This is a genomic window from Lysinibacillus sp. NPDC096212, from assembly GCF_044763105.1.
Lineage (GTDB): Bacteria > Bacillota > Bacilli > Bacillales_A > Planococcaceae > Lysinibacillus.
In genome coordinates this window covers 1-57,671 of record NZ_JBIWFQ010000004.1, presented here as the reverse complement: position 1 = coordinate 57,671, position 57,671 = coordinate 1, and the positions used below count along the sequence as shown (strand labels likewise).

At 35.5% G+C, this 57,671-nt stretch carries 60 protein-coding genes; 25 read left to right on the top strand and 35 right to left on the bottom strand.

What is annotated here, in order from left to right; translation table 11 throughout:
• Positions 1–199 precede the first annotated feature (199 nt).
• The 4 genes from ACIQ7T_RS05205 to ACIQ7T_RS05190 all read right to left on the bottom strand — a co-directional run bounded on the left by ACIQ7T_RS05205 (position 200) and on the right by ACIQ7T_RS05190 (position 2,465).
• On the bottom strand, positions 200–640 hold the full coding sequence (locus ACIQ7T_RS05205) for a Dps family protein (protein WP_370077409.1): 441 nt from the start codon (positions 638–640) through the stop codon (positions 200–202).
• A gap of 230 nt (positions 641–870) precedes the next feature.
• On the bottom strand, positions 871–1,077 hold the full coding sequence (locus ACIQ7T_RS05200) for a hypothetical protein (protein ID WP_402868988.1): 207 nt from the start codon (positions 1,075–1,077) through the stop codon (positions 871–873).
• 113 nt (positions 1,078–1,190) lie between these two features.
• Entirely contained in the window at positions 1,191–1,385 is a 195-nt protein-coding gene (locus ACIQ7T_RS05195; protein WP_402868986.1) for a hypothetical protein, read from the bottom strand.
• Between the two features lie 117 nt (positions 1,386–1,502).
• The gene (locus tag ACIQ7T_RS05190) at positions 1,503–2,465 is read right to left on the bottom strand and encodes an RpnC/YadD family protein (protein WP_402868985.1); all 963 of its coding nucleotides are present in this window, start codon (positions 2,463–2,465) and stop codon (positions 1,503–1,505) included.
• 168 nt (positions 2,466–2,633) lie between these two features.
• Between ACIQ7T_RS05190 and pepF the strand changes: the two genes are divergently transcribed.
• Positions 2,634–4,448 (top strand): oligoendopeptidase F, encoded by a 1,815-nt coding sequence (gene pepF, locus ACIQ7T_RS05185; RefSeq protein ID WP_402868983.1) that lies wholly within the window; start codon positions 2,634–2,636, stop codon positions 4,446–4,448.
• A gap of 230 nt (positions 4,449–4,678) precedes the next feature.
• Complete coding sequence (locus ACIQ7T_RS05180; RefSeq protein WP_370077405.1) at positions 4,679–5,662, top strand: SEC-C domain-containing protein; 984 nt, start codon at positions 4,679–4,681, stop codon at positions 5,660–5,662.
• Positions 5,663–5,960: 298 nt separating this feature from the next.
• On the opposite strand, the gene ACIQ7T_RS05175 is transcribed toward ACIQ7T_RS05180, so the two are convergent.
• The gene (locus ACIQ7T_RS05175) at positions 5,961–6,152 is read right to left on the bottom strand and encodes a zinc-finger domain-containing protein (RefSeq protein ID WP_132358910.1); all 192 of its coding nucleotides are present in this window, start codon (positions 6,150–6,152) and stop codon (positions 5,961–5,963) included.
• Positions 6,153–6,629: 477 nt separating this feature from the next.
• Here ACIQ7T_RS05175 and ACIQ7T_RS05170 point away from each other — a divergent pair, with 477 nt between their 5' ends.
• Positions 6,630–7,022, top strand: coding sequence for a ribonuclease HI family protein (locus ACIQ7T_RS05170; RefSeq protein ID WP_370077404.1), 393 nt, complete (start codon positions 6,630–6,632; stop codon positions 7,020–7,022).
• 356 nt (positions 7,023–7,378) lie between these two features.
• Positions 7,379–8,047: a C40 family peptidase gene (locus ACIQ7T_RS05165; protein WP_370077403.1), complete on the top strand. Its 669-nt coding sequence runs from the start codon at positions 7,379–7,381 to the stop codon at positions 8,045–8,047.
• 41 nt (positions 8,048–8,088) lie between these two features.
• Here ACIQ7T_RS05165 and ACIQ7T_RS05160 read toward each other — a convergent pair whose 3' ends face one another.
• Positions 8,089–9,285 (bottom strand): MFS transporter, encoded by a 1,197-nt coding sequence (locus ACIQ7T_RS05160; protein WP_370077676.1) that lies wholly within the window; start codon positions 9,283–9,285, stop codon positions 8,089–8,091.
• On the bottom strand, positions 9,285–9,683 hold the full coding sequence (locus tag ACIQ7T_RS05155; protein WP_370077402.1) for a MarR family winged helix-turn-helix transcriptional regulator: 399 nt from the start codon (positions 9,681–9,683) through the stop codon (positions 9,285–9,287). Before ACIQ7T_RS05155 ends, ACIQ7T_RS05160 begins: the two co-directional genes overlap by 1 nt.
• 229 nt (positions 9,684–9,912) lie before the next feature.
• Between ACIQ7T_RS05155 and ACIQ7T_RS05150 the strand changes: the two genes are divergently transcribed.
• A complete protein-coding gene (locus ACIQ7T_RS05150; protein ID WP_370077401.1) occupies positions 9,913–10,467 on the top strand; it encodes a DJ-1/PfpI family protein in 555 nt (184 codons plus the stop codon).
• Positions 10,468–10,504: 37 nt separating this feature from the next.
• Here the strand turns inward: ACIQ7T_RS05150 and ACIQ7T_RS05145 are convergent, their stop codons facing one another.
• The 5 genes from ACIQ7T_RS05145 to ACIQ7T_RS05125 all read right to left on the bottom strand — a co-directional run bounded on the left by ACIQ7T_RS05145 (position 10,505) and on the right by ACIQ7T_RS05125 (position 13,217).
• Positions 10,505–10,819: a DUF3889 domain-containing protein gene (locus tag ACIQ7T_RS05145; RefSeq protein WP_402868980.1), complete on the bottom strand. Its 315-nt coding sequence runs from the start codon at positions 10,817–10,819 to the stop codon at positions 10,505–10,507.
• A 111-nt stretch (positions 10,820–10,930) separates the two neighbouring features.
• A complete protein-coding gene (locus ACIQ7T_RS05140; RefSeq protein ID WP_323656514.1) occupies positions 10,931–11,074 on the bottom strand; it encodes a hypothetical protein in 144 nt (47 codons plus the stop codon).
• A gap of 22 nt (positions 11,075–11,096) precedes the next feature.
• Entirely contained in the window at positions 11,097–11,333 is a 237-nt protein-coding gene (locus ACIQ7T_RS05135) for a hypothetical protein (protein WP_402868978.1), read from the bottom strand.
• Between the two features lie 254 nt (positions 11,334–11,587).
• Positions 11,588–12,208 (bottom strand): tyrosine-type recombinase/integrase, encoded by a 621-nt coding sequence (locus ACIQ7T_RS05130; protein WP_402869223.1) that lies wholly within the window; start codon positions 12,206–12,208, stop codon positions 11,588–11,590.
• Positions 12,209–12,827: 619 nt separating this feature from the next.
• Complete coding sequence (locus ACIQ7T_RS05125; protein WP_370077398.1) at positions 12,828–13,217, bottom strand: hypothetical protein; 390 nt, start codon at positions 13,215–13,217, stop codon at positions 12,828–12,830.
• A 115-nt stretch (positions 13,218–13,332) separates the two neighbouring features.
• Between ACIQ7T_RS05125 and ACIQ7T_RS05120 the strand changes: the two genes are divergently transcribed.
• A complete protein-coding gene (locus ACIQ7T_RS05120) occupies positions 13,333–13,845 on the top strand; it encodes a matrixin family metalloprotease (protein ID WP_370077397.1) in 513 nt (170 codons plus the stop codon).
• Between the two features lie 15 nt (positions 13,846–13,860).
• Positions 13,861–14,484 carry a hypothetical protein gene (locus ACIQ7T_RS05115; RefSeq protein WP_370077396.1) on the top strand — a complete coding sequence of 208 codons (624 nt, stop codon included), beginning with the start codon at positions 13,861–13,863 and terminating at the stop codon, positions 14,482–14,484.
• Positions 14,485–14,596: 112 nt separating this feature from the next.
• Here ACIQ7T_RS05115 and ACIQ7T_RS05110 read toward each other — a convergent pair whose 3' ends face one another.
• The 4 genes from ACIQ7T_RS05110 to coaW form a co-directional block, all read right to left on the bottom strand.
• Positions 14,597–15,265, bottom strand: coding sequence for an ATP-dependent DNA ligase (locus ACIQ7T_RS05110; RefSeq protein WP_370077672.1), 669 nt, complete (start codon positions 15,263–15,265; stop codon positions 14,597–14,599).
• Complete coding sequence (locus ACIQ7T_RS05105) at positions 15,247–15,480, bottom strand: ATP-dependent DNA ligase (RefSeq protein ID WP_370077395.1); 234 nt, start codon at positions 15,478–15,480, stop codon at positions 15,247–15,249. The genes ACIQ7T_RS05110 and ACIQ7T_RS05105 overlap by 19 nt, the downstream gene beginning before the upstream one ends.
• Positions 15,481–15,595: 115 nt before the next feature.
• Complete coding sequence (locus tag ACIQ7T_RS05100; protein WP_370077670.1) at positions 15,596–15,898, bottom strand: hypothetical protein; 303 nt, start codon at positions 15,896–15,898, stop codon at positions 15,596–15,598.
• Positions 15,899–15,982: 84 nt separating this feature from the next.
• Complete coding sequence (coaW, locus tag ACIQ7T_RS05095) at positions 15,983–16,819, bottom strand: type II pantothenate kinase (RefSeq protein ID WP_370077394.1); 837 nt, start codon at positions 16,817–16,819, stop codon at positions 15,983–15,985.
• 780 nt (positions 16,820–17,599) lie between these two features.
• On the opposite strand from coaW, the gene ACIQ7T_RS05090 reads away from it, so the two are divergent.
• A complete protein-coding gene (locus tag ACIQ7T_RS05090; protein WP_402868975.1) occupies positions 17,600–18,421 on the top strand; it encodes a squalene/phytoene synthase family protein in 822 nt (273 codons plus the stop codon).
• Between the two features lie 60 nt (positions 18,422–18,481).
• Here ACIQ7T_RS05090 and ACIQ7T_RS05085 read toward each other — a convergent pair whose 3' ends face one another.
• Positions 18,482–18,970: a metal-dependent hydrolase gene (locus ACIQ7T_RS05085; RefSeq protein WP_370077392.1), complete on the bottom strand. Its 489-nt coding sequence runs from the start codon at positions 18,968–18,970 to the stop codon at positions 18,482–18,484.
• Positions 18,971–19,179: 209 nt separating this feature from the next.
• On the opposite strand from ACIQ7T_RS05085, the gene ACIQ7T_RS05080 reads away from it, so the two are divergent.
• Both ACIQ7T_RS05080 and ACIQ7T_RS05075 read left to right on the top strand, forming a co-directional pair.
• Positions 19,180–20,424 (top strand): ferredoxin reductase family protein, encoded by a 1,245-nt coding sequence (locus ACIQ7T_RS05080; protein WP_402868972.1) that lies wholly within the window; start codon positions 19,180–19,182, stop codon positions 20,422–20,424.
• A 164-nt stretch (positions 20,425–20,588) separates the two neighbouring features.
• Positions 20,589–21,215 (top strand): nitroreductase family protein, encoded by a 627-nt coding sequence (locus tag ACIQ7T_RS05075; protein WP_370077390.1) that lies wholly within the window; start codon positions 20,589–20,591, stop codon positions 21,213–21,215.
• A gap of 213 nt (positions 21,216–21,428) precedes the next feature.
• On the opposite strand, the gene ACIQ7T_RS05070 is transcribed toward ACIQ7T_RS05075, so the two are convergent.
• The 5 genes from ACIQ7T_RS05070 to ACIQ7T_RS05050 form a co-directional block, all read right to left on the bottom strand.
• On the bottom strand, positions 21,429–21,536 hold the full coding sequence (locus ACIQ7T_RS05070) for a putative holin-like toxin (protein WP_370077389.1): 108 nt from the start codon (positions 21,534–21,536) through the stop codon (positions 21,429–21,431).
• A 173-nt stretch (positions 21,537–21,709) separates the two neighbouring features.
• Positions 21,710–21,937, bottom strand: a complete 228-nt coding sequence (locus ACIQ7T_RS05065) for a YdbC family protein (RefSeq protein WP_370077388.1) — start codon at positions 21,935–21,937, stop codon at positions 21,710–21,712.
• Positions 21,938–22,084: 147 nt separating this feature from the next.
• The gene (locus ACIQ7T_RS05060) at positions 22,085–23,086 is read right to left on the bottom strand and encodes an HNH endonuclease (RefSeq protein WP_370077387.1); all 1,002 of its coding nucleotides are present in this window, start codon (positions 23,084–23,086) and stop codon (positions 22,085–22,087) included.
• 11 nt (positions 23,087–23,097) lie between these two features.
• Entirely contained in the window at positions 23,098–23,421 is a 324-nt protein-coding gene (locus tag ACIQ7T_RS05055) for a pyrophosphohydrolase domain-containing protein (RefSeq protein ID WP_402868969.1), read from the bottom strand.
• Positions 23,422–23,447: 26 nt separating this feature from the next.
• Entirely contained in the window at positions 23,448–24,134 is a 687-nt protein-coding gene (locus tag ACIQ7T_RS05050) for an NERD domain-containing protein (protein WP_370077386.1), read from the bottom strand.
• 395 nt (positions 24,135–24,529) lie between these two features.
• Here ACIQ7T_RS05050 and ACIQ7T_RS05045 point away from each other — a divergent pair, with 395 nt between their 5' ends.
• Positions 24,530–25,021, top strand: a complete 492-nt coding sequence (locus tag ACIQ7T_RS05045) for a hypothetical protein (RefSeq protein ID WP_370077385.1) — start codon at positions 24,530–24,532, stop codon at positions 25,019–25,021.
• Between the two features lie 58 nt (positions 25,022–25,079).
• Here the strand turns inward: ACIQ7T_RS05045 and ACIQ7T_RS05040 are convergent, their stop codons facing one another.
• Complete coding sequence (locus ACIQ7T_RS05040) at positions 25,080–26,159, bottom strand: DUF1835 domain-containing protein (protein ID WP_402868967.1); 1,080 nt, start codon at positions 26,157–26,159, stop codon at positions 25,080–25,082.
• Positions 26,160–26,348: 189 nt separating this feature from the next.
• On the opposite strand from ACIQ7T_RS05040, the gene ACIQ7T_RS05035 reads away from it, so the two are divergent.
• Both ACIQ7T_RS05035 and ACIQ7T_RS05030 read left to right on the top strand, forming a co-directional pair.
• Positions 26,349–27,518, top strand: coding sequence for a pyridoxal-phosphate-dependent aminotransferase family protein (locus ACIQ7T_RS05035; RefSeq protein WP_402868965.1), 1,170 nt, complete (start codon positions 26,349–26,351; stop codon positions 27,516–27,518).
• Between the two features lie 237 nt (positions 27,519–27,755).
• Positions 27,756–27,947 carry a hypothetical protein gene (locus tag ACIQ7T_RS05030; protein ID WP_049666523.1) on the top strand — a complete coding sequence of 64 codons (192 nt, stop codon included), beginning with the start codon at positions 27,756–27,758 and terminating at the stop codon, positions 27,945–27,947.
• Positions 27,948–28,018: 71 nt separating this feature from the next.
• Here ACIQ7T_RS05030 and ACIQ7T_RS05025 read toward each other — a convergent pair whose 3' ends face one another.
• Positions 28,019–29,359 (bottom strand): D-serine ammonia-lyase, encoded by a 1,341-nt coding sequence (locus tag ACIQ7T_RS05025; protein ID WP_402868963.1) that lies wholly within the window; start codon positions 29,357–29,359, stop codon positions 28,019–28,021.
• A complete protein-coding gene (locus tag ACIQ7T_RS05020; protein ID WP_370077381.1) occupies positions 29,349–29,822 on the bottom strand; it encodes a YaiI/YqxD family protein in 474 nt (157 codons plus the stop codon). The genes ACIQ7T_RS05025 and ACIQ7T_RS05020 overlap by 11 nt, the downstream gene beginning before the upstream one ends.
• A gap of 188 nt (positions 29,823–30,010) precedes the next feature.
• Here ACIQ7T_RS05020 and gdhA point away from each other — a divergent pair, with 188 nt between their 5' ends.
• The 3 genes from gdhA to ACIQ7T_RS05005 all read left to right on the top strand — a co-directional run bounded on the left by gdhA (position 30,011) and on the right by ACIQ7T_RS05005 (position 33,078).
• On the top strand, positions 30,011–31,384 hold the full coding sequence (gene gdhA / locus ACIQ7T_RS05015) for an NADP-specific glutamate dehydrogenase (protein WP_402868962.1): 1,374 nt from the start codon (positions 30,011–30,013) through the stop codon (positions 31,382–31,384).
• Between the two features lie 186 nt (positions 31,385–31,570).
• Positions 31,571–32,257, top strand: a complete 687-nt coding sequence (locus ACIQ7T_RS05010; RefSeq protein WP_402868960.1) for a phosphoribosylaminoimidazolesuccinocarboxamide synthase — start codon at positions 31,571–31,573, stop codon at positions 32,255–32,257.
• Between the two features lie 170 nt (positions 32,258–32,427).
• Positions 32,428–33,078, top strand: a complete 651-nt coding sequence (locus ACIQ7T_RS05005; protein ID WP_370077378.1) for a YIP1 family protein — start codon at positions 32,428–32,430, stop codon at positions 33,076–33,078.
• A 42-nt stretch (positions 33,079–33,120) separates the two neighbouring features.
• On the opposite strand, the gene ACIQ7T_RS05000 is transcribed toward ACIQ7T_RS05005, so the two are convergent.
• The 6 genes from ACIQ7T_RS05000 to ACIQ7T_RS04975 all read right to left on the bottom strand — a co-directional run bounded on the left by ACIQ7T_RS05000 (position 33,121) and on the right by ACIQ7T_RS04975 (position 42,214).
• The gene (locus tag ACIQ7T_RS05000; RefSeq protein WP_370077377.1) at positions 33,121–34,323 is read right to left on the bottom strand and encodes an NAD(P)-dependent malic enzyme; all 1,203 of its coding nucleotides are present in this window, start codon (positions 34,321–34,323) and stop codon (positions 33,121–33,123) included.
• 418 nt (positions 34,324–34,741) lie between these two features.
• The gene (locus ACIQ7T_RS04995) at positions 34,742–35,572 is read right to left on the bottom strand and encodes an MBL fold metallo-hydrolase (RefSeq protein WP_370077376.1); all 831 of its coding nucleotides are present in this window, start codon (positions 35,570–35,572) and stop codon (positions 34,742–34,744) included.
• A gap of 282 nt (positions 35,573–35,854) precedes the next feature.
• Positions 35,855–37,036, bottom strand: coding sequence for an anti-sigma factor family protein (locus ACIQ7T_RS04990; protein WP_370077375.1), 1,182 nt, complete (start codon positions 37,034–37,036; stop codon positions 35,855–35,857).
• Complete coding sequence (locus tag ACIQ7T_RS04985; protein WP_370077374.1) at positions 37,026–37,568, bottom strand: RNA polymerase sigma factor; 543 nt, start codon at positions 37,566–37,568, stop codon at positions 37,026–37,028. The genes ACIQ7T_RS04990 and ACIQ7T_RS04985 overlap by 11 nt, the downstream gene beginning before the upstream one ends.
• A gap of 214 nt (positions 37,569–37,782) precedes the next feature.
• A complete protein-coding gene (locus tag ACIQ7T_RS04980) occupies positions 37,783–38,592 on the bottom strand; it encodes a sulfurtransferase (protein ID WP_370077373.1) in 810 nt (269 codons plus the stop codon).
• Between the two features lie 10 nt (positions 38,593–38,602).
• Positions 38,603–42,214, bottom strand: a complete 3,612-nt coding sequence (locus ACIQ7T_RS04975) for a dynamin family protein (protein ID WP_402868956.1) — start codon at positions 42,212–42,214, stop codon at positions 38,603–38,605.
• Positions 42,215–42,852: 638 nt separating this feature from the next.
• Here ACIQ7T_RS04975 and ACIQ7T_RS04970 point away from each other — a divergent pair.
• Positions 42,853–43,272 carry a DUF4183 domain-containing protein gene (locus tag ACIQ7T_RS04970; protein WP_402868954.1) on the top strand — a complete coding sequence of 140 codons (420 nt, stop codon included), beginning with the start codon at positions 42,853–42,855 and terminating at the stop codon, positions 43,270–43,272.
• A gap of 29 nt (positions 43,273–43,301) precedes the next feature.
• A complete protein-coding gene (locus ACIQ7T_RS04965; protein ID WP_402868952.1) occupies positions 43,302–43,622 on the top strand; it encodes a DUF4183 domain-containing protein in 321 nt (106 codons plus the stop codon).
• Positions 43,623–43,770: 148 nt separating this feature from the next.
• Here ACIQ7T_RS04965 and ACIQ7T_RS04960 read toward each other — a convergent pair whose 3' ends face one another.
• A complete protein-coding gene (locus ACIQ7T_RS04960; protein WP_402868950.1) occupies positions 43,771–44,385 on the bottom strand; it encodes a pyroglutamyl-peptidase I in 615 nt (204 codons plus the stop codon).
• Positions 44,386–44,964: 579 nt separating this feature from the next.
• On the opposite strand from ACIQ7T_RS04960, the gene ACIQ7T_RS04955 reads away from it, so the two are divergent.
• The 5 genes from ACIQ7T_RS04955 to ACIQ7T_RS04935 all read left to right on the top strand — a co-directional run bounded on the left by ACIQ7T_RS04955 (position 44,965) and on the right by ACIQ7T_RS04935 (position 49,108).
• Entirely contained in the window at positions 44,965–45,420 is a 456-nt protein-coding gene (locus ACIQ7T_RS04955) for a chemotaxis protein CheX (RefSeq protein WP_402868948.1), read from the top strand.
• Positions 45,421–45,778: 358 nt separating this feature from the next.
• Entirely contained in the window at positions 45,779–45,901 is a 123-nt protein-coding gene (locus ACIQ7T_RS04950; RefSeq protein WP_255505077.1) for a hypothetical protein, read from the top strand.
• Positions 45,902–46,004: 103 nt separating this feature from the next.
• The gene (locus tag ACIQ7T_RS04945) at positions 46,005–46,496 is read left to right on the top strand and encodes a cytochrome c oxidase subunit II (RefSeq protein ID WP_370077367.1); all 492 of its coding nucleotides are present in this window, start codon (positions 46,005–46,007) and stop codon (positions 46,494–46,496) included.
• Complete coding sequence (locus ACIQ7T_RS04940; RefSeq protein WP_402868946.1) at positions 46,483–48,144, top strand: b(o/a)3-type cytochrome-c oxidase subunit 1; 1,662 nt, start codon at positions 46,483–46,485, stop codon at positions 48,142–48,144. The genes ACIQ7T_RS04945 and ACIQ7T_RS04940 overlap by 14 nt, the downstream gene beginning before the upstream one ends.
• 265 nt (positions 48,145–48,409) lie before the next feature.
• Positions 48,410–49,108 (top strand): hypothetical protein, encoded by a 699-nt coding sequence (locus ACIQ7T_RS04935; RefSeq protein WP_402868944.1) that lies wholly within the window; start codon positions 48,410–48,412, stop codon positions 49,106–49,108.
• A gap of 79 nt (positions 49,109–49,187) precedes the next feature.
• On the opposite strand, the gene ACIQ7T_RS04930 is transcribed toward ACIQ7T_RS04935, so the two are convergent.
• Positions 49,188–50,039, bottom strand: coding sequence for a CPBP family intramembrane glutamic endopeptidase (locus ACIQ7T_RS04930; RefSeq protein ID WP_402868942.1), 852 nt, complete (start codon positions 50,037–50,039; stop codon positions 49,188–49,190).
• A gap of 869 nt (positions 50,040–50,908) precedes the next feature.
• Here ACIQ7T_RS04930 and ACIQ7T_RS04925 point away from each other — a divergent pair.
• The gene (locus ACIQ7T_RS04925; RefSeq protein WP_402868940.1) at positions 50,909–52,195 is read left to right on the top strand and encodes a helix-turn-helix domain-containing protein; all 1,287 of its coding nucleotides are present in this window, start codon (positions 50,909–50,911) and stop codon (positions 52,193–52,195) included.
• Positions 52,195–53,385: an MFS transporter gene (locus ACIQ7T_RS04920; protein ID WP_370083733.1), complete on the top strand. Its 1,191-nt coding sequence runs from the start codon at positions 52,195–52,197 to the stop codon at positions 53,383–53,385. Before ACIQ7T_RS04925 ends, ACIQ7T_RS04920 begins: the two co-directional genes overlap by 1 nt.
• Before the next feature lie 912 nt (positions 53,386–54,297).
• On the opposite strand, the gene ACIQ7T_RS04915 is transcribed toward ACIQ7T_RS04920, so the two are convergent.
• Positions 54,298–55,551 (bottom strand): MFS transporter, encoded by a 1,254-nt coding sequence (locus ACIQ7T_RS04915; RefSeq protein ID WP_402868938.1) that lies wholly within the window; start codon positions 55,549–55,551, stop codon positions 54,298–54,300.
• A 470-nt stretch (positions 55,552–56,021) separates the two neighbouring features.
• Entirely contained in the window at positions 56,022–57,464 is a 1,443-nt protein-coding gene (locus ACIQ7T_RS04910) for a carboxypeptidase M32 (RefSeq protein WP_370083737.1), read from the bottom strand.
• Positions 57,465–57,671 lie beyond the last annotated feature (207 nt).

Sequence of the window (57,671 nt, the reverse complement as noted above, 5' to 3'; positions counted from 1 at the left end):
GTATGGCTTACTTGGTATCTACCCTTCCTATTCAAGAAAAAAACCTTTTTACCTATTCTTTTAACGAACTGTAATATTTGTAATATCTCTGTAATACATATTCACCTTTTGAAACAATGGTCTTAAACTTTCAAATATCAAAAAATAGGCAACGGAAGTGAATTAAGAAGTCCCATCGCCTATCATTTACTTGTGGTTATTAATGTCCGAGGAAGGCTTTCAGCATCCATGTATGCTTTTCTAGGGACTGATACATAGCATTTAGTATATCCTCTGTTCGATCGTCCCCTTCTTCTGCCGCAAGCTCCATTGTTGAATTTAAAGCTTTCATAAGTGTTTGGAAATCGGCAATGGTTGTAGCCACCATTTCCTCTGTCGTCTCATTCCCTTTTGCTTCCTCTACAAAGGACAGCTCAAGATGTTCTTTTAACGTAGCAACTGGTTTTCCATCTTTCGAAAGAATACGTTCTGCAATTTCATCTAGATTTAACGTTGTTTCATTATATAATTCTTCAAATTTTGCATGTAGTGTAAAGAAAGCATTCCCCGTTACATACCAATGATAATTGTGCAATTTCGTATAAAGTACAGACCATGTAGCTACAAGTTTATTCAATTGTTTGTTTAAGTTTTGTGACATTATTTCTCCTCCAATGTGCCAGTTGTTCTAGCCTTTAGTATGCGTTGCAAAGTATGCTTGCTATACACACATTTTTTCATTGAAAAAAATTCTAAGGTCATCTGTAGATACAAAAAATACAAAACCAAAACATTTTCCACTACATAGCCAGCCCTAAAAAACAGATGGATTACATTAATTGGACGTTTAAAAATCACAACAAACCTATAAGAGATTATCATACAATTTGACTACTTCAGTTCCTTACGAATTTCTTTTATCTTTGTTATTGGAAGCTTTGAAACTTTTGCAATCCACTCATCGTCAGCACCTGTTTCAATCAAACCGCTGATTATTTGTTTAATAGTTTGTTCAATTCCTTGTTCGATTCCTTCCTGCCTTTCTAATTCCAAAACTCCAGCAAGTGTCGGCGGTAAATCTTCTTTATTTAGATGCAAAATTTCTTCATCCCCTTTAATTTCATCTTTTACGGCTCTTACAAGCTCTCAAACATATTTTTTGTAGTTTCATTTGTCTTTCAACAATAGTGTCTAGATCTAATACTTTTTAATTATTTCAGTTCCTTACGAATTGCTTTTATCTTTGTCACTGGAAGCTTTGAAACTTCAGCAATCCATTCATCGTCAGCACCTGTTTCAATCAAACCCCTGATTATTTGTTCAATTCCTTGTTCAATTCCTTCCTGTCTTTCTAATTCCAAAACTCCAGCAAGTGTCGGCGGTAAATCTTCTTTATTTAGATGCAAAATTTCTTCCTCCCCTTTAATTTCGTCGTCTTTTACATCTCTTCCAAGCTGACTAAACATATTTTTTGCAGTTTCATTTGTCTTTCAACAATAGTGTCTAGATCTAATACTTTTTAATTATTTCAGTTCCTTACGAATTGCTTTTATCTTTGTCACTGGAAGCTTTGAAACTTCAGCAATCCATTCATCGTCAGCACCTGTTTCAATCAAACCCCTGATTATTTGTTTAATGGCTTGCTCAATTCCTTGTTCAATTCCTTGTTCAATTCCTTCCTGTCTTTCTAATTCCAAAACTCCAGCAAGTGTCGGCGGTAAACCTTCTTTATTTAGATGCAAAATTTCTTCCTCCCCTTTAATTTCGTCTTTTACATCTCTTAAAAGCTGCTCAGACATAGATTTTGGTAGCTTTAATAAATAATCAATGAAGTAAAGAAGCGCACGTATCTCTGTCCGTTCAACATTACTTAATAACCATACTTCTCTTAGTAATGCTCTTTTGTAAGCACTACGATGGCTCATTTCGTTTTTTGTTTGATTTAAATAAATTGATGCTAGTAAAGCTTTACTAAGCAGCTTCGGTGATTTTTTCAATTCTTCTTCATCAAAATCTGACACGACAAACTTGTTAAATGTATAAGTTATTTCTGTACCATAATATCTTTCATGATACTGATTCGTGCTTTTGGTACTCGTATCTGTAAAGATTGCAATGGCCACAATCTTCTTACCATAACGATCACTGATACGATAAAAATACTCAAACATTCGCTTCGCAAAATGCACTTCATCTACTGCTTGTATCTCTGTATGGACAAGAATCCATTGCTCTGCCCCACTCTTTAGATGAACCTTCGCAATTTGATCAGCTACCTTGCGCCCTTGACGATGTTCAATAATTTCTTTGAAAAGCTCTTGCTGTAAAAACTCCACTTGCTTAGAAAAATCAACTTCTGCATGTAAGTCTGGCAAAAAGAACAACAAAAAATCTTCAAACAAATCCGCAATTAACTTCTTCCATAGATTATCTTGATTCACTTGACTAAGCTTATATACATCTGGTTTCTCCCAAACTAGCTGCATTATAACTACATCCCCCCTTTAACTTTAAATCTATTATAACTATTACGAACAAAGTTTCCACTCTATTGTTATATTTTTAAGAACATTGAAACTATTTTCTATAATTATTTCACTTTCCGAAATAGTTTCGTTATAATGGAATCACTTACTAAAAAGGGGTGTTAATTAATGGAGGTATTGCCATTACGAAAAGATGTACCAGTAGAACAAACATGGGATTTAACAGTTTTACTTGAAAATGACGCGGATTTTGAACCTGCTCTAGCGAAGCTTGTGGAAGATGCAAAAAATTTCGAAAGCACGCATCAAGGTACAATTACGGATGCTCAAAAGGTAATTGATGTTTTAACAGCTTATGAAGCACTATATGAAAGCATAGTTCCTATTGGTACTTATGCAAGCTTAAATAATCAAGCTGATCATACAGATAATGAAGCCCAAATGCGTGCTGCAAAATATGGTACAGCAGTCGGAAAAATAAGTAGTACAATTTCTTTTGTACGCAGTGAATTACTAGCACTAGATGAGTCTATTTTAGAAGAAGCTGCTACATTAAGCCCTAAATATAAAGTCTATATAGAGGAATTATTAAAACAAAAGCCTCATCAGCTACATCCAGAGGTAGAAAAAGCACTAGCTGCATTTAGCTCTACTTTTGATGCACCATATGAAACGTATAATACGACAAAGCTTGTAGATATGCATTTTGGAGAGTTTGAGGCCAATGGCGAAAAACATCCACTTAGTTTTGTATTATACGAAAATGATTGGGAGTTTGACGCTGATACAAATGTTCGCCGTGCAGCTTTCCAAGCATTTTCGAATAAGTTGCGCGATTATCAGCACACAACTGCAAAAATTTATAACACTCACATTCAACAAGAAAAAACTATGGCTGATTTACGAGGTTTTGATTCTGTCATTGACTATTTATTATTTGATCAAGATGTTGATCGTACGCTTTATAATCGTCAAATAGATCTGATTACGAAAGAGCTTGCTCCGCATATGCGCCGCTACGCAAAGCTTATTCAACAAGCAAACGGCATTGAAAAAATGACATTTGCTGATTTAAAGATTGCCCTTGATTCAGACTATGATCCGAAATTAACAATGGCTGAAGCAAAAGAATATGTTGAAAAAGCATTAGACGTTTTGGGTGAAGATTACAAAGAGATGCTCGAAAAGGCGTTTAACGAACGCTGGATTGATTATGCACCTAACAAAGGTAAATCGACTGGGGCATTCTGTTCAAGTCCATATGGTAGTCATCCGTATATTTTAATGTCTTGGAATGAACGTATGAATGAGGTATTTACTTTAATTCATGAGCTTGGGCACGCAGGGCATTTTGTGAATGCACATGCCAATCAATCTTATTTTAACAGTCGTCCTTCGTTATACTTTATCGAGGCACCATCAACAATGAATGAAATGCTACTAGCTAATTATTTATTAACCCATAACGATGATCTTCGCTTCAAACGTTGGGTAATTTCAAATATTGTATCCAAAACGTATTATCATAACTTCGTCACACATTTACTTGAGGCAGCTTATCAACGAAAAGTATATGAATTAATCGACGCTGGAGAAGCTGTGAATGCTACTGTTTTAAATCAATTAAAACGCTCTGTATTAGAAGATTTCTGGGGTGACACTGTCGATATTACTGAGGGTGCAGAGCTTACTTGGATGCGTCAACCGCACTATTATATGGGCCTATATCCATACACATATAGCGCTGGCTTAACAATTTCTACACAAGTATCTAAGCGTATCTTAAAAGAAGGTAAGACTGCTGTAGATGAATGGCTAGCAGTCCTTCAAGCTGGAGGTACGAAATCACCTGTAGAGCTAGCTCAAATGGCAGGTGTCGATGTTACAACAGACCAGCCGCTACGAGATACGATTGCTTATATTGGTCAACTTATTGATGAACTAGAACGATTGACGACTGAAATGGAAGCTGTCAAAGGCTAAACAAAGCGAGAACCATCTACGCTATTTCTAAAGCGTAGATGGTTTTCTTTTTTTTAGGTTCTAAGCAGGAAAATACATACATATACTAGAATCAGGCCGTCCTTCTATGTTTTTTGATATTTCTAAATAGACAATCATTTTTCTTCGTACAAATGTACCGTTATTATTAATTGTATGCAATTTATTTAGCAAAATTCTACTAACAATTTTCAAAGGAAGTGTTTCTAATTATGGTAAAACGTAATGATCCATGCCCATGCGGTAGCGGCAAAAAATATAAAAAATGTTGTGAAGGTAAACAACAGGTTACCGTAGAAGCTGTAGCAATCGAAGAATTAGAGCGTGTACTACAAACATTTTACTTAGAATATCCTGAACGTAAAGATGTTCGTGCCTATATAGAGCATGTAGGTACATGGCAACCTAAATTAGAGAGCGTACTGCAAAGAGAGCTGATTGAGGCGATCGCGTTAGACGACTTCTTCTTCCACCAAGACCCCTCTATTTGGAAAGGTTACTTAAAGAAAACAAAGAAAAAAACGGTAAGACCTTCTACGGTAAAAGTGTTAGAAGGCTGGTCACAACCTCGTCTATTTGTTGGTTCCGTGTCAGTTGTAGAAGAAAAATATTTCAAGGCTACACATGTGTTAACAAATGAAGAGATTAATATTCGTCGTGAAAATGACAAACCAATCCCTGAAGGTATGCATGTCTTTGCATTCATCTTACCAGATGGTACAAAAAAATCAGAGCATTATTTAGCTGTCTCAACGCTTATCTTCTTCCCAGAAGATCATGCTAAAGTATTTGAGCAATTCAAGAAAAATTTTGAGGCTTCTGAGAAAAAGGCTGGAGCATTCTTAAAAGAAGAGCATTTATCCTTCTGGGAATTACTTGTGTCAAACGGTTATAAAGGCGAGGAGTTCACGAACTTTGAGAGCAATGTAATCACACAGGTAAAAGATTTCCTTGAGCAAAATGAGCGTGAAACAGCTCCTATGTTAGAGCTTTTAGAGGACTATTTAATTGAAGGACAACCATCTGCGCGCAAAGAGGCGGCCATTGCTGCCGGCGCAATTCGATATGGTCAAGAAAAAGAGCTATTCGAGCCGTTATCACTGACTGTAAAAGAAATTGCGGCGACGTTCGATATTTCAGCTTCCTCTCTCACAAAATACTACCAAGACTTAAGTAGCTATGCTGCAACTAAATAATGATTAAAATAGCGCAACACACTCTATGCAATTTTAGAGTGTGTTGCGCATTTTAGTTTACATAGAAAAAAGCTACCTTTATTATCGGCAATGAGCCAACAATAAAGGTAGCTTTTTCCACGGTAACCAACCATCACTATCATTTCCGAACATATTGTTATTTATGCATCGAATTTAGTAAATATGATTATTTATTGAGCAAAAATGAAATAAGCTTTATTTTATTTAAACATAGTCTGTTTAGTTCCTATGATTACTTTGCCATAGTTGTAAAACATTTCTGTAATGGTTTAAAACATTATTTACTATACACCTTCAAGAGCTCTTCTCCGAGAAATTGTAGTCGCTCTCCTACAGTGCAAGCTTCAATACAGAAACGGTGAGCTCCAGGTTTACCACGATCTTTTCGTAATTGCTTTATGACTAAGCAATCAGCACAATACGTATCATGTAGTTCATCAATATCTTTCATAACCGTCACTTTATCCAAATTGAACTCTCGCTCCTTTCACGTCCAAATTTCGCTTCTTACTATTATGAAGTGAACATTTTGAACAAGCAACTATTTTGTTTAACCATTTAGCAAATCTCTTTTGTAGCGACAGGTAAGTAAGTTCCCCACCTCTATAGGTAGTGAGATAAAAGCGGATTTGAGCTACTTTTCTTTTCAGCAGGTGATCCAAAGCCTCCGGCGGATGTCACGGAATCGGAAAGGAGTTCTTAGAGGATGTTAGCCTAAAACCATCGCATCCATGCGATAACGGCTAACTGACCTGCATCGGTAAAAACGCTACGTCTTGTGGCATTACCGAAATGACCGACATCGTGTCGGCCCTCGTGCAGGCAAGACAAAGCCGATTCCGGACGCAATTATGCCGAGGCATAATTGATCATCAACTAAGATATTGTGAAAAAGCACTATTGATGTACAATTAATGTATAATCTAAATCAAAAAGTAGGGATTTTATGTTAGAAGTATATATAGATGCTGCTAGTGCAGGTAATCCTGGCCCAAGTGGTATTGGGATATTTATTAAAGGAGAAGGCCATCATATACAAATCAGTGAGTATATAGGGCAAACTAATAACCACATTGCCGAGTTTACTGCCTTAGTTCGCGGTCTTGAGGAAGCACGAAAGCTTGGTTCAAACCTAGTCTCAGTGCGCTCAGATTCAAAAATTGTTGTTGCCTCTATGGAAAAAGAATATGTGAAAAATGAGGAATTTAAACCTTATCTTGAGCAGGCACTTACACTTGTGAGTAGCTTCGATTTATTTTTCATCAAATGGATTCCAGATACGCAAAACAAAGCAGCAGATGCACTTGCACGTAAAGCGATTCAAAATGAAAAAAATTAATTTATAGGGACTGCCTCTTGTCTTACCAAGAGTCGGTCTCCTCCTTTCACTTCATTCAGATACTTAATATCCCCCAATATTTTAATTTTTATCATCTTCATTTTCATATATAAACAAAATATATGCCATGCTCATAAGGAATCGCCAAGTCCTCATCCAATTAACTTACATACTTGGCATATATATATAAATATCTCCCCTGATTTTTGATGATAAGCCATAAATCAATATATTTTCCAATTATTATTAGTATAATTTGTATCCTCAATGTTATTTTATTGACATACTATTGTAATATTACAATGTTAATATCATATATGTATTAAGTTTTTAAAGTTATTAGGAGGATACATATTATGAAAAAGAATAAAAAGTATAGATGGGGATTGAAATTAGCTACATTGGCTTTAAGTTCATCTGTACTTTTTTCAACAATTGACACAGCATCAGCGGCAACTTATACAGTAAAATCTGGTGATTCTTTATGGAAGATTGCCAATCAGTATGGTGTTACTTATCAAACATTGATGAAATGGAATAACTTATCTTCTACGACAATTCGCGTTGGACAAAAGTTAAACCTCAATACCCCACTCACATCAGCAACAATATCAACACCTACACCTAAACCAACAGCTGCAGCTAAACCAACAGTTACACCTAAACCAACAACTAACCTAGTGCAAGTTGCTAAAAAACAATTAGGCGTAAAATATACATTTGGTGGAAGTAAACCGAGTACAGGTTTTGATTGCTCAGGCTACGTCACTTACGTATATAATAATGCTGGTATTTCGACAGCTCGTAAGTCTGCAGCAGGTTTTTACAGTACAGCTAAAAAAGTAAGTTCACCTCAAGTAGGTGATCTAGTATTCTTCGCTAATACATATAAAGCTGGTATTTCACATGTAGGCATTTATATTGGAAATGGTCAAATGATTAGCGCAAGTGACGGTGGTGTTTCTATTGCTAACATTAATAGCTCTTATTGGAAAACACACTTTGCTGGATATGGTCGTATATAGTGAATAAAAAAAACAGTTGGGATTCCCCAACTGTTTTTTCTTTATACATGTGCTACTTTTTTCGATTTTATTTTTGCTAAACGTAGTAAATAAATGATAAAGACTACAACTAGCAAGCCTGCTCCAGTTAGATAAACAGAAGAATAGCCTGCTTGCACGGCCACCATTCCTAAAATGTATGAGCCAAGCGCAATGCCAAGGTCAAACATCGTAAAGAACGTTGCTGTTGCATAACCACTGCGTGTATGTGATGTAGATTGTATAGCTAATGCTTGTAAGCTTGTAGTTACTGCCCCATAGCCTAATCCAATAAAGATGGCTGCAAATAAAAATAATGCTGGTCCTGAGACAAATGCGAGCATAACAAGACCGATAGCAAAGAGTATAATACCAGGTATAATAACAAACTGCGGCCCTTTTGTATCATAAAGTTTACCTGTATATGGACGTGTAATAAGCATTGCTGCTGCAAAAACTGCATAAAATAGACTCGCTACAGCCATTAAATCTTTTTGCTGTGCGTAGACTGATAAAAACGATAAAATACTCGAATATGAAAAAGCTACTAAACTAGCAATCGCCGCAACTGGAAGTGCACGACGTTCAAATAAATCATCAAATTTAAATGTCAATTTACCCTGATGTTCAGGCTTGGATAAATCATCAGTTTTTATCGTTACAGCTAGGATGCCCCCTGCTAATATACAAATACTCATCACAATAAATAATACATTGAAGCTACTATATTGAATAAGTAGCAAACCGATAAATGGTCCAATAACTACTGCTAAGTTAGTAGACATTGCGAAATAGCCTAGACCTGTACCTTTTCGATTGGCTGGCACTATATCTGCAGCTAAAGAGCCAGCAGCTGTTGTAATAATACTAAAGAAAATCCCTTGAATAAAACGTAGTCCTAGTAAAAGTCCAAAAGGATGAATAAATAAATATAAAACTGTACATAAAAAATACCCTATAATTGAAATAACTAAAAGCTTTTTCTTCCCAAAAACATCTAATAGTTTACCCGAAAAAGGACGAACGAAAATGGCTGATAATAAAAATCCTGATATTAACAATCCCGCTTCCTTGTCTGTCTGGTGCAACTCACCAATCGCATATAGCGGCAAAGTCGTTACCAATCCATAAAAAACAAAAAAGACCGAGATATTTGTTAAAAAGAGACTAATAAACCGCTTCGTCCATATTTTTGTATTCCCCTCTTGCTGCACGTCTATCAACCTTTCATTTTTTCCAATAAAATTATAAATTGCTGTTGTTCCTCGACAGTCAATGCCCCTACCATTTCTTCCTCAAAAACTAAGATGGTTTTAGTGATAGCAGGCAAATGTTCCTCTGCAAATGGTGATAAAGTAACGATTTTTTCACGTTTATCTTCACCTTCAATTCTAAGCACCCAACCTAAAGTCTCGAGTCGAGTAATTGCTCTAGTTATACTCGGTGCCTCAACGTTTAAATACTTCCAAATTTGTGTTAATGTCATTGGCCCATGATTATGTAAGCAATATAAAATAGCCCATTGTGAGCTATACAAGTTATGCTGTTTCAGTACTTCATTTAAACAATTCGTTAAATAACGACTTTTTTGGAATAAAGCATGAAAGATAGGATTCATGTTAGCAACCTCCTAATTTATTTACCTAGCTAAATAAATACTATACTCTTCATTTTTTTCGTTGTAAAGCAAGTTGTTTGAAGGTGCATTGTAGGAGCAATGATCCCCAGCCGACTGTCGTATGATTCATTATTATCAGCGATTCTCTCCGATGTACTAAATATCAGAAGGGAATTTTTTGAAAGTGTCGAATTAAGCTAATAGATTACAAATAAAAGGAGATGGAAGCATGGGGAAAAAGGTATTAATACTTGCAGGAGACGCAGTTGAAGCTTTAGAAATTTTTTATCCTTATTACCGTTGTCTTGAGGCTGGCTATGATGTAACGATTGCAGCACCATCCGCGAAGAAATTACAGACTGTATTGCACGATTTTGTTGATGGTGTCGATACATACATCGAGCGTACAGCATATGGCTTAGAAGCACACGCATCCTTTGCAGAAGTAGATCCAGCACAATTTGACGGGCTCATCATTCCTGGTGGACGAGCGCCAGAGTACATTCGTTTAAATGAACATGTTCCAGCACTAGTGAGCCATTTCTTTGAAACAAATAAACCAATCGCTGCTGTATGTCACGCAGCTCAAATTTTCGCGACCATTCCAGAAGTTCTGAAAGGACGTGAACTAACAGCCTATATTGCATGCAAGCCCGAAGTTCAAGTAGCTGGAGCGACGTATATCGATACTAATCTTCACACAGACGGCAATTTAATTAGTGGTCATGCATGGCCAGATTTACCTGGATTAATGCGAGAATTTATTAAAAAGCTAGAAAGCTAACGGAATGAGGATGCCCGAAAGTAGGCATCCTCGTATTTTATGGAGTGGTTTCTTGGAATTCAATTTTCACTACTTTATTTGTATTGGTTACATATTTGATTCGAACATGTACACCGAATTCCTTGTCACTTTGTTTTAGCCAAAGTTTAAATTTTTCAATAGTGGAGTCTTCAACAACCTCGCTTCCCTCATGCAAATAATCGAGGATTTTTGCTTGAGGGTACTTTGCATGTGTCTCTTTTATCGCTACTTTTCCCCATTGAGCATGAGCTGGTATCCCCTGTTGAGCATAAGTAATTGTTGGGGTGTTTATGAATGCAGCAAACAATACAAGAAAAATGCCAAGTTTCACACAAAATTTCCACAAGTTAATCAACCTTTCATATTCTTTTGGTATAAAGTAGCCAAAACTGCAAAAAATAAGTGCTCCTTAAGTATTCTCAACCTTAAGGAGCAGTTTTTGTTATTTTTTACTGGATTGTTTTGGTTGTTGAGGATTGTTATGAATTACTTGATTAAATTCTGCTGAATATTCTTCACGATCATTTCTTTTATGTGTATCTTCTTTCTTTTTCTTTTTAAAGCTCGTTTTATTCTTCTTTGCCATTATTTAAGCCTCCATACTTTGGTTATTTGTTTTTGTTGGACTGCTGATTTTTCTTATGGTTCGTTTTATTATCTTTATTTTTTGCTTTCGCATCAAATTCTGCAGCGAATTCTTCATTGAGATTGTCATTCGGGTTATTGTTATTACTATTTGATTTATCGAGGTCTATTTTTTTGTAGGTATCAAAGGGATTATGCGTTCTAACATTCATTGTTTTATTGTTGTTTTTGTTGTTTTCATTGGTGTTTCTATTGGCCACGGATCTTCACCTCCTACATGTAATGTGCTCAGGATAGAAGGTTTTATGCTTTGGGGATTACTACAGACATTGCTAAAACTTTTACAGTATAAAAAAATGTACATCACTAATATTAATTAGTAATGTACATTTCATTAACTTCCTAGAAAAAGAAATAAACCCGAAACCTATATATATCAAGGGTTTCGGGTGGTTTAGAGAAGTGGATTATTTGCGTTAATTTATATTTTGTGAACAATCATATTCTCCCTTTTTCACATAAATTGATCATAGGTTTCCTTACGAGCATGATCATAGAGCCTTGCATATAGTTGCGTATGCTGCATTTCCTCATGGCCGAGGAGAACCTGGATGCATGAGAGCGGCATTCCCTTCATAGCTAAATGAGCTGCAAAGGTATGTCGCAATGTGTGGGGGGTAATTTTCATACCTAACTGGTCTCCATACTCGGCTAATTTTTTTTGGACAGTCCTATGGCAGATTGGTCCTTTTCCAGTTGTATTCACGAATACATTGGGCATATCGTCTTCTCTCCCTTTTAGATACCTGGATAGTTGTTCCCCACATTCTCGTGTAAAAAGAACAATTCGAGACTTTTTACGTTTACCTTTTGTAATTACAATTGACCGTTCGGACCAGTTAATGTCTTCCTTTTTCATGGCAGATAATTCACTAATTCGTATGCCTGTAGTATACAAGATTTCAACTACAACTCGATAATACTGGGCATCTTTTGCCAATTCCCTTAAACGGGTCACTTGTTCCATGAAGTCTGACGGACAGCGATTTTGTATCTCCCTGTCCGTTATGCTTTTCTGTCTCTCCTTGCCACTTGTATTCTCAGCCCTCTTAGTGTCTCCTATGGGATTCACCATTTCTTCCACTAAGTAAGTCCTTCTTTGGATTGTCTGCTTCATCGAACAAGTGAAATTCGAGTTTATTCCACACTTCTTCATAGTTCGGTCCTTCCCATGTAAACGGTACTATGACCTCTGCTGACTTCTGATGGTTCAGCTACTTATCGCTAAGTAGGTTACAAAGTGTACTTTGCATTTCCATCAGACCTCCCCGGGTAAGCGTATGCACTTTCACACCATCTATCCGCCTCATTTACTCGATATGACCTTCGACAGAATGGACTTTGTGTTGTTATGCACACTCATCCAATCATACCTAGCCTTATATGAGATTCGTGTTCCTCGGACCGGTGTTTTGCCTCCAGATTCCGCTTCGCCACGGACACCCTTGCTCTTGGCTAACCTCTACTTCTGTCTTCGGGGTTCGGGACTTGCACCCTATAGTTCATACGCATGCCGGGCGCACATAAAAGAGTCTTTAAGACTCTCTCAATAGTTGTGAATATTTAGTTTTGAAAACCTAGTATTTCTTTTATTCAAGTATTTCTTCAATATAAGTTCTTAATTAAAAATGTTTTGGTTTTTCTATCTATGAAGCTTGTTAAGTCGTCATTAAATTGTAATATTTTCCTTTTCGTTATTTATTTGGTAGTATATCAAGTAATTCTTTTGATTCTCCTTTTGATAATTTAGTATATTTCACATCATTTTCTACCAGAATCACTTGTTCATTTGAATTTACATAGATTAAATAATAAGAAGACTTCAATTCCTTATCAGAGTCTATAAAATCAAAAGACATTCTGTACTTTAATAGTCCAAATGATTCTTCACTTTTTTCTTTCCATTTAACTTTATTTAGAATTTTATTTATTATCGAAACTTGATCTTTATCTAGGATTTCTAAACTCTCTTTAAAATCCCCATTTTCATTAGCTATCTCTAAAATAATTTTCTTTGCATCATTAGAACATCCAACACATAAAAAAATCAATGCAAATGAAATAATAATTATTTTTTTTAACACAAAAATCCCCCCCTTCTAATTGTATTTCTTGTTAAATTTTAACATTATTGACTTTTATTCTCAATTTACATTAATATGGTATTGTTGTTATATTATGTAAATAGGAGATGATTGTATGAAGAGGAAATTTTCGTTTTTAGCTTTATGTTTTGGAATCTTTTTTTGTTTTCAAGTACCTGAAGGACAAGCTTATGAATTAAATAGCAAAAAATTTAGTAATCCAAAAGATGCATTTTATTGGATAGACCCTACTTTTGATAGTTACAAATTAGGTGGTGAAGTTAAAAGTGGAATTTTAGCGTGGAATGCGCTCCCTGAAATCAATTTTACAAAAAAAGTAGCTACTGCATCTGGTGTAGAAGCAAGTGTTGAATACTTGGATAAATATAATGGAGATACTTATGGTCAAAGTTTTGGTAGTGGGCGAATCACTATTTATAAAAAATGGCGTGAAGAGTTAAATTCAACTCAAAGAATTGAAACTGTAGTTCATGAAGTTGGTCATGAGGCAGGATTAGGTCACACACAAGAAAAAAATGATGAAATAGCAGTTATGAGAAAATTAGGCTTTAATAACAAAGCTTATCCTTTAAAAGATGACAAAGCTGGAATCGCAAAAAAATATTGAAAGGAAGGTTAAAAAATGAAGAAAAATTTTTTCATGATTAGTGCCGGATTAATAGTTTTATTTAGTGGTAGTTTTCTTATTTCAGAAGGATTTTCTATAGAAGATACTAATGAAAATAAAATTATTTCAGAAGATTCTCCTTCAAAGCCTAAAAGAATTGATGGCGAAGCTAAAACGAATGGCTTCATTGATTTGAATGAATTAGCGGAAAAATCACCTATTATTGTTAAAGGAACTAAACTAGAGGATGTGCGAACAGAAGTATTTAAATCTAAAATAGATGAAGCCGTAATTGGTGGATATACAGTTGCAGATTTTGAAATTACTGAAGTTGTAAAAAATGCGACTACCAATGATAAAATTAATCTAGAGCAAACTATTCCTATTGCAGAATTAAATTTTGAATCAGAAGGTACTATTTACAGCGTTAATGGGTATGAAAAAATGAATAAAGGTGATGAATATTTACTATTTCTAACAGACGAACAAGATGAAGTATTTGCTACAAGTGGTGTTACAGTTGGTAAAGTCCCATTGGACTCTAATGAATTAGAAATTTATGAAGAAAACTTAGATGATTCAGAACTGAAATTAATTGAAAGTATTTTTAATGATGCTAGAATAGAATTCAATAACTAAATAAAATATGTTAAATCTTCAATTCATTTAAATAGAGAAAAAGCGTGTTCCAAAACTTTTTTTATAATACGCTTTTTCTCTACTTTTTTAAGTGGTTATTTAATTTTGTATTTTAAAGCTCATTAACTTCAAAATTAAATCCTTTAAATGAAACGATTCTTAATGATCCTGTGCTTGTTTTCTCAAGATACTGTACCTTACAGAATAATCTTGGTTCTAGCCACATTACATCTCGTTCCACGCTACCTATTATCTGTTTAGCTATTTCTCTAAATGCTCTTTTTTCATCAGGTTTAAAGCCAAACTCCACATTCGCAACAGGTCTATAATTACCATTTCTTAATTGCGTACCTACTATCATTGTAAATGGATTTTCTTTATAGCCTAATATAATAGTGTCCATTACTTTAAAGTGTTTATATTTTAACCAACTATGCGAACGATGCTTAGCTTTGTAGGTAGAATTGCTTCGCTTTCCTACGATACCTTCCATACCCTTTTCTTTGGTCAACTGAAAGATATCATTACCGTTACCCATAACTGAAGGTGTAATCAACAAATTATTTGAAGGTGCAATTATCGATGAAAGCATTTCTTTCCGTTCTGCCAATGGTTTATTCATAACGGATTTATCAGTCGATAATATGTCGAATGCGATAAACGTAGTAGGATGAGTTATCGCAGCTTGTTCAATTTTTTCTTTATTAGAAAGTCTACCTCGATATGCAAAATCATCAAATACAGATACCCCATTTCGTAAAACTACACCTTCACAATCAATGATTGCTTCATGTTCCTGAATTGATTGTCCTGCAGCTTGTAATTAGCAGTTACATTATTTCCATGACGAGTATACGCTTCTATTCGATCATTTTGTTTATGCAAAAGGATGCGCCAACCATCCCATTTTATATCGTAAATCCATTCAGGATCATCCATTATTTCATTATTGTTACCCATCGAGAGCAACATAGGTTTTATTGGAGTAAACAACATTGTATCATCTCCTTATCTATAATTATCTCATGATTGAACGTTCAAAAACATAAGAAATACAAGGTACTTATGGTAATTAAAAAAAGAGAGTCAACAAGACTCTCTCAATTTGATTCTATTTGTTTAATATTGCTCTAATTTCAGATAATGACTGATCACGAACCAATTTACCATTTACGAATACATCTTCTAATAAATCATCATCGTAGATTGATTCATTGTATAATCCATCAACGTAAGAAATACTTCCGTTTGATTCATAAACTTTAACTTTGCCGCGCAGACTACGTTTAGTTCCATCATCTGTCTTAGGATCTTTGAATAATAACTTTTCTTCACCATTAATAACTGCATAAGTAGCCTTCATTGCAAATCCAAAAGAATCTCGTGTATTGTATTGGAATGTATAAGAACCGATACCATAAACTACATTTGTTGATGCAAATCCTTTAGCTTCTAATCGCTCACAAATTTCTCAAAAGAGCGTTAATCTACATTATAGTTAGACAATTGTATATTCAGTTATATTTAATAATGCACCGACTGCACCTGAAAAACCGTGGTCATTTATAAAGACTGGTGTATGTTTTTTCGTACGTGTGTAATTGGCAATAACACGTGTAAGTTGATCGTTATTACTTAAAGTTGAACCGATATAAACGATATGTTGAGCATTTTTTTCTTCAGCATATTGAATACTAAGTGTTGTAATAACCTCACCTACAAGCCCTTGTACAGTTGCAATAATATCTTCTTTTGGATGTTTGACAGATTCAGTAATACCAACTTTCCCAAAATTACTAGCTGTCAATTGCCCATCAATAGGTGTGTCCATCCCTTGATAAATATCCTTTACTAGTAAATCAATTTCTTCTCGATTACCTTTAGTGGCCAGTTCTCTTATTTCATTATAATCCGTGATGCCAGTTGTAAGCGCTGACAATCCAATCAATGTTCCACCACCTACACCTGTTCCACCAACACGAATATGCGTATTATCTTCCATATAATGAATTGAAGTACCAGTACCAATATTAGTAATCATACTTCTTTCGAAGAAGTAGCCCTCTTTATGCAATAAAAATCGGACGCCCTTCAATGTGGCTTCAAACTCTACTATATAATGAATCGATTTCATTGTTTTGATGACATCCAGTAATTGTTCTGTACGCCCTCCCGTAACACCAATATCCTCAATATCTGGATGATTAATAATCCAATTCTGCACTGCTAGCAAATCATTTGACGGGAAAGTTATTAAAACGAGCTCATTATGCTCATCTAAATAAGCAACTTTTGTCAATGTTCCGCCTGCGTCAATACCTATAGCCTTTGGCATACCATTCTCCTTTGACTTTACGTACAATCTCTATTTCAGATGGTGAGATATATACTAGATTTTGCTTGTATTCAAGAGGCGTTTAAAAGCCAGTTGAATAACGTTCATGCCTCCACAAATGTCACGGATTTTGCAAGGAGTTATTGTGCCAAAATCCGATGTATTGTATTTCAATACCGAAAGCAAATCAACACAAATGTCTTCTGCGCGAAAGCGAAGCGTCAGCAGCAAATGTTTTCTGTGCGAAAGCGAAGCGTCAGCAGCAAATGTTTTCTGTGCGAAAGCGCAGCGGCAGCAACAAATGTCTTCTGCGCGAAAGCGAAGCGTCAGCAGCAATTACTCGAAAAGTGAAGTTGTATCTCTGTCCTTCCTAAACTTTAACGCTGTTGAAATAAATGTGCAATAACTTAGCAAACTTTCATGAAAAAAAGACGAAAAATATCAATTTTTTTCTATTAATCACACGATTTTCGTCGCATTTTTATAACTTTAACATTATTCTACTATAAAAACACAAAAGAAGTGAAAATGCAATGATACTCGATGCATCATCGATTCTAGCAAGTGGGTGTCGTTAAAAATTAAAAGTTGGGCGATAATTGCTGAAAGTGTTCCGATAAATGTCATGTGAAATTGCAACCCGATTATCTCCCCTCTCTTTGTCTTAATCTTTACCAATTGAAAATAGTTGAATATAAATTGAACAATCTGTTTTATCTTTCATCACTTTTACGATACGATATACTATAGATGTGTTACCATTTGAACGGAGGAATACAAGTGAAAGATCAAAAAAAACTTTATAAAGAAGCGATGCAGGTTTTAAAGGAAACTAGTCGCACTTTTTATATACCGATTACTTTTTTAAAAAATGATTTAAAATTGTCTGTGGCAGCCGCATATTTAGCAATGCGTGCTATAGACGAAATTGAGGATCATGAAAACCTATCTAATGACGTGAAATTCGATTTACTTAATGCAACAAGCGAGTTATTAAAGGAATCATTTAATGCTGAAGCTTATGAAACATTATTAGCGCCATATGCAGATCAGCTACCTGAAGTATCTCTTCGTTTAGCAGATTGGCTAACGTTTTGTCCTGAAGGCTCACGTAAAATTGTCCAAGCTTCAACAAGTGAAATGGCGTTTGGGATGGCAAAATGGGCAAAAGCAAACTGGCAGGTGCATACGCGAGAGGATTTAGATGATTATACATACTACGTTGCAGGGCTTGTTGGGACAATGCTGTCCGAGCTTTGGGCGTGGGGTGCTGACATTCAAACAGATCGCGATTTAGCTATTGGCTATGGCCGCGGTCTCCAAGCAGTCAATATTTTACGCAATCAGCATGAGGATATGGATGAGCGCGGAGTAAGTTTCGTTCCTGATGGTTGGACTCGTGAAGATTTATTTGCATATGCGGAGGAAAATCTCGCAAAAGCTGATCTTTATATGAAAGATATTAATAAACGTACGGTATTATTATTCTGTCGTTTACCACTTGCATTAGCCCATAAAACATTGAAGGCCATGCAAGAAGGTCGTGAAAAAATGTCACGAGCAGAAGTAGAACAAACAGTCGAAGAAGTACAGGCTGACTAAAACTTTCACCATTTAAAAACAGCCTCAGTATGAGAAACTCTCATCCTGGGGCTGTTTTAGTTATACGGACTGGACTAGATTAACAATCATTTCATAACTAAAAAAGACTGAAAGCATCGTTAACAACATAAACACTACCTTTTCAGCTTTACTGCCCGTTTTTGTAGTAATGGGTAGACGTACTGAGATGGATACTGGGAAGAACAGCTTAACACCCTTCTTCGTCCCCATATCAAGGAAAATATGACTTGCCATCCCTAATAAAATACCTAGCGAAATGGATTCGTAAGGTATAAATGTATGTAGTAGCATCCAAATCAAAAATAAAAAAAGCAAACTATGTGTAAAGGAACGATGTCCAAACAGCGAATTCACAGTTTTTGATATGATGGGAAACTTCCTCCCGATTTTGCTGCCTCCATGGCAAATATCTGGAAGTAATGCACCGATAACGCCCGCCCCTACTAAAACAAGCGGATTATCATTAGAAATTTGTGCAAAAGCAAGACTTGCAGTGATGCCCCCGATAATATGTGTATTCCCTTGCATTATTTACTTCTGCTCCTTATATCTCTATATTTTTAACCTTCTTAATTTAACACACCTCAGCGCAAAAGGGAACATATATTCCGAACGTATAATCCCTTTTTTATTGACGAAATTAACTTTCATATCAAATTAAAAATATCAGAAACATTTCAGGTTCTTATTGTATATATAGGATACTTAGAGATAAAAATGAATAGTGGAGGTTATTTATGAAATCTATCAAAGGAATTTTGTTTATCATACTAATAATGAGTAGTAGTGCTTTACTGTGGTATTTTGCTACACCTATAGAGCCTATCCAGGCAGTTAACAGGCTCAGCCACATCATTGGAGGCATGGCCATCACAGGCTTCTTTCTTGTCTTTTTGTTAGCAACAAGAATGAAAATTTTTGAACGTTGGTTTCATGGACTAGAAAATGTTTATTTTTATCATAAATATTTAGCAATACTTTCACTAGTATTAGTGGTTATTCATGGTCAATTACAAGGTCTGGTCCCCCACTGGGATAAAGTACAAAGAACTTCACTCAGCGAATTTGCGAAAGAACTAGGATCACTTGGGCAATATGGTTTCATAGCGCTAATTGTAATTGCGCTTTTTGCTAAATTTCTAAAATATGAGCACTGGCGGATCTTTCATCGGTTAATGCTTATCCCTTATACATTTGGAATTTATCATGCCTATTTTTCAAGCAGATACGATTTATTACAGCCTACACCTTTAGGAATTTTTACAGCAATAACTGCAACTATTGGATTTATGTCAGCATTATATATGCTGACGATGTATCAGGATATGTTTTTTAAATATAAAGGCAACATTACGGGGATTAAAAAATTGGGCTCCAATGTAATTGAACTGGAGCTAACACTTGATAAAAAATTACCATTTCGTCATGGACAATTTATTTTTATCAAGATTTTGCAAGATGGCATAGAAAAGGCGCCTCATCCCTTTTCAATTTCAGGTGGCGATGGAAAAATATTATTTGTCACTATAAAGGCGATTGGTGATTTCACAAAAAAAGTATATGATTCAGTTCAGCTGAATACACCAGTTACACTTGATGGTCCTTATGGTCATTTAAACTTTGAAAACGGAACACAACAACAAGTTTGGATAGCTGGTGGTATAGGCATTACTCCATTTTTATCTTATTTGCAATCACAGCCCGTAAATCGTGATATTGAGTTATTTTACACTTATCATGGTCAAAATGATGCTATCTATAAAGATTTTTTACAGGAGTATGCAGAAACTAATCAACAATTCAAAGTGAACTTTATTGATACTACCCAAATGGACAGGCTTTCATTTAAAAATTTTGCAGTGCCCCCGCAAACAAGTATTTTTATGTGTGGCCCTGAAAAAATGCTAAAACATTTTGCCAAGCAATTGAAATCCCGCAATAAAGATATAAGCGTTGACTTCGAGGCATTTAAATTTAAGTAATAATAATCAATTATGCCTCGGATTATCAATTATGCCTCGGCATAATTCCGCGACATCCGCTGAAAGAAGTTAATCAAAACTCTCTAAGGCGAGCGATTTACTTGGAATTCTAAAAAGAATATCGTATAGTAAAATATCATAAATATAAAGGAGATTTTTTAACGATGACTACAACTAAAAGTTATATAAATAAAGTAATGCACGATCGTAAATCTGTGCGTAAGTATGAGGCAAATTATAAAATTCCTCAATCAGATATAGAGGAATTACTTGTCGAGGCAACAACCGCTCCTTCATCAAGTAATTTACAACCTTGGCGCTTTTTAGTGATCCAAGATGAGGCAGTAAAAAAAGAACTACGTTTAATTGCTAATAACCAGGAGCAAGTAGAAACTGCGTCTGCCATCATTGCGGTATTAGGCGATACAGCAATGTACAATAATGTTGAAGAAGTCTATACAAAAAACTTCGAGCTTGGCTATATGGATGAAGCAACAAAAAACATGATGATCGAAAATTCATTAAAGATTTATTCTAATCTTCCTAAAGAAGTTCTAAAAAATATAGCTACATTTGATGCAGGCTTAATTTCTATGCAAATCATGCTTTTAGCAAAAGAAATGGGCTATGATACGGTTACAATGGGTGGCTTCAATAAAGAGGCTTTTGCGAAGCACTTTGAATTAACAGATAATCTAGTGCCGATCGTCTTAATCGCCATCGGAAAAGCAGCATCACCAGCTTATGGCTCTTCTCGTTTAGCGCTAAATGACATTGCAAAATTCATTTAATCGAGAGAGAAAGACTGTATCAATTACGCTTGGCTTGAAATGCCCACTGAATGAAGAAAAATGTTCTTTTTCGAATAAATATGATACACTATATATAGAATAAAAAAGACTGGATGCGTCAACATCCAGTCAAAGCAACAATCATGCCGCAATCATAGCGGCTGACCAAGTTAAAGTTGTAGCTATCGCCACCTTACTTAGCCGGCAGGGTGGCTATTTCTTTTTATTTTGAGAGACAATAATGCTAACCATCAGTGTCAGTACCGCAATTAGCAAAAGGCTACACTGCACAATCAAACTGAATGCTTCAAATACTGTCATCCGCCTCACCCCCTTTCAAAAGGGAGTTCAGCCGCCACCTGCATTATGAATTGTTGCTATTGTTAGTCTAACAATTTTACGAAATATATTCTATGAAAAATCCTCAGAAAATTTAATATTGCTACTCATTTGCGTAATTATTCTAAAACAACTCTAAAGAATAGTTTTGTACATTAATCTAAGCCTGACAATTTAGCTAATGACTCTTTCAAAAGCTGTAGCTCAGACAGTGACAACGTAACACCCTTCCCCATCTTTGTATGATCCTCCGACCAATCTCTAATATCGTATTTCGGTTCACGACCATTCCAGCTAATTAAATTCAATTCTTTTTTCCAGCCTTTATTGCCTTCCGATAATACCGCAACTGTTTCAACAATTTCGTATTTAACTTCTGCCATATTTATTCCTCCTTATTTTATCTGTAATAAGAACTATATATTGAAATAATAGGATAATCAAACGTGACAACACTTGAAATAATTACACTTCCTAAGAAACGTAAAATCCGTCAGAGTTATTCTATGTTCTTCCATAATAAAATCAAATTAATTTTTTAACTTATGTACCTTCCTCGGCTCCCATAACGTCGTATATCCGTTCATTATTGAGTAATCATATAAATCCACAAGTTTGCTATTTTCATATGTATAAAAATAAGTTGGTTCTCTAACAATTGACACTAAATTATAGTTTCTTTCGAACATGGACTCTAAATAAAATCTAGTTGTGATTTTGTCACTTTTATGCAAGTTACAATCATTACACGCCAACACTAAATTCCATAAATTATCATTTTGAATAAAGCTCCACGGAATGAAGTGATCGACGTGTGTTTTTCGACGATTAGTTGATAAATCACAATTACAATAGAAGCATCGATTTTGTTCAAATTGTGTAAGAACCTTGTAAAATGTTTCTAAAGAACTGCGCTTTGAAATGACTTCTACTTTCGAAAGCAACGCCATTGTACTTGTGACTTCATTCACTTTTTCAAGATATTTGGCTAAATGATAATTTGTTAGATTTATTAAAACCCGCTGGTATTTTTTCATGAATTGATAGACAGGATTGTTGAAACGAAAATGTGCATGTTTGATGTCAAATTCATAGAATACCCCTGCTGTATCTCCGTAAAATGCGCCGATAACGTTCTGCTTACAATCACGCTTCACCTCATTGACGATTTTTAGTTGCAACGAATCTAAAAGCTGATCGAATTGCCATTCTGGAGGGATAGCATTGTCATTAGCATATTTCTGTAAGATGGTTTGGGCACGAGCAGGTTTATTTTTATTAGGTGATTGTGCTAACTTGTGATGAATTACCAGATTCCAATATATATTTGTGAAAGAATAAAATATTTGATCATAACTGAGTACTAACTTCTCGTCTACATTGTATAAATTTTCAAGCAATGCTTTAAAAAACACATATTTATAAGAAGTTGCGACTGATGAACGATAGTAAAAATTATTCAGATGTTGCCAAATCTGATCCTCAGTTACATATTGTTCACGTATTTCACCGACCTTTAAATCATGCGACATACTGCTTCCCCCTACTCCTTCACCTCAATTAAATATATACCTTTCGAAAATCCTCCGCGTTGGCTCTTCTTCTGAGTACGTATTTGTTCTAATTGTTCGTAGGACACGTCGTACATTTGTATAGCTGTATGTACTAATTCTAAAATATCCGCAAGTTCCTCAACGGCCTCTTTTGGTGAGGCTGCCTCTAGAAATTCTAATGCTTCTTCTTGCATTTTCACTTTTATTTCCTCTAAGTGTTCTCCTTGTTCTAATACTCTTATGCTACATGTTTTACCCTTTTCTTCAATTACTTTAGGAATTAAATCACGTACTAATTTATTGTATATTGGCATGCTTATAGTCCCCTTTTAACACACGATTATTTTCCATATTTCTGCTGAATCGTTTGAATATGTTGTTTTTTGATTTCATTAGATACTTGCATTTGAGGTACAAGCTTATTGTAAATTGCTTGAATATCTTCTTGTGAGAAAAACTGTTTTGCAGTTTGCTTTTGCGTTTGGATAAAACGCCTTAAATCCTCTCGTTTTATAACATGTACATTTTGGGAAGTTACTCCCACTTTTTTCAATGTACAGCGTTCGCTAAAGACAATGACTGAATGAATTGCTTCTTTCGGAAGGTCTAAAAAATCTTGAATTGCACGGATATGCGTAGCATTTTGCCGGATCGGATTGAAAAATTTATATTTTTTCTTATTCGGCATCGTTTGTGTCCATTGCTGTTGTGTCTCATTACCAAAAATCCAGCCACTATAGTTTTTTGATTCAATCACATATAGACCAGTTCGATCAATATAAAGCAAATCAATTTCCGTTAATTCATCTGAATTTCTCTTTGGAATATATACATTTAATAATTGTCTATGACTTTGTAAGGCATGCCTCTCAATAATTTTCGATGTTAAGTACTCACCATTTCTCCCTTTATCGAGTTTAACTGCAAAGAAATTATTTTTTGTCAGTTTATAATAGACACTTTTCCGATAATTTTTTTCCATAAGGTAAAAGCTTATCACTATCAATATAAAAATTATAATTAGCATCACTTACTCTCCTCTCTCTTATTTCTTTTACTTCATATAAGCCAAAAATCCTAAAACTATTATACCAATACTTATGAGGATATTTTTAGCATTTTTTACATTAGTGCTCAAATATTCATCAAGATAGTTTCTTGTAGAATTTAAATTTATTTGTAAGCTGTCTTGTTCAAGCACTGATTTTTTGTGACGTCTACAACAATTGGCTACTAGTTTGCCAACCTCTTTTTTTGATCCAACAATCATTTATCAAAAAATGAACATTAATGCAATATTTACATCTATTCAAATAGTGCAAATACATCATTAACATTAAATTCCGGATATAATTAACTGTAGATTTGTGACTTTAGTATTGTTATTATTGTGAAGTATTTTTTTGGAAAGGAGGTTTTTATATGTACGATTCTTCATATTACAATGATTTCGATGATTTAGATTTGGCATTCCTCTTTATTATGTTAATTTGTATTGCATTGATAAGTATCGCAAGCTATGTAATTAATTCACTTATTTATTACCAGGCATCTAAAGCAAATGGCTTTAGCAAACAAGCTTATATTGCTTGGATTCCAATTGCTGGTGTTTATAGCCTTTTCTTATTAACAGCAAAGGGTGATGATGACGCAACAATTCGTTCAGCAGCAATAAAGAATGTTATTATTTACGCTGTATTAACAATTGTTTCATTAATTCCGTATCTGTTTCTGGATATAATTGCTTCAATAGGTCTTCTTGGCTTTATTTTCCACTTCACATATCGCCTCTTCTATCGTTGGACTGGCGGAACTGGGAAAGCTGTACTTTATACGATTTTATCGTTCATCACATTAGGACTATTCTATGCTATTTACGGCTTAATAAAAATGAATAAACCTTTCGTTGCATAATACATATGCAAGTACAAAAACCTCTTTACACTTTTAAAGGTGTAAAGAGGTTTTCTAGTTATTCACGTAATTTTACACTATAGTGTCTCATGGACTTAGGAATACCTTTTAATGCAAGTACCCCACTATAGACTAAAAATCTTATTCTACATTCTAAAAAGAAGACACTAGGAAGCTCTTCTATTAAAGGTAAGAGTTCCGTAATCACTGTCCCTGTCTTGATAAAATCTTTTGTTGCTTGTTCATTATGTAGCCTTTCGATCGTTTCTATAATAAGTGGATCAAAATAATTTTCTGGAACCCCTTTTATTTCATTATTAATCCATAAGCGCAGAATATCGTTAGTTTGCGATAATGTTTCCCATTCATTTTGGAAAATAAGACGGTCCTGGATAGTTAATGGCTTTTTTTCTTCTATGTTGATAAAAAGCTGTGCTAATTGCTGTGAACTAAGATGACTTGTTGCACAATTAGCCTTACTATGTTCTGTTGTATTAATAAGAAAAATCTCATTTGATTTATCTCGCAATAAATAGAGGAAAAAACGAAGCCCACATTGTTCATCGGCATTATTACCATACCAAATATAGATCGGAACATGATTAGAAATATCTTCTATTTCACGCAAAGTATTTATAAACTTATTTTGATAAACATCTTCCTGTCCATCATTAATATTTTCAAATAACCAATTATTTCGGAATGTTTGACCTCTTTTCTCCTCTAGCTTCCACAATGGTCCAATTGAGAAGCAATCAGGGAATCCAATCACATGTTTAGGTGGTGGTAGTGCTACTCTCACTGAACCAGCAGCAGATTCAGAGCTCACAATATGAACTGCCTGCGTTGTTATTCGATGGTCCACAAAACGATGTTTTTGAATACAGTCATTGATAATTTCTACTATGTCGCTTAATTTATGTTGCTCAAGCCAGAACCCACACCCCTCAATTGCTTCACTTTCTTCATGGTTGAATGCTTCAAATTGATCATGATGCTGTAATTCATAAGCCTCCCATTCACTCCTATCTATCAAATCCGATGCGTTCAGATAATGATGTGTTTTAATTCGATAGACAAAAACCATATTTGATTCCAATAAAAAATAAATATATGGATAATTTACTTTCGATTCCATAACTCAGCCCCCTTATATAAAAATTTTACCATATTAAAAAATTGAGAACTATTCGTTGTATTTTCTACTCTCTTACGACACTTGATCTATCAAATTTTGAAAAAGAAGTTAGATAACAGAAAAAATATGCTATATTATAGTTAGAAAATTTCGAATTTCTAATTTTTAATACAAAGGGGTTTGATGATTGTGTATGAAAATATTTTAAGACATCCAGGACCTACGCCAATTCCGAAAAAGGTTCAGCTTGCGATGAGTCGCGATATTATAAGTCATCGAAGCAATGAATTTGTAGAGCTTTACCGTGAAACAATTGAATTAGTAAAACCTGTTTTTGGGACAAAGCAGGATATTTTACTCCTTCCATCAGGTGGTACAGCTGCTTTAGAGGCTGCGGCGGTTAACACTGTCTCTGCTGGTGAAAATGTAGTTGTCATCACTGTTGGAGCATTCGGAGACTATTTCGTTTCGATTTGTGAGAAATACGGCTTTCATGTACATAAGCTTGAAAAAGAATGGGGGCAAGCTTGCACAGCTAAGGAGTTACGAGAATTCTTGCAGCCGTTGAAAGATATTAAAGCTGTTTTTGTCACATACAATGAAACTTCCACTGGTATCTTAAACCCAATTGCTGAATTAGCACAAGTTGTACGTGAGGAAACGGATGCATTATGTATTGTCGATGGTGTAAGTTGCCTAGGTGGAGCTCCTGCAGAAATGGATGCCTGGGGAATCGATATTCTTGTTACTGGATCTCAAAAAGCGATGATGCTACCTCCAGGACTTTCTCTTGTCAGCGTTAGTGATAGAGCTTGGAAAGTTATTGAAGAAAATAATACGCCTTCCTATTATTTAAACTTATTAAGCTATCGTAGCTGGGCAGAAAAAGGGATGACTCCAAACACGCCTACTGTGACACTTATTTCTGGACTGCATGAGGTTTGTAAACTTATAGAGGAAGAAGGAGGCTTTGAACATACAGTTGCCCGCCATGAACTAATGAAAAACATGGTGCGTCATGCTATGAATGCCCTTAATATTGAACTTCTCACTACGGATGAGCATGCTTCTCCGACCATTACAGCGATTATGGCACCAAAAGGGATTGCACTCGGTGACTTCTTGTCGCATTTAAAGCAACAATATCATTTAGATTTCGCTGGAGGACTCGGTCATTTGCAAGGGAAAATTTTCAGATTCGGCCATATGGGTTACTGCTTCCCAAGTGATATTTTACAGGCCGTTTCTTTAATGGAAGCTGCACTTCAAGACTTTGAATATGACTTTGAGCCAGGTGCAGGTGTACGGGCAGCACAGGAAGTATTTTTAACCGCTCAGCGAAAACAATTGCAGTTGTAAAGCTTTAACTAATGGAAAACCTCCAAATCTATGTATGATTTGGAGGTTTTATGATTACATTCACGAGGGCCAGGAGTCGCACAGCTTTCACACCAATTAATATATATCATGGCATAATAAGTCACGGCATGATCGACCGAATAATCTTTTAAAGCCAGAATTATGAATATGAGTGCATTTTCAATAGCTAAAAGTGTTATACTAATAAGCACGTTATAAATTGAGGAGTTAGAAAGAATGAAATATTTTAAACCACAAATGCAGCAACTTGTGAAAGAAAACCGTGAATTACATGATCGCCTAAAAGAGTTAATGTCCGAAATGGATTTGCAAAAAAATTATGCTTTAAAAGCTCTATATCACGCTGAAGTAGCAGACGGTGGACGCTATCAGCAAGATTATCAAGCGTTGGACTATTTATATAAATAACTTTAAAAGTAATAAACGCAAGAATGTTAATTCCAAATAGCATTCTTGCGTTTTCTTATTAACTAACTACCTTAATCATTAGTTCTTGCTACTTGCACTACCTTTGCCATGTATTCCTCACGCATTTCCATCGGCACCATACTTCCACCTGTTGCCCATACAAGATGGGTAGCTTGCTCCATCTTATCAACTAAATCATACTTTTCTAAATAACTTTGACCATTTTTCATTAAATGAATTGGTCCGAACATCCCTGCATGCGCAGATGGCTCTAAAAATAGACCTTCCGATTCCATCGCTAAACCGAGCGACGTAAATAATTCTTCATCTTTCACTGTATAACAACCACTAATATACGTCTCCATTACTTTACCAACGAATTTAGAAGCACGCCCGACTGCTAGACCATCTGCTTCTGTTTTATTGTCTAATCCAATATCTTCTACACTGATCTCATCATGTAAACCTGTCATCAAGCCGATTGTCATACAAGGGGATGCTACGGGCTCAGCGAAGAAGATGTGGGCATGTTCTCCAAAAATTTCACGTATCCCGTACGCAACTCCCCCCGGTCCTCCACCTACACCACATGGTAAATACACGAACAATGGATGGGCAGCATCTACAGTAATATTCGTCTTTTCAAACTGTGCTTTTAAACGCTTCGCCGCTACTGCATAGCCGGCAAATAGGTCCTTCGAATTTTCGTCATCAATAAAATGACACATAGGATCTTGTTCAGCCTCTCGACGACCTTGTTCTACAGCAACGCTATAATCTGCTTCATATTCAATAACTGTCGCACCTTTTTCACGCAGCAATGCTTTTTTCCACTCTTTTGCATCACTCGACATATGTACAACGACATTAAAGCCGAGTTTTTTGCCCATAATGCCGATACTCAATCCTAAATTACCTGTAGAACCTACGGCAATTGTATATTGCTGAAAGAACGATTGAAAGTCCTCTGTTGCCAACACGGCATAACTATCCTCTTTTGTTAGCTTGCCACTAGCGATTGCAAGCCGTTCTGCATGCCTTAATACTTCAAAAATACCACCACGGGCTTTAATAGAGCCGGAAATTGGCAAGGCATGATCGCACTTTAAGATAAATTGACCTGGTATTAAAACATCAAATTCCTTTTCAAGAGCTTTCTTCATGAAAGGTATATCTAGTAAAGATGATTCAATAAGCCCTTTGCTTTCCAAAAGCTCTGGAAATGCTAAAATTAAATAGGAAGAAAAGCGTTTAAGTGTTTCTTCTGCCTCCTCAACTTCCTCTATTGAAAAAAGATTTGTTTGCGCCTTTTTTTCTCGATTTGTATTTTCCCAAAGTACAGTATTATGATTTGCTAACTTATTTAGTCTTGGAAATTGATTAAATAGTTCGTGTTTACGCTCATTTTCCACCTTCAGATTCCTCCATTTTTTGAGTTATAATTGCTCGTTCACAAATTTGTCGAAATTTCAATTCGAACGAAATATTGTTTTCTTGTGTTCGTTTTTTAGGTCCTCTCGTACGTCCCCCAGCACGTCTAATTTTTTGTCCAACATGGCGCATGTCGAGCAAACGTTCGATATTTTCATTAGACATCTCTCGTCCATTTTGATCGATTGGATAACCGCCTCTCGCCAAAACCATAGCTGCTAAACCGTAATCCTGTGTAATGACAATATCGTGTTTTGAAAGCGCATTCACTAGCGTAAAATCAACCGAATCTGGACCTTTCGGGACCATAATTGTTATTACATTATCACGTTCGATACGGTGGGATGTATCGCAAAACAAGATTGTTTCAATCTCAAACTCAGATGATATAGATAGTGCTAAATCCACGACTGGACAGGCATCAGCGTCAATTAAAACCTTCACAATAAAGCATCATTCCTTTCTCATAATTAGATAGATCACTCAAACTCATCATTATTTTGATATAATAAATTCTCACCCCTACTTGTTAAATTTTTCACAAACTTTAGACTGTTGGAAAAAGTATTTTATTGAATAGTGCGAAAAATAGATATACGATACAAATATCAAATAACTGGAGGTTTTTTACTATGACAACTACAACTGTAAGCAACGAACAATTAGCAAAAGAATACGTTGATGGCGTATTCGAGCAACTAAAACAACAAAATAGTTATCAAGCGGAGTTCTTACAAGCAGCTGAAGAAATTTTCATTTCATTAGTGCCTGTATTTGCACAACACCCTGAATATATTAAAGCCAATATCTTATCTCGTATCGTTGAGCCAGATCGTATCATTTCTTTCCGTGTAGCTTGGCAAGATGATAACAATCAAGTTCAAGTAAACCGTGGTTACCGTGTGCAATACAGCAACGTAATGGGACCATACAAAGGCGGTCTTCGCTTCCACCCTTCGGTAAATGAATCAATTATCAAATTCTTAGGCTTTGAACAAATCTTTAAAAATGCTTTAACAGGTCAACCAATCGGTGGTGGTAAAGGTGGTTCAAACTTCGATCCTAAAGGTAAATCAGATTCGGAAATCATGCGTTTCTGTCAAGCATTCATGACTGAATTATACAGCCATATTGGTCCAGATGTCGATGTTCCAGCAGGTGATATCGGTGTTGGCGCTCGTGAAGTAGGTTTTTTATGGGGCCAATATAAGCGTTTAACAAAAGCAAACGAATCTGGTGTATTAACTGGTAAAACTCCTGGCTACGGTGGTTCTTTAGCCCGTAAAGAGGCAACTGGTTATGGTACTGTATATTTTGTAAATGAAATGCTAAAAGATGTCAACGATTCATTCGAAGGTAAAACAGTTGTAGTTTCTGGTTCTGGTAACGTTTCAACATATGCTATTGAAAAAGCACAAGCTTATGGCGCTAAAGTTATTGCTTGCTCTGACTCTTCAGGCTATGTTTACGACCCAGAAGGTTTAGATCTTGATGCAATTAAAGAAATTAAAGAAGTAAAAGGCGATCGTATCTCCACTTACTTAAACTATCGTCCAAATGCTACATTTACAGAAGGCTGCACTGGTATCTGGACGATCCCTTGTGACATCGCGCTTCCATGTGCTACACAAAATGAAATTAATGGCGATTCAGCGCGTACTTTAATCTCTAACGGAGTGAAAGCTATTGGTGAAGGTGCAAACATGCCATCAGATCTTGAAGCAATTAACGAATTCTTAAATGCTGGCGTATTATTTGGTCCTGCTAAAGCTGCTAATGCCGGAGGTGTTGCTGTATCTGCTCTTGAAATGGCGCAAGATTCAAGTCGCGTTTTCTGGTCATTTGAAAAAGTAGATGCTAAATTACATGAAATTATGAAAAACATTTACGCAGACAGTAAAGCAGCTGCCGAAAAATATGGTTACCCTGGGAACCTTGTAGTTGGCGCGAACATCGCTGGCTTCGTTAAAGTTGCTGATGGTATGCTAGCTGAAGGCGTTTATTAACAATAACTTCAGAATCCTTTCAATCCACGTAAGGTGATAACAAACATTCGTTATCACCTTATTTTCCATTAGAAAAGAAGTTAAAAAGCACAAAAAATATCGTTTAAAACGAACATTTTTACTATTAAACATTTAAAACATTCGTGTTATAATAATGAAGTACTACGAAATATTGGAGGGTTTTTTGTGGAATTATTGTATACAGGTAAAACGAAAAATGTGTTTCAATTAGAAGATGGTCATTACTTATTAAAATTTAAAGATGATGTAACTGGAGAGAACGGCGTATTCGACCCAGGTGCTAATACTGTAGGGTTAACAATCGACGGTGCTGGTTTAGCTGGACTTCGCTTAACTTCTTATTTCTACTCAAAACTAAACGAACAAGGTGTTCCTACTCACTACGTTGATGCAAACTTCAACGATGCAACAATGACAGTAAAGCCTGCAACTGTTTTTGGTAAAGGTTTAGAGGTCATTTGCCGCTTCAAGGCAGTAGGCTCTTTCCTACGTCGCTATGGTGCATACGTAAAAGAAGGACAAGACTTAGATTCTTTCGTAGAAGTTACTATCAAAGATGATGATCGACTAGATCCTCCCATTTCTGAAGATGCTTTAGCCATGTTAAACCTGTTAACACACGAAGAATACGCAATTTTAAAGCAACGTACAATTGAAATCGCTAAATTTATTGCTACAGAGCTTGACAAAAAAGGGTTAACACTTTACGATATTAAACTTGAGTTTGGCCGCGATGCTAAAACAAATGAAATTTTATTAATCGATGAAATTTCAGGTGGTAATATGCGTGCTTACAAAGGCGAACAATACATAGAACCATTAGAACTTGAAAAAATTATGTTAGCTGAATAAAAAACCATTCTATTAAAATGCTATGCCTGACTAGATACGAGTAATCAAAAAGAGTCGCTTTCTTGCGGCTCTTTTTGTTGGTAAGATGTTTCTTCGAAACTTTTCATTCGTTCACTCGTATACTAATTATACGCATAATGCATTTATACTATTATTTTGGAGGTAATTTAATGGATGACTTTAATGAAACATCACAAGAAAGGCTAAAGATTAATCCATTTTTGTCTATTTGGTTGCATCCAAAGCAAACAACCCGTTACATGATAGAAGAAAAATCAATAGGTTTTGCTCTTCTTCTTTTGTCAATTGGTTATATTGGTGTTACACTTTCAGACCTTATTGATAAGATATCCGTGATAGACTTTTCTCCTTGGCTTATCTTACTATTTTGTGTTATTGCATCACCGATTTCAGGAATAATCGGTACAGCTTTTGTTGCACTCATCGCTTGGCTATTCGGTAAACTTTTTAAAGGAACAGGTACGTACTCACACTTATTCAAAGGGCTAAGTTTAACGGCTATTCCATCTATAGTCCTTATTCCTTTTTATTTAATTTGGTTATTTACATCACCTGAATCTTTAATGGATCCTAACTTCGCCGGGCCTTACCCTTGGGTTTTTTGGATTGCAATTTTATTATCGATTGTGGTTGCAATTTGGAACCTCATTATTACAGTAGGAATTGTTGCAGAAGCACACCAAATAACCAATTGGAGAGCGTTCTTTACACTCTATATTCCATGCATTATTCTCATTGCCCTCATTATTCTGGTGATTGTTCTCTTTGCAGTTATCGGCATTTTAGCCGGAACAATGTAAAAAATCTCCCCTCTCTCTATGAGAGTGGGAGATTTTTTCACATTAAACTGAAAGCACTGTATTTTGTTGGAATAGCTCCGACACACCAGACTCAACAGCTGCTCCACTTACAGCTTGGGAAACAATTTCAACAACCCGCTCATCTAATGATTTAGGTACAATATATTCCTCCGTTAATTCCTCATCACTTACAAGAGCGGCTATCGCTTCCACTGCAGCTATTTTCATAGCCTCATTAATATCTGTTGCTCGAACATCCAATGCCCCACGGAAAATACCAGGGAAAGCAAGCACATTGTTAATTTGATTTGGATAATCGGAGCGTCCTGTTCCCATAATACGTACACCCCATGCTTTAGCATTTTCATACGTAATTTCAGGATTTGGATTTGCTAGTGCAAACACGACTGGATCATCATTCATTGAAGCAATATGTGCTTCTGTTAATAAATTAGCAACCGATACGCCGATAAAGACATCAGCACCTTTAATGGCATCTTCCAATGTCCCATGTATTTTTCCAGGATTTGTTAAATGTGCCACTGTTTCTTTAATTGGATTCATACCTTCAGCGCGACCTTCATAAATGAGGCCTTTTGTATCGCACATATAAATATTTTTATAGCCCATTTGCACAAGAATACGTAAAATAGCAATACCCGCTGCTCCTGCACCATTAATTACGACCTTCATCGTTGCCACATCTTTCTTCACAATACGATTGGCATTAATCATCCCTGCACCTACTACAATCGCCGTTCCATGCTGATCATCATGGAATACGGGAATATCACATTCTTGGCGCAGACGATCTTCAATTTCAAAGCATCTTGGGGCTGAAATATCTTCTAAATTTACAGCACCAAAAGTAGGAGCAAGCGCCTTCACAATGCTGACGATTTCATCCGTATTCTTCGTATCTAAACAAATAGGAAAAGCATCAACATTGGCAAAACGCTTTAATAAAATAGCCTTCCCCTCCATTACTGGTAATGCTGCCTTCGGACCAATATCCCCTAACCCTAATACCGCCGTTCCATCTGAAACAACTGCCACCATGTTACCTTTCATTGTATAGTCGTAAACAAGTGATGGATTTCTCTCAATCTCTACACAAGGCGCAGCTACCCCTGGCGAATACGCAAGACTTAAATCATATGAATCTTGCACAGGCACCTTAGAAATCACCTCTAATTTCCCGCTATAATACTCGTGCATTTCTAAAGCCTTTTTCATAATGTCCATTCAATCCCATCCTTTTCTTTTCAAATTATTATATATTTCAGAATCATAATACTTTGTGAAAGTAAAGTCAACGAATTTTCTGTCAATTTTAGTTTTTCATCTAAATAGCGCTATCTATTCTCATCTCCGCTAATTTTATGCTTTGTTCTTAACTTCACAATCAATTATTATAATATAATATTCGCATCGATTAGCTTTATTAAAAATGTACAAATACCGCCATTAAGCCTGTTCAACTTTTCACATAGTATTTTTCTTGTGTAAATGAGAAATTTTTCACAAACTAATGTAAGCGTATCCATTGTTCCATCTGGTTCCGTCACATTTTCTTCACATTTTTTCACAAAGTTTTTTATTATGCATCCTCAAGTATTCTTTTTTTCCTTACTGAATCCCTCGATTAGCAAAAAAAGAGCCCTTATTTTAAGGACTCATGCGTAAATTGATTTATAAAAGCAGTGATAATATGTTTGGAAGACCACTGTTCTCCTGATACTTTTGTAATCGGATAATCACGAGAAAAGATAGCTTTTGTAATTTCATCAACTAAATAACCTTTAAGAAACAACTGCCTTATATTACTCTCCATATCTTCTAAATAAGCAATTTTTTCTTGTATTTTCGTTCGACCATCCGCTATAAAGCCTGCATGACAGCAATAAACTTCTTCGAAATCATAGTTTAATATTTTCTTCAAAGACGCCAAGGTATGTACGATATTTTCTTCATCAAGGACAACCTTAGTTTTCGTCTGTATATACAAATCTCCTGTAAACATAGCACCAGTTTCTCGATTGTAAAATGATACATGATCTGTCGTATGCCCTGGTGTTTCGATAACGTCCAATGTAGCTGATTTCGTTTGCAATGTATTGCTTATTGGTTGGGCAATAAACGCTGGTCGCTCCCCCCATAATGCCTGTCGATAAAATGGATACTCTCCATCCTTTGCACAAAGACTTACCGAATCACGGTGAACATAGATAGGTACACCCTTATGTTGCTGAATCCATGCTGCATTTCCTGAGTGATCCTCATGCGAATGAGTGAGCGCCAATTGTTCAATCGGTATTTCGTTAAAAAAGGATTGGAACTCCTGTGAAAGTGAATATGAGCCTGTATCAATTAGTAAGCCATCTACAAAAAAGCTATAAACACTCATTCCTATCCCCTGAACTGTCACTTTACCGTGAGCGCATTTCACATCACGATTTTGTTGAATCTCTATACTTTTCTCTCGTTCAAACATCCTTTCCCCCCCCTTTGTAAAAAGAGTGTAGCATAAAATGAATAATCAGTCATTTTATGAATAAATGCTACGCAAATGGAAAAGGAATCGTAAGTTGACGATTACTATCAAAACAGCCCCTTTTATTAATAGAGAGATTATAATTTTAAAGGGAAGCCCGAATTCAAAAAATGCATGGTTTTATACACATATTCTTAGCTAGATATAAGTACAATCACAATTACATTTTTAAAATCTTATCAAATTACTAGACTGTCGTTTAAACACTCGAGGGCTTTTTTGTTAGTGTAAATCCAAAACAATTGGATCAATTTGTTTTTTAATCCTTACAGTAGACGGCACTAATTTTAAATTAGCTGGGATTTGTTCGAAATTCTCAAACTGTAATTTGTAAACGGTACGATTATTTGTTCGCTCAGAATAATTTACATTTGTCCGGTTAGAAATAATTAAACGATCGTTAATGACCATCTCCCAACCAGCTGCACGAACTTTTTGATCACCTTCCGTAGAAATTTGTAAATGTAATGTACCTTGTTTGATTTCTAATGAATCAATTGTATATGTTACGTTATTCAATTTGAATGGCTGTAATTGTTTTGTATTCACTTCCGTCTCAAATAAATCGAACGCAGATGCTTCCATTTGAAACACTTCAAACGTTGCTGGGTTAGTATACTTTGGGACGGATATCGTGTATACCATTTCGCCCAATACATCTGTGTCGAAACCACTAGGACCTGAAAAGTCTGTAATCATTGGTTGTTCGCCAGTACGTCCATCACGTCTAGTAGTTAAAATTAATTTTCCTGCTTCATCTCGGATTTCAAATCGGACGTCTGTTGTTACTTTACCGAAAAAGTCATCTTGTGCATTGTCAAATTTCGGCATGTTCGCCACTTCTATATATTGGTATTTATTTAAATGATGTTTATATATATTATCTTGATCTCGCTGGTATTGTTCTTTAAATTTAACTCGATATTGAATATCAATGTTTTCCCCATTTCCGACAACTTTATCAATAGAAACATCCAAGAATGGCTCATTATAATTTAAGACTTGTTCACCATCTAAATGTTCTTCCTGCTCGCTACTATTCGTTTCTACTAAATGTGTTGGCTCATCAATCGGCTGTGCCACTTCAATCGGTGGACGATTCCAATAATAAAACGCAAAACTTAGCATAATAATAGCTGCACTGATTACAGTAATTTTTAAAGAATACCAAGATTTTTTACGCTTTGTATTCGTTTGAATACGTTGCATAATAGCATCACCTTGGCTATGTGTCATCATTGGCTTATTGAGCTGTGCAAATAATGTTTTTTGTTCATTTACTAATTGCTCATATTCACGTTGACAATTTTCACAGAATTGCAAATGAGCTTCCATTTTCTTTTGTTCAATCTCATCTAAAAAACCTTCTACATAATCTTCCAGCAAATTCGAATCACATTTCATAAAAATAACCTCCTTTTGTCATTGTGATTGACCTAAGCTTTCTTTTACTTCGGTGTAACTTATTTCGAACATCATTTAAAGAAATTTGAAGCACTTCGCTTATTTCATCGTAGCTTAGCTCATTTACATATTTCAGTAACAATACCATGTACTCTGTTTCATCCAACTGTTGAAGAAGCTTTTCTAACTGCTCATTTCTTTCATGTAACAACAATATTTTTTCAGGAAAACGATTATCCATTACATCACTGTCGATTCGTATCGTTTGTAACTTATGAACCCGTAAATAATCGAAACAATTATTGACTACAATTCGGTATAGCCACGCATTAAATGAGCCCGTTTTTTTATACTTATGTAAGCTATAAAATACTTTTATAAAAATATCTTGTACGATATCTTCAGCTACCGACTGATTTTTTACTATTCTTATGACAGTGATAAAAACTTTCTGCTCATAATGTTTTACAATATGTGCAAAATGATGACTTTCACCGTTCTTTACTCGTGTGATTACTTCATCCATCTCCATTTGTTTCACCTCCCTACTACTATAACGATAAAAATTGCATTTCCTCTCAAATTTTCCCTATATTTTTTCTCTAATTTCGAATTTAGGATTTGTTATTCAAACAAGCTCTCTCTGAAATGTTTGAGTCTGCTTACATTTAAAGCAATTAAACCTTCTCTTGCCCTCACTCCAAGAAAAAAACGCCCACCAAAGTGAGCGTTTCTTCCTCAATCATTTATTCATTTGTTCCTTTTTCTACATCATATTGTGTAATCCAGTCACTAAAGCTGCCTACATACAGTTGAATATTTTCATAACCTTCATCTGCTAGTACTGCATACAATGGTGATGCTGTAACACCGCTGCCACAATATACAACAACGTGCTCGTCTTGTGCAACCTTGCTGCGTAACTCATCATTGGCTTGTAGACGACCATCTGACTTTAATTGTTCCCAGTCAAAGTTTTTTGCTGTTGGAATATGCCCAGCTACCATATCAAGAGGCTCCACGTCACCACGGTAGCGAGCTGCGGCACGTGCATCTAGCAACGTCGCATTGACTTCTCCATCTACAATAGCTTTAACTGCTTCACGTGGAGCATATAGCTCATCTCGCCAAACAAATTCAATCGTAGTCGGTGGATATTTTATAATGTCTTTTGTGAAAGATATTTTTTCCTCGAGCGCAGGTGCACCACCATTCACAATCACTACATTTGGAAAGCCTGCATATGTCAGCATCCACCAAGCACGTGGTGCAAATGGCGCAGCCCCTTGATCGTAAACGACAATTTGATCTTCATAATTTAATCCTAATCCTTGAAATACTGCCGATAGCTTTTCCTTACTTGGCATAGGATGGCGGCCATCGCTAGACCCCATATCTGATAGATCCTGCTCTAGATCGATATAAATCGCTCCTGGTGCGTGTCCCTCTTCAAATATTTTATTCCCCGCCTCTTTGTTTTGTAAATCAAAGCGGGCATCTAAGAAACGGACTCCATCTAACTGAATTTCCTCAACTGATTTGAATACTTTTCCCAAATGAATCACCTCATGCGTATTGTAATTGTTCGTAAATAGCTTTCCAAGAAGCTAAACGACTTTCTTCCTGAAGTGCAAGTCTTTCTGTTGCAATTTGTTCAAGTGCCTGATGGTAAATATGCAGACGTAATTTCTCTGCTTCCTCAGCAATATAGGTAATAGCCCATGTCATGAGGGATACTTTCTGTGAATCTAAATAGTTTTGCGCATCTGGTTTTGTTAATACTTCAAGCGCCTCACTTAGTTTCATTTTTTCATTCTTCTCAAAGAATGCCTTTTGATTGCGGAAGTGTGATTTAACACCCGAATATTTCGCGATATCTGTAAATGGTCCTTCAAAATCAAGTAAATCTGGCTCAGAAGATTCAAACGCTAAGAATGAGAAGCTACGGTTTAATTCTTTCAGCTCACGTACTTCATCTTTAAAGCGTAATTGCATCTTCTTACTAATAAACTGTGATAAACGGAAGTTTGTTACACGCATTTCTTGTGTAAAGTCAAAACGTAAACTTTGCATTACTTCTTTTAAAGCATGCTCTAATGCTTGCTGAGCTGGCATTGCTGAAAATGTTGAAGGATTGTAGCCTTCCTTAAAGAACTCTGGGTAACGATAATACACACGCTGAAGAACATAATACAATAATTCATCAAGCTCTTGCTTCGTTTCACTTTCTAACATGCTTGTATTAAGCGTATTAAACTTCGATGTTATATGCTGTTCAAGAGTTGTTAATTCCTCTAAACGCTCATCCTTACGCTTTAAGTTCTCTTCTGTCTGCGTAATTAAGTCACCTAAACGTTGTTCCGTTTTATCGACTTCCTCTGCAAGTGCCTGAACAGCCAATGCACTTAATTCATCATTTAAGAATGTGTGGAAGGCATCTTCGAAAGGTGGCATACCTGATGTTAAATCAGCACCCTCAACTTTTTCCTTTAATGCCAATAAGCTCGACACACCGTAAAGTCGAGGGAAGCGAATGCCAAAACGTTGTAGCTCTGAACGCACATAACCTTTTACATCTTCCTGCTCTTCTTCTGTTGTCGCTAAATCAATCGCATTGACGATAAAGAACATTTTATCAAGTTCGAAGGCATCCTTCACACGCCCTAGCTGAATTAAAAACTCACGGTCAGCTTTAGCAAAAGCATGATTATAATAAGTAATAAACAAGATTGCATCAGCATTACGAATATATTCAAACGCAACACCTGTATGACGCGCATTAATAGAATCTGCTCCTGGTGTGTCAACAAGTGTCACACCCATGCGTGTTAACGGACTATCATAATAGAAATCAATATTATCGACAAAGCATGATTTATTTTCTTGCGCAACAAATTTTTCGAACTCTTCACGGTTAACACGTAATACTTTTCCAAGCTCAGACTTAAATGTTGGGAACCCTTCTTTATATGCACGAATAAATGATTTATGCACATTTAGGCGTTCGTCCGATAGCTGTACCGCAAGTCCTTCATCTGCACGATTAAATGCCTCTTCTAAAGAAGAAACTGATAATCCAACTGCTGCATATGAAGCTTGAATATCCTCTAGCATTTGGTCAGCTGTTTTTAATAGTACATCTGCTGTTTCATGCGGATGCTCTGGTGTCACAGGACGAATTTTATTAATAGCCGCTGTTGTAGGGTTTGGTGATACAGGTAAAACTTTAGCACCCATTAACGCATTAGAGAACGAAGATTTCCCTGCACTAAATGCACCGAAAAGCGCGATTGTGAAATCTTTTTTCTGTAATCGTTCTACTTTATTTTCTAAGTAAGTTGCTACTTCCGCAAAGCCTTGTACATCTTTTACCGAGTTTGCCGTATGAAGTGCACGCTTCACTACACCTTCAATAGGAAGGCTAGTTGCGCTAACTGCTTGCTGTGCCTCTTCCTGTTGTAATGCTTCTTCTTTTGGCTTTAACATCGATTCATCAAACAATCGAATATCTGCTAAATCTCGCTTAAAGGCTTGATCCCAATTTGTAAGCTGTTGATTTGCTAGCTGACGTATTTCATTGCTTGCCTGGTGCATAATACTTGCACTATATTGCTGATAGCCCTCGATTTCAAGCACTGCCTGAATAGCATCAACTTTCGCTTGCATCCCAGCCATTTTTAATTTAGATGGAGCAGCTGTTTCAGTAGCCACTGCTTCTAAAGTTGTTGCTTGTGCATCCTTCCAATTATCTGTTTCCTGGATGAAGTAGCGTTTTGTTGCCTCTGCTACACGGTTAGCGAAGTTTAATACGGCATCTCCAGTTAATATGGCACCAGCTTGTACCTGCTGCTCAATAAGAGAGAATGGTAATTCAAAGGCGTAGGCATCAATAGCGGTAGCACGTTCTTCATTTAATGCACTAACATCCTTTAACACCTTTTTCATTAGCCCTTTTAAATGTCCAGTAATCTGTGCATGCACAACATTTTGATAGGCACTATAGGCATCCTCTTTACGGCGGTTACGCTCTTCCTCTGTTTTTTTCTTAGCAGTAAATAAGCCCCCTACCTTGAAACTATCCTGCTGACTCTCTAAATACAGACGTAATTTATCGCGTAAATCAGCTGGCATAATGGCAGCATTCGCAAGAAGTTCTTTACGTTGGTCCTCGAACGTTTCATTCCATGCTTCAATCGAGAACAATTCAACTTGACGATTTAGCTTATTGTATTGCTCTAAAATATCTTTATGGTTTGCCCAGTCATCGGCACTTAATACATCTTCATCGATGTCTAAACGATCTTCTCTTTCTTCTGTTAAATAAGTGTCGTGCTCACTTTGTAATAAACGCAGCGTATTTGATGCTGTCTTTACAAGTTGATCCTGCCAATCATTCATACTATCCATAACAATTTTCTTAACAGCTTTAAAATCGTTATAAGGGTGCTCAGGCTCTCTTAATGAAGTGAAAAATACACCTTTTGGTACTACACCCCAAGCCGCAAAGGAATTGTGAACTGTTGCTTTAAATTCCTCAAACCTTAATTCATTTTCATTATGCTTATCAATCATGTTTACAATTAAATAAACGTTTGGATTGTACTTCATTAATTGCTTTGTAAATTGGAAATTCAATTCTGATTGCACGTGATTGTAGTCCATTGTATAAAATACGATATCAGCAATATGAAGGGCTGACTCTGTTGACATACGGTGTGCATCATCTGTTGAGTCGACACCTGGCGTATCCATAACTGTGACACCTAGTGGTAATGTCGATGTACTATGACCAATTTCAATTTGAGACACTAGGTCCCCATCTTTACTAAGCTCTTTCACTGTTTTAAAATCATAACCCGCTTCAAATTTCACAGGTTTTTCATTGTGCATATAGACAATCGCAAAGTCTTCATCTGATTTATGGACTTTGACGATATTGGCACTCGTTGGAATAGGACTTGACGCAAGTAAATCTTCACCTGATAGCGCGTTAATCATACTCGACTTACCAGCAGAGAAATGGCCAGCAAAGCCGATAACATATTCTTTTTGCTGTATTTTACGTGCAAAAAGTGATGTCTTATCCATACGCTCTGTATCACCATTATGCTGATAAATTATGTATTGTAACGACGCTTGCTTTAATAGCGCCTCCAACTGTTGTTCAAAATCATTCATAAAACCAGTAACCCCTTTATTCATATTAATCAATTTCGCCTTGGCGTAATTGCCGCTGTCGCTTCGCTTTCGCGCAGATAAACAATGCGTCCGGATTTTGAATTGTGCGAGCACAATTCACTCCTTTAAAAATCCGTGACATCCGCCGGAGGCTTAATCTTCATTCAGTAATGTTTAGAAAGGAACTATATCCTGATTCATCTTACCACTTTAGAGGTGGTAGTTTTTCTGAATGAAGATAGTCATAAATAGTATTCTACCTTATTCGACAAACAAAGTATAACACTAATTTACTTTGAAAAGCATATATATAAAGGTTTCAGACGCCATATTCATCCATATCGCCCTGTTTAACCAAAAAAATGCATTATTCAGGCTCACTATCAAAACGTGGGGTTGATTTCATACGTTTTAACAAAATGTCATTCTCAATTTGTAGTGATGGGCCAATATTTTAAAAAAACTACTAATTTCTATTTCAAAATGGTTGCACAACTAAGCAATTTATTATTTTCTTCATATTTTAAGGTAAGGCAAATTAAGTTTTAAAAAAGTTTAATGTGTGATTGTAATACTAATAATAGTGAAAATTACAAAGTTAACTTGGGGAAAAAATAATTAAATGGGGTGATAAAAAAATGGTGAACTTTAGGAATCACCAAAAACTCGAGCAAAAATGTGGATGTGAAGACCGGTTTATTTGGCCTCGTATAAAAGCTAGTACTCTTCCTCCGGTAGACCCTCCTCCAGTCATTGAACCTAATGGGAATATCATTCCAACAGTAAATAGATATTTCTATATTGCTACATCAGATATTAATTTAACGAATGGGGCGACACTATTTGCTAGTCAATTTTGGGGTGATGATGGGAACACAGCAATTGAATTTATGATTTTTAATCCGAATGGCTACGTTAATCTTTACATCAACGCCGTAATGCAGGAAGGTGGAATTTACACTATAACTCCAACCTCCTTAACTTTAAGTCCAGATAATTCAATAATTTATAGAGGTACTCCAATCATCATAGAATCAATAGGATTTTCTACAATGTAAGTAACATACCTGAAAGGGGGTGAAAATAAGTGGCACTTTCTATTATTAATATTCATGTCAATGTTACAGGTACTTCGGCTAGATTTTTCAATGTTTTAGCTGCACCCTTAACGATCTCTGATGGTACAACGGTTGCCTCTACTACCTTTTTAAATGATAGCGGTTCTGCTGCAACTACTTTCCCGATCGTAACAAACGGGTACTATAATTTATATATAAATGGGGTGCTTCAGGAAGGTGGTTCTTACTCAGTTTCTGCAACAGAATTAACATTCCATACTGTTACAGGCACTTTACCAGCAGGAACTCCAATTATTGTTGAGGCTGTTGAATTAGTGACTACACTTTAATCGCCTTAAGTAAATCAAAGATACTTTGTTTCATGAGTAAAAGAATAAACCTCATATAAATAAAAAAATGGATGCCTTAAAATATTTTAGGGCATCCATAAATACAAAACGATTTGTGTGTTGGCTAATTCACATCGTATGAGCAAAATCAATCATTCGTTGAACGAATTGTCTCCTCGATACAAAGCTTAATGGAAGTTATTAAATCTTGAATATTCCATCCCGGTATTTTCCCATGCTGAATCGCCAAATCGAATGATGCAGGAATATGAATAAATCCAGCGCGGACCCCCTTATGTTGCTTTGCGTAAACTAGCCCCTCATACATAATATTGTTGCATAAATAAGTACCTGCCGTATTTGATATTTCTGCTGGATACCCTTCTTTGCCTAATCGATTCACCATATTTCTAATAGGTAAATTCGTAATATACGCGTCTTCACCACCATCATAAATGCTTTCATCTGTTGGTGTATAACCATTGTTATCCGCTTCACCATCTTTAATATTAATCGCAATTCGCTCTGGCGTTATTTTAAAACGTCCTCCAGCTAATCCTAAGGAAATAATGATTTGTGGCTGTATCTCGGCAATATATTGTTTCAGTTGCTGAGCAGATTGCTGAAAATCCACAGACAGAATGCGTCCTACAATTTCATAGCCATCCATCACTTCTCCATGTAAATTTTCTACAATTTGCATTGTAGGATTAATTTTATACTCAAGAAATGGTACAAATCCTGTTAATAATATTTTTGTCATTGTCTTCACCTAATTTCTCTAGGACGTCGCTGTATCGTCCATCCATTTTTATTTACTGTTTCTGATACTGTAACCTTAATGATTACTGATTAAACGAATGAATCACTTACCCTATTTGTATTGATATACGTTTTTGTTTAATTCTACAAAAATACTATTCTCATTTACAATATATTTCAGAAAAAAACAAATAATCCTTTTCTTTTTATTACAATGAAAGTATTAAAGATAAATATTATTCAAAAAAAGCATGGTCTCAAAATTACTCAGACCATGCTCTATCTGTATAAAAAAATTGAAATTCTATTATTTTAAATGTGCAGTCGTCTGTTTCATGACGTGTGTTCCCACTCCAATATAGATAACCACTGCCGCTCCAATAAATACAAATGTCATCGCTGACCGCTCCTTTTTATATAAAAATTTTTATTCGAAAAGACTTTAACGTCCATTTATTGATTTTGAAAATCATTCTCATTAATATAATATAAATTTCCCATTAATTCGTCAAGACATACTTTCATCTTACCCATTTAACATGGTAAGATGTAGAAAAGTCGGAAAAAGGATGCGGTAATGATGAGTAATTCGAAGTACTTTCAAACTATTTTAAACGGGACAATTCACGCTTTAAAATCGATCCTACCTATGGATATAGAGGTGAAAACACCTAGTATTATTTCTGAACCATTTCAACAACAGCAAATGGGTGTTTTAATTGGTTTAATAGGAGATTTAAAGGGCCGTGTAATCATTGATTCCTCTCCTGAAATTTTTAGTGGCATCGGCAATACAATGTTTGGTATGCCTCTTGAAGGAGAAATGTTGGAATCCTTTACAGGGGAATTCGGAAATATGATTGCAGGAAATTTATGCACTACTGTAGGACAAGAAAGCTTAGAAATTGATATCACACCGCCAACAGTGATGGTTGGCAACACAAAGTTATACGGTTTTGAAAAGGCATTTGTACTCCCTGTTACAATTCCAAGCGTTGGTCCGCTGACAGTTCTTTTAACAATTGAAGGAGAATAGAGTACTAGAATATCGAACTGTTCCAAATGATATATCCTATGCCAATACATTAAACATTTATGACCATGCTTTATCATTCTCTATAATTAACAATGGATACTCCATTAGGCTCAAGTACAAATTTCAATTAGTAAAATTTTTCGAAAAATAAGAGTTTTTAATAATAATTCCTCTAATTCTAACCAATAAGTGGCTATCTCAATGACTATTGAGGTAGCTATTTTTTATTTCCTCCTCAATTTTTCACATTTTTTTCACATATTTCGCCAAGATGTGTGATTTTTTTCACATCAAAAAGAAATTTATTTATATATCATGGCAATAAGAAAGACACAATAAAAGCGTAGGAGGAGCAAAAATGGCAAATAAAAAAAAGTCAGATGAAAATTTAAAAGGTTCACTCTATGCGGTATTTGGAGTAGGAATCATCATTATCTTGCTTTGGGTGTACTGCTTCGATTTGTTCATCAATCGTTTTTAACTTCCTTTCAGCGGGTTCCCACTGAAAGAAATTAAAGCCTCCGGCGGATGACACGGAATTATGCCGAGGCATAATTGATTCTACTAAGAAAGGACAGAGACATATGCACTTACATAAGTATGAGAAGTATTGGCTTGTGTTCGGAGTCGCTACTTTAGTAGCATTCCTTATCATTCTAGGCATCGGTGCATTCCATCAAGGCTCACATCCGAACAATGGTAAAAAAACACTAGATTATGAGAAAGTAAAAGAATTTGCACCCTTCGATAACCCGGGTGTACATAAAGTAGAAGGTAAAGATTGGGATTACGAAGTAGTTGTTTTAGCTTCAGCATTTAACTACAATCCTCCAGAAATTGAAGTGCCACTTGGAGCTAAAGTGAAATTTATTGCAACGAGTGCAGATGTAATGCACGGTTTTGAAGTTGCAGGTACAAATATTAATATGATGCTTGAACCAGGTTACATTTCTGAATATGTAACTACAGTAAATAAAGAAGGAGAGTTTTTAATCGTATGTAATGAATACTGTGGTACAGGACATACGATGATGCACTCTATGCTAAAGGTGGTGAAGCCAAATGAGTCTAAATAATAATTTGACGAAAGTGGATCGTCGTGATGCGAAGCTAGCGATGGCACATATTTACGTGGCATTCATCGCATTGTTATTAGGGGGTCTTGCAGGTTTATTACAAGTTTTCGTTCGTTCTGGTCAATTTACATTACCAGCAGGCATTGGTTACTATCAAGTTTTAACCGTACATGGTGTTTTACTCGGTCTTATTTTAACAACATTCTTTATTTTTGGTTTCCAAATTGCTAGTGTTAGCCGTACGTCAGGGACTTTTTCAGACGGTCAACGTCGCCTTGGCTGGATCGGCTTCTGGTTAATGACTATCGGTACAGCAGCAGCTGCAGTAATGGTTCTACTGAACGAAGCATCTGTTTTATATACGTTCTATGCTCCACTGAAAGCTCACTGGATATTCTATTTAGGCCTTACATTAGTCGTTGTTGGTTCTTGGGTTGGCGGCGCAGGTCAAGTTTTACGTTATGCACAGTGGCGTAAAGAAAACAAAGGTAGTGGACAACGAAGCCCATTACTGTCATTTATGGTTGTTGTCAATAATTTAATGTGGTTCGTAGCAACTCTAGGTGTAGCTGTTTCTGTTCTATTCCAGTTACTTCCATGGTCCTTAGGCTTTATCGAACGTGTTGATGTAGCACTATCCCGTACATTGTTCTGGTATTTCGGTCATGCCCTCGTATACTTCTGGTTATTACCAGCATACATGGTTTGGTATGTCGTTATTCCGAAGGTTATTGGAGGGAAAATTTTCTCTGATTCTTTAGCAAGACTGTCATTTATGCTGTTTTTAATTTTTTCTGTACCAGTTGGGATCCATCACCAATTAACAGAGCCAGGTATTGATGGAACATGGAAATTCATACAAGTTGTTTTAACATTTGCGGTAATCGTACCATCCTTAATGACAGCCTTCTCGATGTTTGCAATGTTCGAATTACGTGGTCGTGAATTAGGTGGGAAAGGGCTTTACGGTTGGTTTAAAAAATTACCATGGAAAGATGCTCGTTTCTTCGTGCCATTTATCGGTATGTTAGCATTTATTCCTGGTGGCGCAGGCGGTATCATTAATGCTTCTTACCAAATGAACCAATTAATCCATAATACTATTTGGGTTACAGGGCACTTCCATTTAACGATTGCAACAACAGCCGTTTTAACTTATTTTGGTGCGGCATTTTGGTTAATTCCATATTTAACAGGTCGTACATTGACTAAATCTTTGAACAATCTTGGTAATTTTGCAGCTATTTTATGGGCTACTGGTATGACAATTATGTCTTCCGCTATGCATATCGCTGGTCTGATCGGTGCACCTCGTCGATCTGATTACTCTGAGTATGGCGGTGCTCAACAAGCTTATGATTGGATTCCTTATCAAATCGCTCAAGCTGTTGGTGGTACAATTCTATTCATCGCTATTTTAATCATCCTTTATATTGTGGTGAAATTAGCATGGTTTGCACCAAAAGGAGAAGAGGAATTCCCAGTTGGTGAAGTACATGAAAACGGTGGTACTACTCCAGCTATCTTAGAGAACTTTAAAGTATGGCTTGTTATTTTAGTAGCATTAATTATATTTGCCTATACTATTCCAATTATCGATATTATTTCTAATTCCCCTCCTGGCTCTAAAGGCTATAAGCTTTGGTAACAATCTCTTGCATCTTCATAAAAAGCGATTTCTCTACTCTGTAATATTAAAAACAAGTTATGATGATTTCTTACATCATAACTTGTTTTAATGTTGCACATTATAAAAATATGTTATAAAAATGTACATTACTAAATTCAATTTTAGTAGTGTACATTTTTATTTTGCTTAACATTTCTACTAGGATTTAATAAAAGGGTTAACATTTATAATTGCAAGAAAAAAAGTTAATATAGAACAGGTGTTCTTTTTGAGGTGTTAGTAATTGTATTGGTATGAGTATTGTCCAAAACATATTGAAAGCAAATATGAATTATTGGTATTTAGAGATAACCAACCGTTCCTTCCCTTGTCGGATTATTACTTTGATTGTGTAGGGAGAATCGATAAGAGTTCTGCAACTTCTTATTTGAAATGTTTACTTCCCTTTTTCAAGTGGTTAGAGGAAGAAAGTAATTATCAAGGGCAACGAGTGGAATGGAATGATTCAGAGGAAAAGATACGAGTAGTTGTTGAGGAATATTTGAGGCATGAAATGAAGTGTAAGGTTCATGATAAAGATTCGTTTCGTTTGGTAAGTTTAACAAATAAAAGCCCAAACACAATTAGCCGTTTTTTATCAGCGTTAAAATCCTTTTATAAGTCTATGATTCATTTAAAACAATATACACATAGCAATCCATTAATGGATGGTCAAGCTTTCTTGCATAATTATAAAGAAGAATTAAAAGGTGTTCGAGATGGCAAACCAAGAATGCCTTCGGTGTCAGGAACAGAAGAACCTATATTTGATGAAGCGACATTAAGAAAGATTTCCCCTGAACGTGATGTAAACATCGCTAAAAAGAAGTATATGCAGCTTACAAAAGAAGAATTGGTAAATAGATTGCAGAAAATCAGAAGCGATGGGTCGCTAATCATTTTGAGCAGTTTAAATAGAAAGTTAATTGAGATACCAAAATAGCCTTGTTAGATTGTTTTAACAAGGCTACCTTTACTTTTTTGTTCAACTAAAGCACCATAGTTGAAGAGAAAAGTAAAGTTTATTCAACAATTGCGCTCGTTTGTTTAAGATTTTTTTGGTTACCTAATTCCACTTCAGGAGAAGATTTCTTATATCCCAATTTACCCTTTGTAAAAATAAGAATTATCAAAGCGAAAAGACCTAATCCTAGACAAACAGATAAATCAGATTCTTTCAAAGCCGGGTTAGTAAAATGAGGTTGTATAAAACTAAAAGTATTCAAACTAGCGTGAACCAAAATAACAATAAACAAATTTCCTTGTTTGGAGTTGAACACCCAAGTTAAAATGATGGAAGCAGCTAGGCATAGCACAATAAAAATAGGTAAATCGTAATAAAGAAGAGAAATGTTTGAACCCGGACCTCCTCTTTGTGCTGCGGTTAAAAAATGAGGTAAATGCCAAAACGCCCAAAGAATTCCGAGCAATAGCGTTGCTTTTAATGATCCAAACTTAGATTGCATTCGAGGTAAAGCAAAACCACGCCAACCGATTTCTTCTGGAAACGGGCCACCAAAGAAGAAGACTACAACAAGATAAATCGGGTATGTTGCGTAAAATTGCGTTGTAAGCCCTTTAGAATTTGGAATCCCTCCGTTTAACATTACAAATCCCAAATATATCACAGTAGGAATGACGATAAGTGCAAAGAAGTACCATTTTAAACCTACTTTAAGTTTCCATATTCCTTTTGTAATAACTCTCCAAGCTCCTTTTCCTTCGAGAGTCCGAATCATAATATATGTAGCTAACATAGGACCAACGAAAGCATTAAGTCCAAAGAAAACATCGAAAATTTTAGCTTTGGGGATGATATTCCATTGAGATAAGATAAATGGAATTAATACAATCCACGAAAATAAATATGCCATAACAAAGAATGAAGTTAATGGATGAGATTTTAAAATTTCTTTTAGATTTCTTGAGGTACTTTTTGATTCTGTTAAAGGTTTCAGTACAAACCACTCCCTCGATTATAAAAGACTTTGATAGGTATAATATTGATTTTTTGATCAATAACACCTCGTAAACCCACATTTCAGGTTAAATGTCTCCCTCATACTAAGATATGTTTAAAACAGCATAGGTATTACCTCCTTGTTCAACTAAACTGCCCCGTTAGCCATCCATGTAGCGCAAAAACCAGCGCTACACCACAGAAAATGAAAGATGATTAAGTTCTTTCATGGGAGTTGAATAGCAACAATCTTTTCGAAAACAGCCATTAAAAAAGATAGATTAGACAATTTATCATTCACAAACGAGAAATAACTTGAAAATAAAGGAGTTTTACATTTTCATTTCGCCTAACGTTGCTTCTGGTTCTTCTTCAACTAAAGCACTCCGTTAGTTGAAGAAGAAGGTTGAATAAGAACAGAGACGCTTATTATACTCCGAAAACAACACTACTACCTGCATTTTCAGAATATTAACTTTATTGCGTTAACTCCATGTTATTACTTGCTATCATTTCGCTTCAGTTCGTGTTATTTTGCCGCCTCGCTACACCCCACTTGAAATAAAATCAGACAGAATAATAGTGATAAAAAAGTTGATTCCTTTTTATTTTCAAAGTTATCCTCCTTTCTATAAACTTAATACTTCCTCATTAACTTGCTCTAGAAAAGTAGAAGATTACACAATATGCCATAATTTGTTATAACTAGTTTCTCAAATCGAATACTATTTACACAATATTCAACCGATTTATTTTGATATGATAATTATAGAGGTGATTGATATGGAGCGACATCATAAAATTGGACAAACGATTAAATTCTTCAGGCAATTAAACAATATGAACCAAGATACATTGGCTGTTGGTATTTGTACAACGTCTTATTTAAGTAGAATTGAGAACGGATTAGTAGAACCAAATGAGACATTGTATAGAATGTTATTTGAAAAACTACAGTTGGATTTTACAACTTATGTAGAAGAAGGTAAAAACCAAGAGCAACTGATTGAACAAATTTATGAGAAGTTATTATCAAATGAAAAAATCAATGAAGAAGAGATGGAGCAGCTTCATTTACTTTATGTACAGCGTACTTCGCCAAGTTTACAGATGCAAGTAGACTTAGTTTATTGCCGGTACTTATTGAGTCAAGACTGCATGGAGGAAGCAGGTGGCATTTTAGCCTCATTAGATGACTTACTATCACCTAGTGGCTCAAGAGAGTGGCAATTATTTGTTGCAGTCAAAACATATTATGAACTAATGATCGGAAACTACGATGCGATTTTAAATCGAGAGTTCCAATCAAACAGCAAGTTTCACTTATCCAAAAGCTCTTCTTTTGAACAAGCAAATTATGTCTACCATTTAGCTTTTGCTAGCCATCGCGCTTATCAATTTTCACTCGCAAAACTATATATACAAGAAGCCATTCAGTTATTTAAACATCAATATAAGCCATTATTTCAATTAAAGCTCTATTCAATGTATGGCGTTATTTTAAATGGTTTAGGTCAAGTAGAAGATGCTTTAAAAGAATATCATGCAGCAATTGATTTACTACATCATGTCCCATCAATTGCTACAGATGTTCAGTGGTCATCCATTTATAACAACCTAGCGTTTGCATACGAATCAGATAAACAATATACGAAGGCAATTACATATTACGAAAAGGCACTAACATACAAAAAGGATATTCATACGCTAATAAACTATACGCGTACCATATTATTTGGCGGTGAACAGGAACTTTTTTCAGAAAAACTTCATGAGCTTTCAAAAAATGATTTTACTCAAGGTACTCATCAGCAAATGCAATTCTTTTTAATGCAAGCGTTTGAACAAATTGATGGGCTAGAAAGCTTGGAGGAGTTTTACAAGATAGAGAAAAAAGTTTTTAAGTATTTTATAGAAGAACAACATATTGAATTGATTTTGTCTTATGGTCCTCTTGTTGCAAAAATGTATGAAAACTCGAAACAATATAAACGTGCAGTAGAACTTTACCGTCTTTTATTTGAAACAAGTGAGAAAATGCGACAAAGAGTTGCTGGAGGCTATCATTGATGAAGTGGTCGAAGCATTATGTGTATTTATTAACCGGTTTAGGTGTTTCACAGTTAGGTAACTGGATTTACTTAATTGCTTTAAACGTGATGATCTGGAATTTAACACATTCTCCAGCAGCTGTAGCTGGCTTATATATTATAGGTCCTCTTGTTCGAATCATTTGTAATTTTTTCGTTGGATCTTATATTGATCGTTGGAACAAAAAGAAAACAGTTATTACAACGGATTTGATACGAGGATTCTTCGTTTGTCTCATGCCTTTTGTTGACCAACTATGGCTTATTTATGCTCTAGTAGGCGCAACAAATATTGCAAGTACCTTTTTTGGTCCGAGCAGTACGTACTTAATATCTGTGCATGTACAAGAAGGACATAAGCAACGTTTTAATGCGCTTCATTCTACATTAAGTTCAGGTTCGTTTATGGTTGGTCCGGCACTCGCAGGGCTTATTTTAGCAACATTCAGTACAAGTGTGGCAATGTGGGTGAATGGAGTGACATTTTTTATTTGTGCCTATTTATTAAGCTTGCTTCCGTCTGAAAATAAAACGAATACAAGTCAATCATCAAAAATAACTCTGTTAACAATTAAAGAGGATTGGCAAATGACAATCACTTACGCTAAAAAGCTTCACAGTTTTACACGATTAATCGTGATTTATTCAATAGCCCTCATGATTGCTTTTGCATTAGATTCACAGGAAATGACGTTTCTGTTAGCACACCTTGAAATTTCTGAAAGCTTATACGGTATTACCGTAACCGTTGCGGGAATCGGAGCAATTGTTGGTGGGCTATTGGCTACTGCTTTTGCGAAAACTTTTAGTGTCATGGTTTATCTAAAGGTTGGATTTTTTCTTTCTATGCTTAGTTATTTAGGTTTTTATTTAGCAAACTCTTATGTTATAGCTGTCATATGTTTTGTCACATTAGGGATGTTTATGGCTTTCAGTAATACTGGATTTGCTACACTCTATCAATCAACGATACATCCAGATGTGATGGGGCGCTTTAGCAGCATGTTGAATTTAATTCAAAGTATTCTTCAGGTACTATTTACAGTTGTAATAGGGCTTTTAGCTGAATGGTTTTCACTTCAATGGACGGCTGTTATTTTCGCTAGTTTCGCTGTACTTTTAGCGGTAGGTACTTCATTTATAAGTTTAAAAGAACAGCAAACCTCATGATTTTTAATCGAGCATTTTAAAATGGAGGCACAAGATGATTTCATATAAAGTAACATGTATCTTTTGTAAGAAAGATTTTCAGATTCTAGAAGGAACAAATAAATACCGTGTCTACAAGCAGAATATGGCGGGAAGATATTCGTGTGATATTGTGACCGTATTATACAGCATGAAGCAAAGAAAGCTTTAATGGGCAAATTACAATAAGTAAACTAGACAAGTCGTTTTCATTAGCAAATCTAATCGTGTAACTCATTATATCTTTCTTTTTACTAACTTGTTCAACCAAATTACCTGTTAATTTAAGTATATTACTTCATAAACTCAATTGAATTTTAACATCAATATCCAAATACTTTTTATTTAAAGGTATTCAAGAAAATGGCCCGATTGTTGAACAAAAGTTAAACAACGCTCTTCAACTAATCTGCCCCGTTAGCTTAACAACTTCCTATATAGAAAGTTATGGTATAATTTTCTATAACTATAAGGAAATGAGGTTTTTTCTATGCCAGAAATTAAGTGGGGATCCCCATTGAGTTTAGCTTGTTTAGGTGTATTCCTTGCTGGACTAGGAATCTTTTTCAAAGCAATATGGAGTACTTTTTTGTAACAGACTATTTTAGTCTGTTTTTTTCATTGAATAAACTGGAAAGATAATAATTCTTTTGTTTAGTAAATGACATAAAAGCTTATTGAGCTAACCTGCTCCGTTAGTATAATAAGAAAAAGAGCTGTCTAAAACAGCTCAATGATCTTCAAGTAAAGCACCCGTCAGCACAATAAGGGGACTCGTCAGATTTATGCGGATTTACAACGATAAGACTTCAATTTTTATACACGATTTTATTCATCAAAGACGATGGTGCAACATTACTTAATACAATTCCTTACCTTTATTAAATCCATCATTCAGCTACTTTTCGATGCAGCATAAATTGGACTGATTTTATCCATTGCTACTCCTTGTTTTTTATATTTAAAAATAAACAAGCCATTGACTAATAAAACCAATGATCCAAATGCCAAGGCTTCCATAGAGTTCCATTCAGAAATCAAACCAGATAGTATAGTCGCTAACATTGCTGCAATTCCACCTAAAACGTATATGGAACTTCGAACCCTGGCGATCAAATGGTCTGGAGTAATGCCCTGTTGAACAGTTATCTGAACAACAAATGCCATAGAAAGTGCCCCATCAAAGATTATCATTCCGAAACACATGACGATAAATGAATTTGATATCAATAATAAGATTCCAAATGAAGATATGATCATTAAAGTACTGAGAAAGTATAACCAGTTTGCATTTTTAAATTTGTTCATTATAAGTACGCCAACGACATTTCCTATACCAGCACAAGATAACAGTATTCCAATATACTCTTCTGAAAAATGGAGAGTATATTTAGAATGAATGATAACACTAAGCACAATAAAACTGGTTGAAAATCCGAGTACCAAAGCCGAAATCGTCGATACAATTTGAGCTCCATTAGCATAGAGGTACTTTACACCTTCTTGGGAATCCCGAATGAAACTCTTCAGTTTCTGTTTTCCCTTCATGGGCTTATCATCCGTTTCCTCACTTATATTTCGGTATTTTATAAGTGAAATAAATAACATTGAAATAAGTAATAAACTACCACAAATAGTTAAGGTAATGTTCGGGCCATATTTCGCAAGTATAATTCCACCTAAGGCTGGACCAATTAAGGTTACAATCGCATCAGCGGCTTCTAATGAATTATTAGCACTTAATAAACGTTGCCTCCCAACAATTTTAGGTACCATAGCTGAAAGGGCAATATTTAACATCAATCCCACTAAACCCATGAAAAATAATATTGGCCCAATAACAAAAAGGCTCGTTATATCGATTGTTATTAAATATGCCAATAGAAACAATAATATAGCATATATTAAATTACAGATCGAAGAAATCAAAACAAGGTTCTTTTTCTCAATCCAAGTACCTATTGGAATAGAAAAAAACACGGAACTAATTCTCTGAAATAAAAGCACTAATGAGGTCATTAATGGCGATCCAGACAGACCCAATATGATAATAGGTATGATTAGTTCGCGAAAACGTTCACTTAGAATTTTGGATATATTATGAAGCCATAACTTCCCAAAATCAGCATTAATCATTAAATTATTCAATTTGAACACCTCTATAAAATTTGATTTACCACCTTCCTCTTATTTAAAATCTGAGTAATCAATCTACTATACTCATAGCATATCCTCCTTACAAAACTTCATATATATATATTATTACATAGTATATTCCTTAGAATCGATAATACTATATATTTGGATTTATATTTCCCACTCTTATTCAACAAAATGGCCCGATTGTTGAACAAAAGTTTAACAACACTATTCAACTAATCTGCACCGTTAGTTTAATAAGGTATAATTTAACATCTTAATTGTACTACACTTTAATTTCGCAAATATATCTAAATTTACTTTTAATCACAAATAAAAGCTGAACCAATAAAAAATTAGTTCAGCTTGAAAATAACTATTTATAATGTTGCACATTTCATAAAGAATACTGATGTAACAAGTGCATTACTTTAACTCTTGACTTTTAATAAAATATAGTTGAGAAATCGCTTTTTCCTTTAAAGCTGATACAGCTTTGTATACTTTTCTTGTAAATAGTGTGCTAAATACTTTGCGTTTAGGCCTTCGCCTGTCGCATTCTGTAGCAATTCGAATGGCTTCTTAAGCGCACCGTATTGATGGACTTTGTCTGTTAACCACTCTCGAATGGGAAGAAGCTCACCCTTTTCTAACAGCTCATCAAAGTTTGGAAGATCTTTATCCATTGCATGTTTCCATTGTGCAGCGTAAATCATTCCTAGAGCATAGGATGGGAAATAGCCAAACATGCCCCCTGACCAGTGCATATCTTGTAGTACCCCTTTTGCATCTGTTTCAGGACGAATGCCTAAATATTCTTCGTATTTATCATTCCATACTTGCGGAAGATCTTTCGCTTGAAGATCGCCGTTGAATAGGTCGCGTTCAATTTCATAGCGAATCATAATATGTAGTGGATATGTTAACTCATCTGCTTCGATGCGAATAAACGACGGCTCCACCATATTAATTGCTCGTAGGAAGTCAGCTAATGCTACATCCCCAAATTGTGCAGGTGAATACTTTTGAAGTCGCTCGTAATTATGCTCCCAGAACTTTTCGTTCCTACCTACAAAATTTTCATAAAATAAAGATTGGGATTCATGTATTCCCATAGATGTACCCTTGGCTAACGGTAAACCATCAAGCTTCACATCGATATTTTGTTCATACATGGCATGCCCACACTCATGGATTGTTCCAAAAATTGCTGAGCGGAAATCATTTTCATCATATTTAGTTGTAATTCGATTATCTCCATGATTTAAGCCAATCATAAATGGATGTACACTTTCGTCTAAGCGACCTGCATCAAAATCATAGCCAAGTTGCGCTAACATTTCTAATGATAATGCACGCTGAGATTCACGAGGGAAATGCTTAAATAAAATGCTTGTATCTGGTTTATTTGGTGAAGCTGCGATTTTTTGCACAAGAGAAACGATTGTTTCACGTAATTCACCAAAAACTTGATCTAAAACATCCGTTGTCATATCCGGTTCATATAAATCTAGTAATGTATTGTACGGAGAACCGTTTTTAATACCCCAATATTGTATAAATTTCTTCTGCCAGCTTATAATTTCCTCTAAATAAGGTAGGAATAAAGCAAAATTATTAGCTTCCTTTGCTTCTTCCCATGCTGTTTCTGCTTTAGATTGTAGAATGACGAATTTCTTATATTCATCAGCCGGAATTTTTTTATTTTGATCATACTCTTTACGTACTTCCTCAACTAAACGCTGCGTAACATCATCGAGATCTGCCTTTTGCCCCTCTAGATCCGTTAGTAATTGCCCTAACTCTTCACTAGTTTGCATGTCAAATAAGGAGGCAGATAATGTTCCAACTACCTCTGAACGCTGAGCTAACCCCTTTTTAGGTGCACCTGTGCGCATGTCCGATACGAAAAACATATACATCTCTTGAAAAATGTAAACATCTCTACTGTGACACAACTTATATCTTCCGACTTTCGTTTTTGTGTCTTCCTTATTCTCCGAGTCTGGTTTCGCAAAAAGCTACTGCCATTTGGTATGACTCTCCAAAGGCTTAAATTCCGCAGTATCGTTGCGTACACATCTAAGGTTAAGTGTCAGTTAAATTCCTTAGATTGAGTAATTTGCTAA

Excerpts from the sequence above, each read along its gene's own strand:
- ACIQ7T_RS05205 (WP_370077409.1), bottom strand. The coding sequence starts at position 640 with ATGTCACAAAACTTAAACAAACAATTGAATAAACTTGTAGCTACATGG.
- ACIQ7T_RS05190 (WP_402868985.1), bottom strand. The coding sequence starts at position 2,465 with ATGCAGCTAGTTTGGGAGAAACCAGATGTATATAAGCTTAGTCAAGTG.
- pepF (WP_402868983.1), top strand. The coding sequence starts at position 2,634 with ATGGAGGTATTGCCATTACGAAAAGATGTACCAGTAGAACAAACATGG.
- ACIQ7T_RS05180 (WP_370077405.1), top strand. The coding sequence starts at position 4,679 with ATGGTAAAACGTAATGATCCATGCCCATGCGGTAGCGGCAAAAAATAT.
- ACIQ7T_RS05170 (WP_370077404.1), top strand. The coding sequence starts at position 6,630 with ATGTTAGAAGTATATATAGATGCTGCTAGTGCAGGTAATCCTGGCCCA.
- ACIQ7T_RS05165 (WP_370077403.1), top strand. The coding sequence starts at position 7,379 with ATGAAAAAGAATAAAAAGTATAGATGGGGATTGAAATTAGCTACATTG.
- ACIQ7T_RS05155 (WP_370077402.1), bottom strand. The coding sequence starts at position 9,683 with ATGAATCCTATCTTTCATGCTTTATTCCAAAAAAGTCGTTATTTAACG.
- ACIQ7T_RS05150 (WP_370077401.1), top strand. The coding sequence starts at position 9,913 with ATGGGGAAAAAGGTATTAATACTTGCAGGAGACGCAGTTGAAGCTTTA.
- ACIQ7T_RS05140 (WP_323656514.1), bottom strand. The coding sequence starts at position 11,074 with ATGGCAAAGAAGAATAAAACGAGCTTTAAAAAGAAAAAGAAAGAAGAT.
- ACIQ7T_RS05130 (WP_402869223.1), bottom strand. The coding sequence starts at position 12,208 with ATGGTGAATCCCATAGGAGACACTAAGAGGGCTGAGAATACAAGTGGC.
- ACIQ7T_RS05120 (WP_370077397.1), top strand. The coding sequence starts at position 13,333 with ATGAAGAGGAAATTTTCGTTTTTAGCTTTATGTTTTGGAATCTTTTTT.
- ACIQ7T_RS05115 (WP_370077396.1), top strand. The coding sequence starts at position 13,861 with ATGAAGAAAAATTTTTTCATGATTAGTGCCGGATTAATAGTTTTATTT.
- ACIQ7T_RS05105 (WP_370077395.1), bottom strand. The coding sequence starts at position 15,480 with ATGTTGTTTACTCCAATAAAACCTATGTTGCTCTCGATGGGTAACAAT.
- coaW (WP_370077394.1), bottom strand. The coding sequence starts at position 16,819 with ATGCCAAAGGCTATAGGTATTGACGCAGGCGGAACATTGACAAAAGTT.
- ACIQ7T_RS05085 (WP_370077392.1), bottom strand. The coding sequence starts at position 18,970 with ATGCAAGGGAATACACATATTATCGGGGGCATCACTGCAAGTCTTGCT.
- ACIQ7T_RS05080 (WP_402868972.1), top strand. The coding sequence starts at position 19,180 with ATGAAATCTATCAAAGGAATTTTGTTTATCATACTAATAATGAGTAGT.
- ACIQ7T_RS05075 (WP_370077390.1), top strand. The coding sequence starts at position 20,589 with ATGACTACAACTAAAAGTTATATAAATAAAGTAATGCACGATCGTAAA.
- ACIQ7T_RS05070 (WP_370077389.1), bottom strand. The coding sequence starts at position 21,536 with ATGACAGTATTTGAAGCATTCAGTTTGATTGTGCAGTGTAGCCTTTTG.
- ACIQ7T_RS05065 (WP_370077388.1), bottom strand. The coding sequence starts at position 21,937 with ATGGCAGAAGTTAAATACGAAATTGTTGAAACAGTTGCGGTATTATCG.
- ACIQ7T_RS05060 (WP_370077387.1), bottom strand. The coding sequence starts at position 23,086 with ATGTCGCATGATTTAAAGGTCGGTGAAATACGTGAACAATATGTAACT.
- ACIQ7T_RS05055 (WP_402868969.1), bottom strand. The coding sequence starts at position 23,421 with ATGCCAATATACAATAAATTAGTACGTGATTTAATTCCTAAAGTAATT.
- ACIQ7T_RS05050 (WP_370077386.1), bottom strand. The coding sequence starts at position 24,134 with ATGCTAATTATAATTTTTATATTGATAGTGATAAGCTTTTACCTTATG.
- ACIQ7T_RS05045 (WP_370077385.1), top strand. The coding sequence starts at position 24,530 with ATGTACGATTCTTCATATTACAATGATTTCGATGATTTAGATTTGGCA.
- ACIQ7T_RS05040 (WP_402868967.1), bottom strand. The coding sequence starts at position 26,159 with ATGGAATCGAAAGTAAATTATCCATATATTTATTTTTTATTGGAATCA.
- ACIQ7T_RS05030 (WP_049666523.1), top strand. The coding sequence starts at position 27,756 with ATGAAATATTTTAAACCACAAATGCAGCAACTTGTGAAAGAAAACCGT.
- gdhA (WP_402868962.1), top strand. The coding sequence starts at position 30,011 with ATGACAACTACAACTGTAAGCAACGAACAATTAGCAAAAGAATACGTT.
- ACIQ7T_RS05005 (WP_370077378.1), top strand. The coding sequence starts at position 32,428 with ATGGATGACTTTAATGAAACATCACAAGAAAGGCTAAAGATTAATCCA.
- ACIQ7T_RS05000 (WP_370077377.1), bottom strand. The coding sequence starts at position 34,323 with ATGGACATTATGAAAAAGGCTTTAGAAATGCACGAGTATTATAGCGGG.
- ACIQ7T_RS04995 (WP_370077376.1), bottom strand. The coding sequence starts at position 35,572 with ATGTTTGAACGAGAGAAAAGTATAGAGATTCAACAAAATCGTGATGTG.
- ACIQ7T_RS04990 (WP_370077375.1), bottom strand. The coding sequence starts at position 37,036 with ATGAAATGTGATTCGAATTTGCTGGAAGATTATGTAGAAGGTTTTTTA.
- ACIQ7T_RS04985 (WP_370077374.1), bottom strand. The coding sequence starts at position 37,568 with ATGGAGATGGATGAAGTAATCACACGAGTAAAGAACGGTGAAAGTCAT.
- ACIQ7T_RS04975 (WP_402868956.1), bottom strand. The coding sequence starts at position 42,214 with ATGAATGATTTTGAACAACAGTTGGAGGCGCTATTAAAGCAAGCGTCG.
- ACIQ7T_RS04970 (WP_402868954.1), top strand. The coding sequence starts at position 42,853 with ATGGTGAACTTTAGGAATCACCAAAAACTCGAGCAAAAATGTGGATGT.
- ACIQ7T_RS04960 (WP_402868950.1), bottom strand. The coding sequence starts at position 44,385 with ATGACAAAAATATTATTAACAGGATTTGTACCATTTCTTGAGTATAAA.
- ACIQ7T_RS04955 (WP_402868948.1), top strand. The coding sequence starts at position 44,965 with ATGAGTAATTCGAAGTACTTTCAAACTATTTTAAACGGGACAATTCAC.
- ACIQ7T_RS04950 (WP_255505077.1), top strand. The coding sequence starts at position 45,779 with ATGGCAAATAAAAAAAAGTCAGATGAAAATTTAAAAGGTTCACTCTAT.
- ACIQ7T_RS04945 (WP_370077367.1), top strand. The coding sequence starts at position 46,005 with ATGCACTTACATAAGTATGAGAAGTATTGGCTTGTGTTCGGAGTCGCT.
- ACIQ7T_RS04940 (WP_402868946.1), top strand. The coding sequence starts at position 46,483 with ATGAGTCTAAATAATAATTTGACGAAAGTGGATCGTCGTGATGCGAAG.
- ACIQ7T_RS04930 (WP_402868942.1), bottom strand. The coding sequence starts at position 50,039 with ATGGCATATTTATTTTCGTGGATTGTATTAATTCCATTTATCTTATCT.
- ACIQ7T_RS04925 (WP_402868940.1), top strand. The coding sequence starts at position 50,909 with ATGGAGCGACATCATAAAATTGGACAAACGATTAAATTCTTCAGGCAA.
- ACIQ7T_RS04920 (WP_370083733.1), top strand. The coding sequence starts at position 52,195 with ATGAAGTGGTCGAAGCATTATGTGTATTTATTAACCGGTTTAGGTGTT.
- ACIQ7T_RS04910 (WP_370083737.1), bottom strand. The coding sequence starts at position 57,464 with ATGTATATGTTTTTCGTATCGGACATGCGCACAGGTGCACCTAAAAAG.